The organism is Pseudomonas sp. Snoq117.2, assembly GCF_900110545.1.
Lineage (GTDB): Bacteria > Pseudomonadota > Gammaproteobacteria > Pseudomonadales > Pseudomonadaceae > Chryseomonas > Chryseomonas benzopyrenica.
Genome location: NZ_FOED01000005.1, coordinates 113,054 through 167,725 on the forward strand (window position 1 = coordinate 113,054; position 54,672 = coordinate 167,725).

Annotated in this window: 57 protein-coding genes and 2 pseudogenes (2 of these 59 only partly in view); 41 read left to right on the plus strand and 18 right to left on the minus strand. The window is 65.9% G+C overall.

The annotated features are described in order from the left end of the window. Window positions 1-1,370 carry the beginning of a ribonuclease E gene (rne, locus tag BMZ43_RS14445; RefSeq protein WP_093254565.1) on the minus strand. It extends 1,957 nt beyond the left edge of the window, so 1,370 of the gene's 3,327 nt are visible here — the first part of the coding sequence; its start codon is at window positions 1,368-1,370; its stop codon lies beyond the left edge, outside the window. A 705-nt stretch (window positions 1,371-2,075) separates the two neighbouring features. On the opposite strand from rne, the gene rluC reads away from it, so the two are divergent. The 3 genes from rluC to sppA are packed head-to-tail and all read left to right on the plus strand — an operon-like array spanning window position 2,076 to window position 4,693. Beyond that, on the plus strand, window positions 2,076-3,029 hold the full coding sequence (gene rluC / locus BMZ43_RS14450) for a 23S rRNA pseudouridine(955/2504/2580) synthase RluC (protein ID WP_093254568.1): 954 nt from the start codon (window positions 2,076-2,078) through the stop codon (window positions 3,027-3,029). Continuing rightward, window positions 3,022-3,708, plus strand: coding sequence for an HAD-IIIA family hydrolase (locus tag BMZ43_RS14455; protein WP_068383798.1), 687 nt, complete (start codon window positions 3,022-3,024; stop codon window positions 3,706-3,708). Before rluC ends, BMZ43_RS14455 begins: the two co-directional genes overlap by 8 nt. After that, a complete protein-coding gene (sppA, locus tag BMZ43_RS14460; protein ID WP_068383800.1) occupies window positions 3,701-4,693 on the plus strand; it encodes a signal peptide peptidase SppA in 993 nt (330 codons plus the stop codon). The genes BMZ43_RS14455 and sppA overlap by 8 nt, the downstream gene beginning before the upstream one ends. A gap of 18 nt (window positions 4,694-4,711) precedes the next feature. On the opposite strand, the gene BMZ43_RS14465 is transcribed toward sppA, so the two are convergent. Beyond that, window positions 4,712-5,290 (minus strand): Maf family protein, encoded by a 579-nt coding sequence (locus tag BMZ43_RS14465; RefSeq protein WP_026083935.1) that lies wholly within the window; start codon window positions 5,288-5,290, stop codon window positions 4,712-4,714. 99 nt (window positions 5,291-5,389) lie between these two features. Between BMZ43_RS14465 and BMZ43_RS14470 the strand changes: the two genes are divergently transcribed. The 13 genes from BMZ43_RS14470 (at window position 5,390) to BMZ43_RS14530 (ending at window position 15,386) form a co-directional block, all read left to right on the plus strand. After that, on the plus strand, window positions 5,390-5,917 hold the full coding sequence (locus tag BMZ43_RS14470) for a YceD family protein (protein ID WP_081594602.1): 528 nt from the start codon (window positions 5,390-5,392) through the stop codon (window positions 5,915-5,917). Window positions 5,918-5,927: 10 nt separating this feature from the next. Then, window positions 5,928-6,110 (plus strand): 50S ribosomal protein L32, encoded by a 183-nt coding sequence (gene rpmF / locus BMZ43_RS14475; protein ID WP_007160601.1) that lies wholly within the window; start codon window positions 5,928-5,930, stop codon window positions 6,108-6,110. Between the two features lie 6 nt (window positions 6,111-6,116). Further along, window positions 6,117-7,106: a phosphate acyltransferase PlsX gene (plsX, locus tag BMZ43_RS14480; RefSeq protein WP_346342868.1), complete on the plus strand. Its 990-nt coding sequence runs from the start codon at window positions 6,117-6,119 to the stop codon at window positions 7,104-7,106. A gap of 82 nt (window positions 7,107-7,188) precedes the next feature. Continuing rightward, entirely contained in the window at window positions 7,189-8,124 is a 936-nt protein-coding gene (gene fabD, locus BMZ43_RS14485) for an ACP S-malonyltransferase (RefSeq protein WP_017641879.1), read from the plus strand. A 14-nt stretch (window positions 8,125-8,138) separates the two neighbouring features. Next, the gene (fabG, locus tag BMZ43_RS14490) at window positions 8,139-8,882 is read left to right on the plus strand and encodes a 3-oxoacyl-ACP reductase FabG (RefSeq protein ID WP_017641880.1); all 744 of its coding nucleotides are present in this window, start codon (window positions 8,139-8,141) and stop codon (window positions 8,880-8,882) included. A 167-nt stretch (window positions 8,883-9,049) separates the two neighbouring features. Continuing rightward, window positions 9,050-9,286, plus strand: coding sequence for an acyl carrier protein (gene acpP / locus BMZ43_RS14495; RefSeq protein ID WP_007160597.1), 237 nt, complete (start codon window positions 9,050-9,052; stop codon window positions 9,284-9,286). Between the two features lie 137 nt (window positions 9,287-9,423). Continuing rightward, on the plus strand, window positions 9,424-10,668 hold the full coding sequence (gene fabF / locus BMZ43_RS14500) for a beta-ketoacyl-ACP synthase II (RefSeq protein ID WP_068383802.1): 1,245 nt from the start codon (window positions 9,424-9,426) through the stop codon (window positions 10,666-10,668). Beyond that, on the plus strand, window positions 10,668-11,480 hold the full coding sequence (pabC, locus tag BMZ43_RS14505; RefSeq protein WP_177329647.1) for an aminodeoxychorismate lyase: 813 nt from the start codon (window positions 10,668-10,670) through the stop codon (window positions 11,478-11,480). Before fabF ends, pabC begins: the two co-directional genes overlap by 1 nt. Window positions 11,481-11,483: 3 nt before the next feature. Beyond that, on the plus strand, window positions 11,484-12,542 hold the full coding sequence (gene mltG / locus BMZ43_RS14510; protein WP_064307435.1) for an endolytic transglycosylase MltG: 1,059 nt from the start codon (window positions 11,484-11,486) through the stop codon (window positions 12,540-12,542). Continuing rightward, complete coding sequence (tmk, locus tag BMZ43_RS14515; protein ID WP_017641884.1) at window positions 12,539-13,177, plus strand: dTMP kinase; 639 nt, start codon at window positions 12,539-12,541, stop codon at window positions 13,175-13,177. Before mltG ends, tmk begins: the two co-directional genes overlap by 4 nt. Next, window positions 13,170-14,153: a DNA polymerase III subunit delta' gene (locus tag BMZ43_RS14520; protein ID WP_093254571.1), complete on the plus strand. Its 984-nt coding sequence runs from the start codon at window positions 13,170-13,172 to the stop codon at window positions 14,151-14,153. The genes tmk and BMZ43_RS14520 overlap by 8 nt, the downstream gene beginning before the upstream one ends. Window positions 14,154-14,192: 39 nt before the next feature. Beyond that, window positions 14,193-14,549 carry a PilZ domain-containing protein gene (locus BMZ43_RS14525; protein ID WP_064307436.1) on the plus strand — a complete coding sequence of 119 codons (357 nt, stop codon included), beginning with the start codon at window positions 14,193-14,195 and terminating at the stop codon, window positions 14,547-14,549. A 54-nt stretch (window positions 14,550-14,603) separates the two neighbouring features. Next, on the plus strand, window positions 14,604-15,386 hold the full coding sequence (locus BMZ43_RS14530) for a TatD family hydrolase (RefSeq protein WP_017641887.1): 783 nt from the start codon (window positions 14,604-14,606) through the stop codon (window positions 15,384-15,386). Window positions 15,387-15,601: 215 nt separating this feature from the next. Here BMZ43_RS14530 and BMZ43_RS14535 read toward each other — a convergent pair whose 3' ends face one another. After that, on the minus strand, window positions 15,602-16,732 hold the full coding sequence (locus BMZ43_RS14535; RefSeq protein WP_068383808.1) for an aminotransferase class V-fold PLP-dependent enzyme: 1,131 nt from the start codon (window positions 16,730-16,732) through the stop codon (window positions 15,602-15,604). 171 nt (window positions 16,733-16,903) lie between these two features. Between BMZ43_RS14535 and BMZ43_RS14540 the strand changes: the two genes are divergently transcribed. From BMZ43_RS14540 to BMZ43_RS14555, 4 genes are all read left to right on the plus strand, one after another. After that, complete coding sequence (locus BMZ43_RS14540; protein ID WP_007160588.1) at window positions 16,904-17,545, plus strand: TetR/AcrR family transcriptional regulator; 642 nt, start codon at window positions 16,904-16,906, stop codon at window positions 17,543-17,545. Between the two features lie 64 nt (window positions 17,546-17,609). After that, window positions 17,610-18,578 carry a GTP 3',8-cyclase MoaA gene (locus BMZ43_RS14545; RefSeq protein ID WP_017641889.1) on the plus strand — a complete coding sequence of 323 codons (969 nt, stop codon included), beginning with the start codon at window positions 17,610-17,612 and terminating at the stop codon, window positions 18,576-18,578. A gap of 87 nt (window positions 18,579-18,665) precedes the next feature. Then, window positions 18,666-19,280 carry a DUF4823 domain-containing protein gene (locus BMZ43_RS14550; RefSeq protein ID WP_093254574.1) on the plus strand — a complete coding sequence of 205 codons (615 nt, stop codon included), beginning with the start codon at window positions 18,666-18,668 and terminating at the stop codon, window positions 19,278-19,280. Window positions 19,281-19,291: 11 nt separating this feature from the next. Next, the gene (locus BMZ43_RS14555; protein ID WP_068383810.1) at window positions 19,292-19,852 is read left to right on the plus strand and encodes a DUF1285 domain-containing protein; all 561 of its coding nucleotides are present in this window, start codon (window positions 19,292-19,294) and stop codon (window positions 19,850-19,852) included. Between the two features lie 32 nt (window positions 19,853-19,884). Here BMZ43_RS14555 and BMZ43_RS14560 read toward each other — a convergent pair whose 3' ends face one another. Next, window positions 19,885-21,534, minus strand: coding sequence for an electron transfer flavoprotein-ubiquinone oxidoreductase (locus tag BMZ43_RS14560; protein WP_064307439.1), 1,650 nt, complete (start codon window positions 21,532-21,534; stop codon window positions 19,885-19,887). 292 nt (window positions 21,535-21,826) lie between these two features. Here BMZ43_RS14560 and BMZ43_RS14565 point away from each other — a divergent pair, with 292 nt between their 5' ends. The 5 genes from BMZ43_RS14565 (at window position 21,827) to BMZ43_RS14585 (ending at window position 27,015) form a co-directional block, all read left to right on the plus strand. After that, window positions 21,827-22,579 carry an electron transfer flavoprotein subunit beta/FixA family protein gene (locus BMZ43_RS14565; protein WP_068383811.1) on the plus strand — a complete coding sequence of 251 codons (753 nt, stop codon included), beginning with the start codon at window positions 21,827-21,829 and terminating at the stop codon, window positions 22,577-22,579. Beyond that, on the plus strand, window positions 22,579-23,508 hold the full coding sequence (locus BMZ43_RS14570) for an electron transfer flavoprotein subunit alpha/FixB family protein (protein ID WP_068383813.1): 930 nt from the start codon (window positions 22,579-22,581) through the stop codon (window positions 23,506-23,508). Before BMZ43_RS14565 ends, BMZ43_RS14570 begins: the two co-directional genes overlap by 1 nt. 217 nt (window positions 23,509-23,725) lie before the next feature. Beyond that, window positions 23,726-25,159, plus strand: coding sequence for an aminotransferase-like domain-containing protein (locus BMZ43_RS14575; protein WP_017641895.1), 1,434 nt, complete (start codon window positions 23,726-23,728; stop codon window positions 25,157-25,159). 105 nt (window positions 25,160-25,264) lie between these two features. Beyond that, on the plus strand, window positions 25,265-25,792 hold the full coding sequence (locus tag BMZ43_RS14580) for a hypothetical protein (protein ID WP_017641896.1): 528 nt from the start codon (window positions 25,265-25,267) through the stop codon (window positions 25,790-25,792). A 113-nt stretch (window positions 25,793-25,905) separates the two neighbouring features. Then, a complete protein-coding gene (locus BMZ43_RS14585) occupies window positions 25,906-27,015 on the plus strand; it encodes a Gfo/Idh/MocA family protein (RefSeq protein WP_093254576.1) in 1,110 nt (369 codons plus the stop codon). Window positions 27,016-27,075: 60 nt separating this feature from the next. Here BMZ43_RS14585 and BMZ43_RS14590 read toward each other — a convergent pair whose 3' ends face one another. Next, a complete protein-coding gene (locus tag BMZ43_RS14590; protein WP_007160578.1) occupies window positions 27,076-27,243 on the minus strand; it encodes a DUF2897 family protein in 168 nt (55 codons plus the stop codon). Window positions 27,244-27,291: 48 nt separating this feature from the next. Beyond that, window positions 27,292-27,747 (minus strand): multidrug/biocide efflux PACE transporter, encoded by a 456-nt coding sequence (locus tag BMZ43_RS14595; protein ID WP_068383818.1) that lies wholly within the window; start codon window positions 27,745-27,747, stop codon window positions 27,292-27,294. A gap of 82 nt (window positions 27,748-27,829) precedes the next feature. Here BMZ43_RS14595 and BMZ43_RS14600 point away from each other — a divergent pair, with 82 nt between their 5' ends. The 5 genes from BMZ43_RS14600 (at window position 27,830) to BMZ43_RS14620 (ending at window position 33,474) form a co-directional block, all read left to right on the plus strand. Then, window positions 27,830-28,705, plus strand: a complete 876-nt coding sequence (locus BMZ43_RS14600) for a LysR family transcriptional regulator (RefSeq protein WP_017641900.1) — start codon at window positions 27,830-27,832, stop codon at window positions 28,703-28,705. Between the two features lie 90 nt (window positions 28,706-28,795). Beyond that, window positions 28,796-29,494, plus strand: coding sequence for an orotidine-5'-phosphate decarboxylase (gene pyrF / locus BMZ43_RS14605; RefSeq protein ID WP_064307442.1), 699 nt, complete (start codon window positions 28,796-28,798; stop codon window positions 29,492-29,494). Window positions 29,495-29,597: 103 nt separating this feature from the next. Then, complete coding sequence (locus tag BMZ43_RS14610; RefSeq protein WP_026083939.1) at window positions 29,598-30,515, plus strand: AAA family ATPase; 918 nt, start codon at window positions 29,598-29,600, stop codon at window positions 30,513-30,515. Beyond that, complete coding sequence (locus BMZ43_RS14615) at window positions 30,485-31,468, plus strand: DUF58 domain-containing protein (RefSeq protein WP_256562940.1); 984 nt, start codon at window positions 30,485-30,487, stop codon at window positions 31,466-31,468. The genes BMZ43_RS14610 and BMZ43_RS14615 overlap by 31 nt, the downstream gene beginning before the upstream one ends. Continuing rightward, window positions 31,465-33,474: a transglutaminase TgpA family protein gene (locus BMZ43_RS14620; RefSeq protein WP_093254582.1), complete on the plus strand. Its 2,010-nt coding sequence runs from the start codon at window positions 31,465-31,467 to the stop codon at window positions 33,472-33,474. The genes BMZ43_RS14615 and BMZ43_RS14620 overlap by 4 nt, the downstream gene beginning before the upstream one ends. Here BMZ43_RS14620 and BMZ43_RS14625 read toward each other — a convergent pair. The 4 genes and pseudogenes from BMZ43_RS14625 to BMZ43_RS14635 form a co-directional block, all read right to left on the minus strand. Beyond that, entirely contained in the window at window positions 33,456-33,635 is a 180-nt protein-coding gene (locus BMZ43_RS14625) for a hypothetical protein (RefSeq protein ID WP_017641905.1), read from the minus strand. The genes BMZ43_RS14620 and BMZ43_RS14625 overlap by 19 nt on opposite strands. 74 nt (window positions 33,636-33,709) lie before the next feature. Continuing rightward, window positions 33,710-34,240, minus strand: a pseudogene (locus BMZ43_RS27405) (methyl-accepting chemotaxis protein); the annotation flags it as partial. Window positions 34,241-34,573: 333 nt separating this feature from the next. Next, window positions 34,574-34,984 (minus strand): annotated as a pseudogene (locus BMZ43_RS27410) (HAMP domain-containing protein); the annotation flags it as partial. 160 nt (window positions 34,985-35,144) lie between these two features. After that, a complete protein-coding gene (locus BMZ43_RS14635; protein WP_017641907.1) occupies window positions 35,145-35,975 on the minus strand; it encodes a TatD family hydrolase in 831 nt (276 codons plus the stop codon). Window positions 35,976-36,063: 88 nt separating this feature from the next. Here BMZ43_RS14635 and BMZ43_RS14640 point away from each other — a divergent pair, with 88 nt between their 5' ends. Both BMZ43_RS14640 and BMZ43_RS14645 read left to right on the plus strand, forming a co-directional pair. Further along, window positions 36,064-37,494 (plus strand): MltF family protein, encoded by a 1,431-nt coding sequence (locus tag BMZ43_RS14640; RefSeq protein WP_064307448.1) that lies wholly within the window; start codon window positions 36,064-36,066, stop codon window positions 37,492-37,494. 153 nt (window positions 37,495-37,647) lie between these two features. Then, on the plus strand, window positions 37,648-37,953 hold the full coding sequence (locus BMZ43_RS14645; RefSeq protein WP_064307449.1) for a hypothetical protein: 306 nt from the start codon (window positions 37,648-37,650) through the stop codon (window positions 37,951-37,953). On the opposite strand, the gene BMZ43_RS14650 is transcribed toward BMZ43_RS14645, so the two are convergent. The 4 genes from BMZ43_RS14650 to BMZ43_RS14665 form a co-directional block, all read right to left on the minus strand. After that, window positions 37,937-39,013 (minus strand): GGDEF domain-containing protein, encoded by a 1,077-nt coding sequence (locus BMZ43_RS14650; protein WP_177344815.1) that lies wholly within the window; start codon window positions 39,011-39,013, stop codon window positions 37,937-37,939. The two genes, BMZ43_RS14645 and BMZ43_RS14650, sit on opposite strands and share 17 nt — an antisense overlap. 168 nt (window positions 39,014-39,181) lie before the next feature. Then, window positions 39,182-39,685, minus strand: coding sequence for a transcription elongation factor GreB (gene greB / locus BMZ43_RS14655; RefSeq protein WP_068383832.1), 504 nt, complete (start codon window positions 39,683-39,685; stop codon window positions 39,182-39,184). Between the two features lie 3 nt (window positions 39,686-39,688). After that, entirely contained in the window at window positions 39,689-42,199 is a 2,511-nt protein-coding gene (locus tag BMZ43_RS14660) for an ABC transporter permease (protein ID WP_068383834.1), read from the minus strand. Next, the gene (locus tag BMZ43_RS14665) at window positions 42,196-42,870 is read right to left on the minus strand and encodes an ABC transporter ATP-binding protein (RefSeq protein ID WP_017641913.1); all 675 of its coding nucleotides are present in this window, start codon (window positions 42,868-42,870) and stop codon (window positions 42,196-42,198) included. Before BMZ43_RS14665 ends, BMZ43_RS14660 begins: the two co-directional genes overlap by 4 nt. A 148-nt stretch (window positions 42,871-43,018) precedes the next feature. Between BMZ43_RS14665 and BMZ43_RS14670 the strand changes: the two genes are divergently transcribed. The 3 genes from BMZ43_RS14670 to BMZ43_RS14680 all read left to right on the plus strand — a co-directional run bounded on the left by BMZ43_RS14670 (window position 43,019) and on the right by BMZ43_RS14680 (window position 45,005). Beyond that, window positions 43,019-43,573 carry an arylesterase gene (locus tag BMZ43_RS14670; protein ID WP_256562955.1) on the plus strand — a complete coding sequence of 185 codons (555 nt, stop codon included), beginning with the start codon at window positions 43,019-43,021 and terminating at the stop codon, window positions 43,571-43,573. A 98-nt stretch (window positions 43,574-43,671) separates the two neighbouring features. Beyond that, window positions 43,672-43,953 (plus strand): hypothetical protein, encoded by a 282-nt coding sequence (locus BMZ43_RS14675; RefSeq protein WP_017641915.1) that lies wholly within the window; start codon window positions 43,672-43,674, stop codon window positions 43,951-43,953. Between the two features lie 74 nt (window positions 43,954-44,027). Continuing rightward, the gene (locus BMZ43_RS14680) at window positions 44,028-45,005 is read left to right on the plus strand and encodes a L,D-transpeptidase family protein (RefSeq protein WP_017641916.1); all 978 of its coding nucleotides are present in this window, start codon (window positions 44,028-44,030) and stop codon (window positions 45,003-45,005) included. A 122-nt stretch (window positions 45,006-45,127) separates the two neighbouring features. Here BMZ43_RS14680 and BMZ43_RS14685 read toward each other — a convergent pair whose 3' ends face one another. Beyond that, window positions 45,128-45,379, minus strand: coding sequence for an Lpp/OprI family alanine-zipper lipoprotein (locus BMZ43_RS14685; protein ID WP_007160560.1), 252 nt, complete (start codon window positions 45,377-45,379; stop codon window positions 45,128-45,130). A 448-nt stretch (window positions 45,380-45,827) separates the two neighbouring features. On the opposite strand from BMZ43_RS14685, the gene BMZ43_RS14690 reads away from it, so the two are divergent. Beyond that, entirely contained in the window at window positions 45,828-46,109 is a 282-nt protein-coding gene (locus BMZ43_RS14690; protein WP_064307454.1) for a GNAT family N-acetyltransferase, read from the plus strand. 58 nt (window positions 46,110-46,167) lie between these two features. On the opposite strand, the gene BMZ43_RS14695 is transcribed toward BMZ43_RS14690, so the two are convergent. After that, a complete protein-coding gene (locus BMZ43_RS14695; RefSeq protein WP_017641918.1) occupies window positions 46,168-47,247 on the minus strand; it encodes a 3-deoxy-7-phosphoheptulonate synthase in 1,080 nt (359 codons plus the stop codon). A gap of 165 nt (window positions 47,248-47,412) precedes the next feature. Between BMZ43_RS14695 and BMZ43_RS14700 the strand changes: the two genes are divergently transcribed. The 3 genes from BMZ43_RS14700 to cysB all read left to right on the plus strand — a co-directional run bounded on the left by BMZ43_RS14700 (window position 47,413) and on the right by cysB (window position 49,417). Continuing rightward, window positions 47,413-47,739, plus strand: coding sequence for a thioredoxin family protein (locus tag BMZ43_RS14700; RefSeq protein ID WP_068383835.1), 327 nt, complete (start codon window positions 47,413-47,415; stop codon window positions 47,737-47,739). A 108-nt stretch (window positions 47,740-47,847) separates the two neighbouring features. Continuing rightward, complete coding sequence (locus BMZ43_RS14705; protein WP_017641920.1) at window positions 47,848-48,330, plus strand: universal stress protein; 483 nt, start codon at window positions 47,848-47,850, stop codon at window positions 48,328-48,330. A 112-nt stretch (window positions 48,331-48,442) separates the two neighbouring features. After that, entirely contained in the window at window positions 48,443-49,417 is a 975-nt protein-coding gene (gene cysB / locus BMZ43_RS14710) for an HTH-type transcriptional regulator CysB (RefSeq protein ID WP_017641921.1), read from the plus strand. Between the two features lie 151 nt (window positions 49,418-49,568). Here the strand turns inward: cysB and BMZ43_RS14715 are convergent, their stop codons facing one another. Continuing rightward, complete coding sequence (locus tag BMZ43_RS14715) at window positions 49,569-50,492, minus strand: LysR family transcriptional regulator (RefSeq protein ID WP_068383839.1); 924 nt, start codon at window positions 50,490-50,492, stop codon at window positions 49,569-49,571. A 102-nt stretch (window positions 50,493-50,594) separates the two neighbouring features. Between BMZ43_RS14715 and araD1 the strand changes: the two genes are divergently transcribed. Together araD1 and BMZ43_RS14725 are read left to right on the plus strand one after the other, a co-directional pair. Further along, window positions 50,595-51,590 carry an AraD1 family protein gene (araD1, locus tag BMZ43_RS14720; RefSeq protein WP_093254595.1) on the plus strand — a complete coding sequence of 332 codons (996 nt, stop codon included), beginning with the start codon at window positions 50,595-50,597 and terminating at the stop codon, window positions 51,588-51,590. Window positions 51,591-51,742: 152 nt separating this feature from the next. Continuing rightward, window positions 51,743-53,320, plus strand: a complete 1,578-nt coding sequence (locus BMZ43_RS14725) for an aldehyde dehydrogenase (NADP(+)) (protein WP_017641924.1) — start codon at window positions 51,743-51,745, stop codon at window positions 53,318-53,320. A gap of 227 nt (window positions 53,321-53,547) precedes the next feature. Here BMZ43_RS14725 and BMZ43_RS14730 read toward each other — a convergent pair whose 3' ends face one another. After that, window positions 53,548-54,672 carry the 3' portion of an aldose epimerase family protein gene (locus BMZ43_RS14730; RefSeq protein ID WP_093254599.1) on the minus strand. The gene runs 24 nt beyond the window's last position, so only the last 1,125 of its 1,149 coding nucleotides appear in the window; its start codon lies off the right edge, out of view; its stop codon occupies window positions 53,548-53,550.

A 54,672-nucleotide genomic window follows, 5' to 3' on the forward strand; every position in this document is an offset into this window, starting at 1 on the left:
GTGATGCTGTTGCGCTTCTCGTTGAGCAGGAAGGACGCGACCTGGATGGGTACGTGGGCACGGACCTCGGCGGTGCGATCCTTGAGGGCTTCTTCCTCGATCAGGCGCAGGATGGCCAGCGACAGGGATTCCACATCGCGGATGATGCCCTGGCCGTTGCAACGGGGGCAGACGATGCCGCTGGTTTCCCGCAGGGAAGGGCGCAGGCGCTGACGGGACATTTCCAGCAGGCCGAAGCGCGAGATGCGACCGATCTGCACGCGGGCGCGGTCGGCTTCCAGGGCTTCGCGGACACGATCTTCCACGGCGCGCTGGTTCTTGACCGGGGTCATGTCGATGAAGTCGATGACGATCAGGCCGCCGATGTCGCGCAGGCGCAGCTGGCGGGCGATTTCCTCAGCCGCTTCCAGGTTGGTCTGCAGGGCGGTTTCTTCGATGTCGCCACCCTTGGTGGCGCGCGCCGAGTTGATGTCGATGGACACCAGGGCTTCGGTGGGGTCGATGACGATGGAGCCACCCGACGGCAGCTTCACTTCGCGCTGGAAGGCGGTCTCGATCTGGCTTTCGATCTGGAAGCGATTGAACAGCGGGACGCTGTCCTGGTACAGCTTGATCTTGCTGGCGTACTGCGGCATCACCTGGCGGATGAAGCTCAGGGCCTCTTCCTGGGCTTCGACGCTGTCGACCAGGACCTCGCCGATGTCCTGGCGCAGGTAGTCGCGGATGGCGCGAATGATGACGTTGCTTTCCTGATAGATCAGGAAGGGACCCTTGCGCTCGCCCGAGGCTTCGTTGATGGCGGACCAGAGTTGCAGCAGGTAATCGAGGTCCCACTGCAGCTCTTCGGTGCTGCGGCCCAGGCCTGCGGTGCGCACGATCAGGCCCATGTCGCCCGGAGCGTTCAGGCCGTTCAGGGCTTCGCGCAGTTCGTTGCGCTCTTCACCCTCGATGCGACGGGAGATGCCGCCCGCGCGGGGATTGTTGGGCATCAGCACCAGGTAGCGACCGGCAAGGCTGATGAAGGTGGTCAGGGCGGCGCCCTTGTTGCCGCGCTCTTCCTTTTCGACCTGGACGACTACTTCCTGGCCTTCGGAGAGCACTTCCTTGATGTTGACGCGGCCTTCCGGGTTCTTCTTGAAGTATTCCCGGGAGATTTCCTTCAGCGGCAGGAAGCCGTGGCGATCGGCCCCGAAGTCGACGAAGGCGGCTTCCAGGCTGGGTTCGATGCGGGTGATGCGGCCTTTGTAGATGTTGGCCTTTTTCTGTTCGCGGGCTCCGGACTCGATGTCCAGATCGAACAGGCGTTGACCGTCGACCAAGGCAACCCGCAATTCCTCGGGCTGGGTCGCGTTGATGAGCATTCTCTTCATGTAATACCACTACGTTCCAGGCTCTCGGCCCGCGTGGTGGCAACAGGATTCAGGAGAAGGGTGCACGGGGTCGTATCGAAACCGGAGTAGCTCCGGTCTTCGTGTCCAGCAGCAGGCCCGGGGGCGTGCCGCGACTACGTCTCCTGCAGGCGCTTGAGCGACTGCCTTTGCAGCTCCGCAGAAGGAGGAATCAACCAGGCATGGTGCGGGCGTGACAGCCGAAAGGCTCGGGCAGCCGGGTCGTCGCGGGATTCGTGTCAGGTGTCGCGGTTGGAGCATCGGCCGTTGGCCTTGAGGCTTCCACCTGCGATCGTCACCTTGGCCGAAGCTGGGCGCGAAGCGGGCTGCAGGCGTACTGTCAGGCTACGCGATACGCTGGTTGTGCATCTCCATCCTGCACACAATCTTCAGGAATCTGGTGCCGCCCGCAAGGTCCGGAGCGGTTGTCGTTTTACAGCTGGCACCCTGGGTGCCGCTGCCTTGGTTACCAGGCGGATCGCAGCTCGCCACTCACCCCCTTGGGCAGAGTCGGCGGTCTGCTGGACGGCCAGACGTCCAGTGACTATTGCATTTGCAGCCTATTATTCGCGGGCGGAATCGACGGCCTCGCGAGCGGTGCCATCCAGACAGGACTGATAACCGCCTCCGGACTATAGCAGCAAGCTTTAAGTGCTTCAAATAAGGGAAAATTGCTATCATCTGCCGATGACTAAGCCTCCTTCTCCCAGCACCGGCGTTCAACTGCTCGATGTGCCCGCCGACTATGCCGGCCAGCGTATCGACAACTTCCTGCGTACCCAACTCAAGGGCGCGCCCAAGACCCTCATCTATCGCATCCTGCGCAAGGGCGAAGTGCGGGTGAACAAGGGGCGCATCAAGCCCGACTATCGTCTACAGGCCGGCGACCAGATTCGCGTACCGCCGCTGCGGCTGTCCGAGCCCGGCGAGCCGGCACCCCTGGCCAAGGGGCTGCTCGAGCGGCTGGAAGAGTCCATCGTCCACGAGGACAAGGCCCTCATCGTCATCAACAAGCCGGCCGGGATCGCCGTACACGGCGGCAGTGGCCTGACCGGCGGGGTCATCGAGGTCTTTCGCCAGCTGCGTCCCGAGGCCCGCGACATCGAGCTGGTCCATCGCCTCGACCGGGATACCTCGGGCCTGCTGATGATCGCCAAGAAACGCAGCATGCTGCGTTTCCTGCACGAGGCCTTGCGTGGCGATGGCGTCAACAAGCGCTATCACGCCCTGGTGCGCGGCCATTGGCCGGCGGCCAAGAAGAAAATCAATGCGCCGCTGCTGAAGAACACCCTCAGATCCGGCGAGCGCATGGTCGAGGTCAACGACGAAGGCAAGGAAGCGCTCACCGAATTCCGCGTGCTGCGGCGCTATGGGGAATTCGCCACCCTGGTCGAGGCGCGGCCGGTGACCGGTCGTACCCATCAGATCCGCGTCCATGCCCGTCACGCCGGGCACGCCATCGCCGGTGATCCCAAATACGGTGATGAAGACTTCTCCCAGGAGATTCGCGAGCTGGGCGGCAAGCGGCTGTTCCTGCACTCGGCGAGTCTGGTGATCCCCTTGCCCGAAGGTGGTGAGCTGCGCCTGGAAGCGCCGGTCGACGGCACCTGGAGCCAGACGCTGGAGCGGCTGGATGCCTGACTACCAGCTGCTGATCTTCGACTGGGACGGCACCCTGGCAGATTCCATCGGCCGGATCGTCGAGGTGATGCACGTGGCGGCCGAACAGCTGGGGCTGCCGCCGCGTAGCGACGTGGCCATCAAGGGCATCATCGGCCTGGAGCTGGTCGCGGCCATCCAGACCCTCTATCCGCAGCTGGTGACTCCGGCGCAGATCGAGGGCTTTCGCGATGCCTACAGCGCCGAGTTCGTCCGCCGCGAGCAGGAGGCATCGCCGCTGTTTCCGGAGGTGATGAGTGGGCTGCAGCGCTTTCGCGCCCAGGGTTACCAACTGGCCGTGGCGACCGGAAAGAGCCGGCGTGGGCTGGCCCGCTCGCTGCAGCAGCATGGCCTGAGCGAGTTCTTCGATATCACCCGTTGCGCCGACGAGACAGCTGGCAAGCCCGATCCGCAGATGGTGCAGGAGATCCTCGCCCATTGCGGTGTCGCCCCGGAGCGTGCCCTGCTGGTGGGAGATGCGGTGTTCGACCTGGAAATGGCCCGGCGTGCCGGGGTCGCTGCGGTCGGGGTCGCCTATGGTGCCCAGCCGGCCGAGGTGCTGAGGGATTTCGGACCGCGCCTGGTGATCGAAGCTTTCGCGGACCTGGCGCTGTGGCTGGGTGACAACGTTGTGGGCAGGAGTGAGGTAGGGCATGGCTGACGAGTGGAAGGAAGACAATGGGCGTGCGCGTCCGGCGGACGACAAGACCTGGGCCCTGATCGAGAAGACCATGCTCGCCAGTGTGCGCGAGCAGCGGCGGGCGCGGCGCTGGGGCATCTTTTTCAAGCTGCTGACCTTCGCCTACCTGATCGTCATGCTGGTGCTGTTCACGCCGCTGCTGTCGTTGGGCAAGAAGGGTGGGGTGACCGAGTCCGGTGCCCATACCGCGCTCATCGAGCTCAAGGGCGTGATCGCCGACGACGAGAAGGCCAGTGCCGACAATGTAGTTACGGCCCTGCGCAAGGCCTTCGACGACAGCAACACCCGTGGCGTGGTACTGCGCATCAACAGCCCAGGCGGCAGTCCGGTGCAATCCGGCTACATCTATGACGAGATCAAGCGCCTGCGCGGCCTGCATCCGGACATCAAGCTGTACGCGGTGATCACCGACCTGGGTGCCTCGGGCGCCTACTATGTGGCCAGTGCGGCCGATGCCATCTATGCCGACAAGGCCAGCCTGGTCGGCTCCATCGGCGTGACCGCGGCTTCCTTCGGCTTCGTCGGCACCATGGAAAAGCTGGGTGTGGAGCGGCGCGTCTACACCTCTGGCGAGCACAAGGCTTTCCTCGATCCCTTCCAGCCGCAGAAGCCCGAGGAAACCCGCTTCTGGCAGCAGGTGCTGGATACCACCCATCAGCAGTTCATCGACAGCGTCAAGAAAGGGCGTGGCGACCGGCTCAAGGTCGAGGGTCATCCCGAGTTGTTCTCCGGATTGGTCTGGTCCGGCGAGCAAGCCCTGACCCTGGGACTGATCGATGGCCTGGGCAGTGCCAGCTACGTGGCGCGGGATGTGATCAAGCAAGAGCGGCTGGTGGACTATACCCAGGAAGATTCGCCCTTTGATCGCTTCGCCAAGCGCCTGGGCGCCAGCGTCGCCGAGCGTCTGGCCCTCTATATGGGCTGGCAGGGTCCGACGCTGCGCTAGGGCAGCGTCCAGCAGGTCTCAGGGGACCTGCAGTCCTGCCTCGCGCAGCAGCGCGGCGAGCCGAATGAGGGGGAGGCCGATCAGACTGGTCGGATCCTCTCCCTGCATGGCGTCGAAGAGCGCGATGCCGAGGCCCTCGGCCTTGAAGCTGCCGGCGCAGTCATAGGGCTGTTCCGCCAACAGGTAGCGGTCGATCGTCGCCGCGTCGAGCGGGCGAAAGCGCACCTGGAAATCCACCACCTCGCTACGGCACTCGCCGGTGCGACTGTCCAGCAGGGCGAGTCCGGTATGGAATACCAGCGTCTGGCCACTGGCGCGGGCCAGTTGCTGGTGGGCCCGTTCATGCGTCAAGGGCTTGCCGAGAATCTCGCCATCAATGGCGGTTGCCTGATCCGAGCCGATGATGAGCGTGGGCGCGGGCTGGTCGGCCAGGGCGGCAGCCTTGGCCCGCGCCAGTCGCTCCACCAGCGCCCGGGGGCTTTCGCCGGGTAGCGGCGTCTCGTCGATGTCCGGCGACTGGTGGGCGAAGGGCAGGTGCAACCTTTCCAGCAATTGGCGGCGGTAAGGTGAGCTGGAAGCGAGTAGAATGAGAGGCATCGGTTTGTTCTCGGGCGCGGTCGACCAGAGGTCGGTCGGAATCGCTTCGGGGTTAATTTCCTTTGACAGCCGTAAGGCCGTCCCTATAATGGCGCGCTTATGTTGAATGGGCCAATTCCACCTCAGGTCGATCCTCGCAAATTGGCGGATCGCGGCGTAACCCTCAAGGGTGAGCTGCCTCTCGCGAACATGCGGCGTGTCGGCGAGCAGCTCGTGAAGTCCGAAGGCGCGGTAGCCGTCGTCCTCGACTTCGGGCGTGATCAACAAAAGCAATTCGTCATCCATGGTGTCCTGGATACCGCGGTCGAGATGATTTGCCAGCGTTGTCTGGAGCCGGCAGTGCTTCCCATTAGCAGCGAATTCGATTTCGCCGTGCTCTGGGAAGGGAAGTCGGCCGATGCCTTGCCACAGGGTTACGATGCCCTGGAGGTTGGTGAAGAACCCCTGGATCTGCATAGCCTGATCGAAGAAGAGCTGTTGCTCGCTCTGCCGATCATCCCTGTGCATCCGGAAGGTGCTTGCCAACATCCGGAAGGTTTCGAGGCGCCCGAAGAGCCGGCGGACGAGGAAAAGCGACCCAACCCGTTCAGTGTACTTGCGCAGTTGAAGCGTGACCCAAACGTTTAGGAGTTAAATCATGGCTGTTCAGCAGAACAAAAAATCCCGTTCCGCTCGCGACATGCGTCGTTCGCACGACGCCCTCGAAGCGAACGCTCTGTCCGTGGAAAAGAGCACCGGTGAAGTTCACCTGCGCCACCACGTGTCGCCCGACGGTTTCTACCGCGGTCGCAAAGTGATCGACAAGGGTTCCGACGAGTAATCCTCGATCGAAATCGTCATCGCGATCGATGCAATGGGCGGGGACTTCGGTCCCCGCTGCATTGTTCCTGCTGCACTCGACGCTCTCGAGCGTTTCCCCGCCTTACAGCTTCTCCTCTGTGGTCAGCGCGACGCCCTGTCGGCCTGGTCACCGCCTGCCTCCCTCGCCAACCGCCTGCAGTTCGAATACGTCGATGCCCTCGTCGGGCCCGATGAGCGACCCGCTGCTGTGGTACGAAGTCGCACCCGGACCTCCATGCATGCCGCCCTCGAAGCGGTCCAGCAGGGGCGTGCCCAGGGCTGCCTGAGTGCCGGCAATACCGGGGCCTGGATGGCGCTCGCGCGACAGCTGCTCGGGACGCTGCCGGACATCGATCGACCCGCCATGGTATCGGCGCTGCCCGGGCGGGACAGGCATCAGACGCTGCTGCTGGATCTCGGCGCCAACCTCGACACCTCGGCCGAACAGCTGGTGCAGTTCGCCTATCTGGGCGCGGGGGCGGCCCAGGCGCGGGGTCTGGTGCGGCCAAGGGTCGCGCTACTGAACGTCGGGCGCGAACCGGGCAAGGGCACGCCAGTGATCCAGGACGCCGCCCGGCGCCTCGCTCAGAGTCAGGCCTTCGATTTCATCGGCTTCGTCGAAGGCAGCGATCTCTATGCCGCCGCAGCCGACGTGGTGGTCTGCGATGGCTTCACCGGCAACGCCGTGCTCAAGTCCGGCGAGGCGCTGCTGCGCCTGTTGGTCGAGCGCAGTGGCACGGCCTCCTGGCTCGAACGTCGGTTGCTGCAACCCTGGCTGGCCCGCCGTTTCCGTCATTGGAATCCGGAGCTGCACAATGGCGCGAGCTTTCTCGGCTTGAACGCGGTGGTGGTGAAGAGCCATGGCGCGGCAGGCGAAGTCGGTCTCGTTCAGGCCATCGAGCGCGCTCTGCGCGACGTGGAGACTGATCTGCCTGGCCGTATCCGGTTAAACTTGGCGGCTCTGAAAGCGGTGTGACCGACCGGTCGACACCGACATCTCAGTCTGTCAGTGGCGGAATCGCGGTTTCGCCAGCAATGGACCTACAAGAGACCTGCCTATGTCCGCCTCTCTCGCTTTCGTCTTTCCCGGTCAGGGTTCCCAGGCCCTGGGCATGCTGGGTGAGTTGGCCACGCACCATGCGCTGATCGGCGAAACCTTCGCCGAAGCCTCCGCCGTCCTCGGCTACGACCTCTGGGCGCTGACCCAGCAGGGCCCCCAGGAGTCGCTCAACCAGACCGACCGTACCCAGCCCGCCATCCTGACCGCCTCCATCGCGTTGTGGCGTCTGTGGCTGGCCGAAGGCGGCACCAAGCCGGCCTATGTCGCCGGTCACAGCCTGGGCGAGTACTCGGCGCTGGTTGCCGCGGGCAGCCTGCCGTTCGCCGAGGCGGTACGCCTGGTGGCGCGTCGCGGTGAGCTGATGCAGCAGGCCGTGCCGGCCGGGCAGGGTGGCATGGCCGCCATCCTGGGTCTGGAAGATGCCCAGGTGCTGGCCGCCTGTGCCGAAGCCGCCCAGGGCGAGGTCGTGAGCGCCGTCAATTTCAATGCCCCGGGTCAGGTGGTGATCGCCGGTGCCGCCGCCGCGGTAGCGCGCGCCATCGAGGCTTGCAAGGCGCTGGGTGCCAAGCGCGCCGTGGCCCTGCCGGTCAGCGTGCCGTCCCACTGCGAGCTGATGCGCCCGGCGGCCGAGCGGTTCGCCGAGGACGTACGCGGCTGCACCTGGAGCCAGCCGGAGATTCCGGTGGTGCAAAACGTCAATGCCGGCGTCAACACCGACCTGGACAGCCTCCAGCAGGATCTGCTGGCCCAGCTCTACAGTCCGGTGCGCTGGGTCGAATCCGTGCAGTACCTGGCTGCCCAGGGCGTCACCCACCTGGTGGAGTGCGGCCCCGGAAAGGTGCTGGCCGGTCTGAACAAGAGATGCGTCAAGGGCGTGGAAACGCTGGCCCTGGACACCCCCGACGCCTTCGCCGCCGCGCGCGCGGCTTTTTGAATCGAGGAAACGAGATGAGTCTGCAAGGTAAGGTCGCCCTGGTCACGGGCGCCACCCGTGGTATCGGTCAAGCCATCGCCCTGGAACTGGGCCGCCTGGGCGCCACTGTGATCGGCACCGCGACCAGTGAGGCGGGCGCCCAGCGCATCGCCGAGTCGCTCAAGGCCAACGGTATCGAAGGCACCGGTCTGGTGCTCAACGTCTCCGACAACGCCTCCGTCGCGGCTGCCCTCGAGCAGGTCCAGGCACAATTCGGCGCCCCGTCGATCCTGGTCAACAACGCCGGCATCACCCGCGACAACCTGATGCTGCGGATGAAGGACGACGAGTGGTTCGACGTGATCGATACCAACCTCAACAGCCTGTTCCGCCTGTCCAAGGCTGTGCTCAAGGGCATGACCAAGGGGCGCTGGGGTCGCATCGTCAGCATCGGCTCGGTGGTGGGAGCCATGGGCAATGCCGGCCAAGCCAACTACGCCGCCGCCAAGGCCGGTCTCGAGGGCTTCACCCGGGCGCTGGCTCGCGAGGTGGGTTCGCGCAACATCACCGTCAACGCCGTTGCGCCTGGCTTCATCGACACCGACATGACCCGTGAACTGCCGGAAGCCCAGCGCACCGCGCTGCTGACCCAGATCCCGGCCGGCCGCCTCGGCCAGGCCGACGAGATCGCCAAGGTGGTCGGCTTCCTGGCCGGCGAGGGCGCGGCCTATGTGACCGGCGCCACGATCCCCGTGAACGGCGGAATGTACATGAGCTGACCGGCGTTACCCCCGCGCGGCTATTGCGCTAAGCTGGTAAACTGTCGGACCAGCAATGGCCGTGCATACGTCTTGATGTCGCGTCAGCTTGAAATACGGAAATCCCTTTCTATACACTTACGCGCAATCCGTTGTGCGGATTTTTCCTTTAGGAGTGAGAACACGGTATGAGCACCATCGAAGAACGCGTTAAGAAGATCGTCGCTGAGCAGCTCGGCGTGAAGGAAGAGGAAGTTACCAACAGCGCTTCCTTCGTCGAGGATCTGGGCGCCGACTCCCTTGACACCGTCGAACTGGTGATGGCTCTGGAAGAGGAATTCGAGACCGAAATCCCGGACGAGCAGGCTGAGAAGATCACCACCGTCCAGGAAGCTATCGACTACATCGTTGCTCACCAGCAATAAGTAGTCGCCAGTTTCGGACACAAGAAGCCGCACGTCCTGTAGGGCGTGCGGCTTTTCTTTAGGTCCAAGGTCAAGATCGCTGGAATCGGCTTTTTTTAAGAGGGGTGGCCGCCCCGGAAGGACAAGAGGAGTTGGGTGTGTCGCGTAGACGTGTCGTGATCACGGGTATGGGCATGGTATCGCCGCTTGGCGCCGATGTGGCGAGCAGCTGGGAAGGCATCCTGGCCGGTCGCAGCGGTATCGCGCCGATCGAGCATATGGACGTCTCTGCCTTCAGCACGCGGATCGGCGGATCGGTCAAGGGATTCGACGTGGAGCAGTACCTGTCCGCGAAGGAAGCCCGCAAGCTGGATCTGTTCATCCAATACGGTCTCGCTGCCAGCTTCCAGGCCATGCGTGACAGCAGTATCGAGGTCAACGATGGCAATCGCGAGCGCATGGGTGTCGCCATGGGTTCCGGCATCGGCGGACTGACCAATATCGAGGCGAATTGCCAGTCGCTGCTCGCCCAGGGTCCACGCCGTATTTCCCCCTTTTTCGTCCCGGGCTCCATCATCAACATGGTGTCCGGTTTCCTGTCGATCCATCTGGGTCTGCAGGGTCCCAACTATGCCATCGCCACCGCCTGCACCACGGCGACGCATTGCATCGGCATGGCGGCGCGCAACATCGCCTACGACGAGGCCGATGTCATGGTCGCCGGTGGTTCGGAGATGGCGACCTCGGGTCTGGGGCTGGGTGGCTTCGGCGCGGCGCGTGCCCTGTCGACCCGCAACGACGATCCGACCCGCGCCAGCCGGCCCTGGGATCGCGACCGTGATGGCTTCGTGCTGTCCGATGGCGCCGGCGCCCTGGTGCTGGAAGAGTACGAGCACGCCAAGGCGCGGGGCGCCCGCATCTATGCCGAGCTGATTGGTTTCGGCATGAGCGCGGACGCCTTCCACATGACCGCACCGCCGGAAGACGGCGCGGGTGCCGCGCGCTGCATGAGAGCGACCCTCAAGGACGCCGGCATCGCGCCGGAAGCGGTCGACTACGTCAACGCCCATGGCACCTCCACGCCAGCCGGCGACCTGGCTGAGGTGGCTGCCTTGAAGCAGGTGTTCGGTGAGCAGGCCAAGCGTCTGAGCGTGAGTTCCACCAAGTCCATGACCGGTCACCTGCTGGGTGCTGCCGGTGCGGTGGAGGCCATCTTCACGGTACTCGCCCTGCGCGATCAGGTGGCGCCGCCCACCATCAACCTGGACCATCCCAGCGACGGCTGCGATCTGGACTTCGTGCCCCACGAGGCGCGGCAGCGGCCCATCGAAGTGGCCCTGTCCAATTCGTTCGGCTTTGGTGGCACCAACGGTAGTCTGGTGTTCCGGCGCTTCGACGCTTGATCCAGGACTGGCTCAATGGCCAACCGCTGGATCCCGGCCTGCAACGCGACCGGGGTCTGGCCTATGGCGATGGGCTGTTCGAGACCATCGCGGTACGCCGGGGCCAGCCACGTCTGTTGGACCGTCACCTGCAGCGGCTGGCCACGGGTTGCCAGCGGCTGCGTATTCCCGGCGACATCGCGCAGCTGGACGCCGAGATCCGCGCCTATGCGACGCTGCTGGGAGAGGGCGTCGCCAAGCTGCTGCTCACCCGTGGTGATGGCCTGCGCGGTTATGCCCCGCCGGCCGAGCCCGAGGTGCGACGGCTGTTGCTGGGCTCCCCGGCACCGGCCTATCCGGCAGTCCATGCCACCGAGGGCATCGCCCTCTATCCATGCACCACACGCCTGGCGCACCAGCCGCTGCTGGCCGGACTCAAGCACCTGAATCGACTCGAACAGGTGCTGGCGCGTGGGGAGTGGAGTAGCACCGAGTATGCCGAAGGCCTGATGCTGGCTCAGGACGGCAGGCCGATCGAAGGGGTATTCAGCAATCTGTTCCTGGTTCGCGCGGGGCGGCTGCTGACCCCCGCGCTCGATGATTGTGGCGTGGCCGGCGTGATGCGTGGCCTGCTGCTCGACATCGCCGCCGCGGAGGGCATCCCGACCGAGGTGCTATCGCTGTCGCGGGATGACCTGCTCGGTGCCGACGAAGTTTTCCTCTGCAACAGCCAATATGGTATCTGGCCCGTGCGCCGGTACGCAGCCGCGAACTGGTCCGTGGGACCGGTGACCCGTAAACTGCAAGGTTCGATAAACGAGATTCTGGAATAGCCGATGCGCAAGGCGAGAGCTCTGCTTACGGCGCTGCTGGCCACTGGCGGCCTGCTGCTGGTCCTGGCCGGTTGGCGCCAGCACCAGGCGCTGATTCAGCCGCTGAAGGTCGACGGCGAGCAACTGATCGAGATCCCCAAGGGGGCGACCCCAGGCGGCAGTCTGCTGCGCCTGGAAGAGCAGGGGGTGCTCGACGGCGCCTTCTGGCTACGCCTGTACTGGCGCTTCAATCTGGCCGGGCAGACGCTGCATAGCGGTGAATACCGCCTGACCCCAGGCATGACCGTGGAGCAGCTGTTCGGCCTCTGGCGCAAGGGCGAGGTGGTGCAGTACGGCCTCACCCTGGTGGAAGGCTGGAATTTCCGGCAGGTGCGCGCTGCCCTGGCGCGGCAGCCCAAGCTCGAACACGATACCGCCGAGCTGGACGATGCCGCCCTGATGAAACGCCTGGGGCTGGAGGGCCAGCATCCCGAGGGGCGCTTCTTTCCCGATACCTATCGCTATGTGAAGGGCCAGCGCGAGTCGGATCTGTTGCGCCAGGCCAATCAGCGCCTGCAGGCGGTGCTCGACCAGGAATGGCAGGCGCGCGATCCCGCAGTGCCCTACAAGGACGCCTACCAGGCCCTGATCATGGCGTCGCTGGTAGAGAAGGAGACCGGCGTGCCCGAGGAGCGCGACGAGATCGCCGGCGTCTTCGTCCGGCGCCTGGCGGCCGGCATGCTGCTGCAGACCGATCCCACGGTGATCTACGGCATGGGCGAGCGCTACAACGGCCGGATCACCCGCGCCGATCTGCGCGAGCCCTCGCCCTACAACACCTATCTCAACGCGGGATTGCCGCCGACGCCGATCGCCATGCCGGGACGCGAAGCCATCCATGCGGCGCTGCATCCCAAGGATGGCGACAGCCTGTATTTCGTCGCCCGTGGCGATGGCAGCCATGTCTTTTCCAAGGACCTGGAGGCGCACAATCAGGCGGTCCGCGACTTCCAGCTCAAGCGGCGCTCCGACTATCGCTCCAGTCCCGCTCCGCAGACGCCCGAAACCAAGGAAACCCCATGACGGCAAACGGCCTGTTCATCACCCTCGAAGGCCCCGAGGGCGCGGGCAAGAGCACCAACCGCGACTATCTCGCCGAACTCCTCGGCGCCAGTGGGCGTGAAGTGGTGCTGACCCGCGAGCCGGGTGGCACGCCGCTGGCCGAGCGCATCCGCGAGATCCTGCTGGCGCCGGCCGCCGAGCCCATGGCCGTGGATACCGAATTGCTGCTGATGTTCGCCGCCCGTGCCCAGCATCTGGCCCAGGTCGTCCGGCCCGCCCTGGCGCGGGGTGCCCTGGTACTCTGCGATCGCTTCGTCGATGCGACCTATGCCTACCAGGGCGGTGGTCGCGGTGTCCCCGTGGAGCGCATCGCCACGCTGGAAGCCTTCGTGCTGGGCGATCTGCAACCCGACCTGACCCTGGTATTCGATCTGCCGGTGGAGATCGGCCTGGCCCGGGCGGCCCGCCGTGGTGCCCTGGACAGATTCGAGCAGGAGCAGCGCGCCTTTTTCGAAGCGGTGCGCCAGACCTATCTGGACCGCGCCCAGGCCGTGCCAGCGCGTTATCGCCTGATCGATGCCTCGCGCAGCCTGGCCGAGGTACAGGCGGAGCTGCGCGCCCTGGTCGCCACCCTGGAGCCGACGTCAGGTGGCTGACGTCTATCCCTGGCAGCAGGCGCTCTGGGCGCGGATCTCGTCCCGGCGGCAGCATGCTCATGCCTATCTCCTGCATGGTCCCCGCGGCATCGGCAAGCGCGACCTGGCCGAGCGCCTGGCCGCGTTGCTGCTCTGCCAGGCGCCCCAGGGCGATGCCGCCTGCGGCCAGTGCAAGGCGTGCTCGCTCCTGAGGGCAGGTACGCACCCCGATTATTGTGTGATCCAGCCGGAAGAGGCCGAGAAGCCCATCCGTGTCGATCAGATCCGCGGCCTGGTGGACTTCGTCTCCCAGACCGCCCAGTTGGGTGGGCGCAAGCTGATCCTCCTGGAGCCGGTCGAGGCGATGAACCTCAATGCCGCCAACGCCCTGCTCAAGAGTCTGGAGGAGCCCTCGGGCGCAACGGTGCTGCTGCTGGTGAGTCACCAGCCGAGTCGCCTGCTGCCCACCGTGCGCAGCCGCTGCGTGCAGCAGGCCTGTCCGGTGCCCTCGCGGGGCGAAAGTCTCGCCTGGCTGGGCGAGCGTCTGCCGGACCTCGAGGCGGAGATCCGCATCCAGTTGCTGGTGCTGGCCGGCGGCTCGCCGCTGGCGGCCCTGCGCCTGCACGGCGAGGACGTGCTCGCCCGCCGGGCCCTGGTGGTGGAAGGGGTGAAGCGCCTGCTCAAGCGCCAGGCAGCACCCAGTCAACTGGCCGAGAGCTGGAACGCCGTACCCCTGCCGCTGCTGCTCGACTGGTTCTGCGAATGGACCCATGGCGTGCTGCGTCAGCAGTGGGGCGGCGCCGATGCCGAAGCCGCGCCGGACATGGCCAAGGTGCTGGGTTACCTGGCTGAGAAGAGCGTGCCGCACGAGGTGCTGGCCCTGCAGGAATGGCTGCATGCCGAGCGGCAGAAGGTGCTGGGCAAAGCCAACCTCAACCGCGTATTGTTGCTGGAATCGCTGTTGATCCGCTGGGCCGGCCTGGTGCCAGGACGCTAGCGATCCGCGCGTTCGTCTTGCCTGTCTCGAGAGAATCTCATGAGTTTGCCGCAGAACCTGGGCCCCCGTAATGGCATCCTGTCCCTCACCATCAAGGACAAGTCGGTGCTCTATGCCGCCTACATGCCCTTCATCCGCAACGGTGGCCTGTTCATTCCCACGGGCAAGACCTACAAGCTCGGCGACGAGGTCTTCATGCTGCTCAACCTGATGGACGAGCCGGACAAGATTCCGGTTGCCGGCAAGGTGGTTTGGATCACCCCTAAGGGCGCCCAGGGCAATAAAGCCGCCGGAGTCGGCGTGCAGTTCAACGAAGGCGACAATACCGCGCGCAACAAGATCGAAACCTATCTGGCCGGCTCGCTGAAGTCGGACCGTCCCACCCATACCATGTGAGACTGTCGCCGTCCCGCTCGGGGCGGGGCCTCTCCTGATTCAAGGCTATTTCTCGTGCACTTCGTCGACTCCCACTGTCACCTGGATCGACTCGATCTTTCCCTTCATGACGGCTCCCTGGATGCAGCGCTGGATGCTGCGCGCGCTCGGGGCGTCAGCCAGTTCCTCTGCATCGGCGTCGATGCCGGCAACGCGCCCACGGTGCAGGCCCTGGCCGAACGCTATGCCGATGTCCACTGCGCGGTGGGCATTCACCCGCTGGATGCCGCCCAGGGCAGCGCCATCGATCTCGACTGGCTGCTGGAGCGGCTGGCCCATCCGCGCGTCGCCGCCATCGGCGAGACCGGCCTCGACTATCACTACCAGCCCGACACCGCCGAGATCCAGCAGCAGTCCTTCGCCCTGCACCTCGAAGCAGCCCGCCGCACGGCGCTGCCCCTGGTGATCCATACCCGGGAAGCGCGCGCCGACACCCTGGCGATGCTGGGCGCCGCCGACTTGCCGGGCGCCGGGGTGCTGCACTGCTTCACCGAGGACTGGGCAACGGCCAAGGCCGCTCTGGACCTGGGCTTCTACATCTCCTTTTCCGGCATCCTGACCTTTCGCAATGCCGCCGAGCTGCGCGACGTCGCGCGCCAGGTGCCGGCCGATCGCCTGCTGGTGGAAACCGATTCGCCCTATCTGGCCCCGGTACCTCACCGCGGCAAGGCCAATCTGCCGCAATTCGTGGTGGAGGTCGCCCAATGCCTGGCCGACGTGCGAGGGGTGAGCTTGGCAACCCTTGCCGAGCAGACCACCGCCAACTTCCGCCGGCTGTTTCCCCGCGCTGCCCTCTAGGCAAAAAAATGGCCCGGGTATCCTGGGATACCCGGGCCGGACCAGCGGATCGCCAAGACAGAGAACCGCCTCCCTGGCCCGCGCCGCGGGGGTCGACGCGGCCAGTCACTTGAGTATTGGCCAGCGCGGGGAAAGGTCCAGTCGGGATTGGACGTTTTTTAAACAGTTTTGGAATAGCGCTGCCCCAACACTGGCTATCCCGTGCCTTTCGACCATTAGAAGCGCGCCAGCGCGCCCACCAGATCCAGGGTCTGCTCCAGCACGTGCTCGCTGGTATAGAAGTGCGGCGATAGGCGAATGCCCGGACCTCGCTGGGCGCAGACCACGTCGGCGGTCTTGAGGCGTTCGAACAGTTGGCGGTTGTCCCAGCCTTCGAGCGAGAAGGTGAGGATGCCTGAGCGGCGCTCGGCATTGACCGGCGAATGCAGGATCGCGCCGGGCAGGCGACGGATATAGCTGTCGAGCAGCTCGATCCGCGCCAGCAAGTCCTTGCCGACCTGCTCCATGCCGGCATCTTCCAGCAGTGACAGACTCGCCTCCAGGGCTACGGCACCCAGCATGTTGGGGCTGCCGCACTCGAAGCGCATCGCCGTCTTGGCCGGTTGCCATTCGCGCTGGCTGTAGTCGCCGGCGTTGTCCAGCATGTGCCAGCCGTACTCGTGCAGTTTCAATTGCTCGCGCAGATCGGCGCGGCAGTAGAACACCCCCAGGCCTTCCGGGCCGAGCATCCACTTGTGGCCGTCGGCCATGGCGAAGGCGCAGTTGCAGGCCTGGGCATCGAAGGGCAGGGCGCCCAGTTGCTGGATGGCATCGACGCACAGCAGCACGCCCTTGGCCTCGCAGCCCTGGCCCAGCTGGGGCAAGTCCAGGCGCAGGCCGCTGGCGTACTGCACGGCGCTGATGGCCATGAGTCGGGTGCGCGGACCGCAGGCCGCCAGCAGATTGGCCTCGGGGGTGTCACCCAGGCTGACTTCCACCACCTCGACGCCAAAGCGTGCCAGGGCTTCCCAGACCACCCGATTGGAGGGGAACTCCTCGTCGCTGATCACCACCTGGTCGCCACTCTGCCAGTCCAGGCCAAAGGCCACGAAGGAGAGGGCCTCGGAGGTGTTCTTCACCAGGGCGATGTCACTACTGGAAGGCGCATTGAGCAGGCGGGTCAGGCGATCACGTAGGCGCTGCTCCAGGACCAGCCAGGTCGGATAGTTGCGCGCACCATACTGGCAGTTCTCGGCGGCGAATTCGGTGACGGCCTGCGCGGCGCGCTTGGGCCACGGGGCCACGGCCGCGTGGTTGAGGTATCTCATGGCGTAGGCCTGAGGGAATTCGTGCTTCCAGGAAGACATTGACTCGATCCGTACAATCTGGGTGTGATGGGGCATAATAAGGGGCGCGCCCGTGCGGTTCACCGATGCTTTCGGTGGAGCTCGCCCAAGGTGTGACGAAGTGCCGGTATGCCGAGGGGCAACTGGCGATTCGAAGGCCCTATCCCTTTTCAAAACAACAAGTGGGCTGCCATGCAGAAAGAATCCCGCAAAGTCCGCGAGTTCCGTCGCCGCGAACAGGAAATCCTCGATACCGCTCTGCAATTGTTTCTCTCCGAAGGAGAAGACAGCGTTACCGTCGAGATGATCGCCGAGGCGGTCGGTATCGGCAAAGGCACCATCTACAAGCACTTCAATTCCAAGGCCGAGATCTATCTGCGCCTGATGCTGGATTACGAGCGGGACCTGGCCGAGCTGTTCCAGTCGGACAACGTCGCCCGGGATCGCGAAGCGCTCTCCCGCGCCTATTTCGAATTCCGCATGAGCGATCCGCAGCGCTATCGCCTGTTCGATCGACTCGAGGAAAAGGTGGTCAAGACGCGTCAGGTGCCCGAACTGGTCGAGCAGCTGCACAGCATCCGCACCTCCAATTTCCAGCGGCTGACCAGCCTGATCGAAGGTCGGATCGACGAAGGCAAGCTCGAGGACGTCCCGCCCTATTTCCATTACTGCGCCGCCTGGGCGCTGGTGCACGGGGCCGTGGCCCTTTACCATTCGCCGTTCTGGCGCGACGTGCTGGAGGATCAGGAAGGTTTCTTCCAGTTCCTCATGGAGATCGGCGTGCGCATGGGCAACCGGCGCAAGCGAGACGTCGAAACGCCTGTCCGATCCTAGGGTCCGATAGAGGCAAGGGATGCCGCATCATCCCTTTTCTCTTGTTCTAGTGGAGTACCCCAAGATGATCGTCGACCGCCAGGGTAGGGCGTTTCGCAACTTGCGGATCAGCCTCACGGCGGCCTGCAACTATGCCTGTACGTACTGCGTGCCCAACGGCAAGCGGCTCGTAGCGGCGCAGGACGAACTCAGTGCCGAGACCATGGCCCGGGGCGTGGAATACCTCATCGATGCCGCCGGCATCGAACGGCTGCGCATCACCGGGGGCGAACCCCTGGTCACGCCGCGGCTGGAGCCCTTTCTCGCCCGTGTCTCCCAGCTCGGTCTCAAGGACATTAGCCTGACCACCAATGGTCAGCTGCTGCCACGCAAGCTGGACTTCCTCATCGATCACGGCATCCGGCGCCTCAACGTCTCGCTCGATACCCTCGACGCCGAGGCCTTTCCCCGTCTGGCGCGCGGTGGTGACCTGGCCACGGTGCTGGCCGGACTCGAAGCGGCGCGTGCTGCCGGACTCAAGATCAAGCTCAACATGGTGCCCCTGCGTGGCCAGAATCTCGACCAGGTGCTACCGTTGCTGGACTACTGCCTGGAGCGCGGTTTCGAGCTCAGATTCATCGAGCTGATGCGCATGGGGCACCTGGCCAAGAATCCCGCGACCTTCAATAACCAGCTGGTGCCCCTTGCCGAATTGCTGGAGATCATCGGTTCGCGCCATGCCTATGTGCAGGCCGATGCACCGGTGGATTCCACCGCGCTGCGCTATCGCGTCGAGTCGGGCGGTCACTTCGGCATCATCGCCAATGAAAGCGTGCCCTTCTGCCGGACCTGCTCGCGGCTGCGCCTGTCGTCCACCGGCTGGCTGCATGGCTGCCTGTCGTCGAGCAACCGCCACTATGTCGGCGATCTGCTGGACAAGCCGCGTCATCTGGCCCTGCCGGCGTTGCAGCGGTTGCTGGTCAAGGCCTTGGGCGACAAGCAGGATGTGGCCTTCTCGGGCGGCGTGACCGTCATGAAGATCATCGGCGGCTGATTCACCCGTTGCGCCTGGAGCTGGCGCGAAAGCTGCTAAGGCCCCTGTATCGACGACAACTTGGCGCCGGACAGGGGTCTGCTTTTCATGGTCAAACTGCGTTTTCTCTTCATTTCCGTGCTGCTGGCCTGCCTGGGTGGCTGCATGAACGTCAGCGACATGGCGTCCGGTGTCGAGTACCACCTGCGCGACGCGGGGCTGCTCGACTACAGCAAGACCCAGCGGCTGAACAACTTTCGCTTGCAGGCCGACTCCTATATCTACATAGCCCAGGGCGCCTTCGTACCCATCGGCCATCCTTATGCTCGACCCAACGTGGTAGCCGAAGAGGCCTTCAAGGGCTTCGTGGAGTTTTTCCCGCGGGTAAGGCGCGCGGACAAGCCCGAGGGCTTCGATGAAGCCATGGCCAAGGCCCGGCAACTGGGCGCCCACTATGTGCTCTATACCCGCTTCGCCGGCGCAGACGATCGCATCGGCACCTGGGAGGAGTGGGAAGATCAGGACGATATCGGGCGGGTCGGTCGCGATCGCAGCGTCGTGCAGATGATGCTGGTGGAGACCGCCACCTTTCGCTTGGTGGACACCGCGCGGATCCGTAGTCGTGGCGGTTTCCTGACGTTCTATGACGAGCGCCCGGAAGACCTGCTCGGACCAGCGCTCAATCAATACGCCCAACGCCTGCTAGGGTTGGGCAGTCGCTAGAGGAAAAAGACGTGAGCCAGGCCGATGTGACGCGCAACCTGTTGGCGCAACTGCCGACGGGCGAAGAGGGCAGTCTGCCGCCCGTGGACCTCTGGCATCCGCCCTTCTGTGGCGACATCGACATGCGCATCGCCCGTGATGGGACATGGTACCACCAGGGTACGCCCATCACCCGCCCGGCCATGGTGCGCCTGTTCTCTACCATCCTGCGTCGCGATCCCGAGCGCTATGTACTGGTGACGCCCGTGGAATGCGTGGGCATCCAGGTGGAAGACGTGCCCTTCCTGGCCGTGGACGTCGAGTGGAGTGGCAGTGGCAAGGCGCAGGCCCTGGATCTGGTCACCAACGTGGGCGACAGGGTCGCCGTCGCTGCCGAGCATCCGCTGCGCTTCGAAGAACAGGATGACCAGCCGGCACCCTATGTACGGGTGCGTGGCGGGCTGGACGCGCGGCTCAATCGGGCGGTGTTCTACCGGTTGATGGAGAAGGTCGAGGAGGGCACCCACGAGGGCCGGGCCTGGCTCGGCCTCTGGAGTCGCGGCAGCTTCTTTCCCGTCGCGCCCGCTGAATAGAGAAAGGGCCCCGAAGGGCCCTTTTTTTACGCTTACATGTTGGGGTAGTTGGGACCACCGCTGCCTTCCGGCGCCACCCAGGTGATGTTCTGCGCCGGATCCTTGATGTCGCAGGTCTTGCAGTGGACGCAGTTCTGGGCATTGATCTGGAAGCGCGGCTCGCCGCCATCGCGGACCACCTCGTAGACCCCGGCCGGGCAATAGCGCTGCGCCGGTTCGTCGTACAACGGCAGATTCTGCGCGATGGGAATCGACGGGTCCTTGAGCTTCAGGTGAACCGGCTGGTCTTCCTCGTGGTTGGTGTTGGAGAGGAACACCGAGGACAGCTTGTCGAAGCTCAGCTTGCCATCCGGCTTGGGATAGCTGATGCGTGGCGCCTCGTCGGCCTTCTTCAGGCAGGTGTGGTCCATGCGCCGGTCGTGCAGGGTGAAGGGCAGGGCGCCACCCAGCAGGTTGTGCTCGACGAAGGCGAAGGCCGGGCCCAGCAGCGGACCGAACTTGTGCATGGCCGGACCGAAGTTGCGGCTGGCATGGAGTTCTTCCTGCACCCAGCTGCCCTTGAAGCCATCCACGTAACCCTGGAGTTCGTCACCCTCGCGACCGGCCGCCAGGGCGGCGACGATGGCGTCGGCGGCGAGCATGCCGGACTTCATGGCGGTGTGGCTGCCCTTGATCTTGGCCGGGTTGAGGGTGCCCAGGTCGCAACCGATCAGGGCGCCACCGGGAAAGACCATCTTCGGCAGGGAATTCAGGCCACCCTTGACCAGGGCACGGGCGCCATAGGAGACGCGCTTGCCGCCTTCCAGGTACTGGGCCACCACCGGGTGGTGCTTGTAGCGCTGGAATTCGTCGTAGGGCGAGAGGTGCGGATTGCTGTAGGCCAGGTCGACGATCAGACCAACCACCACCTGGTTGTCTTCCAGGTGATAGAGGAAGGAACCACCCGGATTCTCCTTGTCCAACGGCCAGCCGGAGGTATGGATCACCAGGCCCTGCTCGTGCTTGGCCGGATCGATCTCCCACAGCTCCTTGATGCCGATGCCGTAGTGCTGCGGATCGGCACCTTCGCCAAGCTTGAATTTCTGGCCCAGCTGCTTGCCCAGATGGCCACGGCAGCCTTCGGCGAACAGGGTGTACTTGCCGCGCAGCTCCATGCCGGGGGTGTAGACCCCCTCCTTGGGCTGGCCTTCGCGATCCACGCCCAGGTCACCGGTGATGATGCCGCGCACCACGCCCTGGTCATCGATCAGCGGTTCCTGGGCGGCGAAGCCCGGATAGATCTCCACGCCCAGGGCTTCGGCCTGCTGGCCGAGCCAGCGGCACAGGTTGCCCAGGGAAATGATGTAGTTGCCCTCGTTGTGCATGGGCTTGGGCACGAAGAAATTCGGCACCTTGGTCGCCTGACGATCGTCCTTGAGCAGATAGATGTCGTCACGCTTGACCGGGGTGTTGAGCGGCGCGCCCAGCTCCTTCCAGTTGGGAAAGAGCTCGTCCAGGGCACGGGGCTCGAAGACGGCGCCGGAGAGGATATGGGCACCGACCTCGGAGCCTTTCTCGACCACGCAGACGCTGATCTCCTGGCCCTGCTCGGCCGCCTGCTGCTTGAGGCGACAGGCCGCGGACAGGCCCGCGGGGCCGGCCCCGACGATCACCACGTCGAATTCCATGTATTCGCGTTCCACCGCTCACTCTCCTCAGGCAAAACTCACGATCTGGTTATTTATGTAGGGGTGCAACAAAAGACTTCATTATATCCGGCGTGCTCCCTGACACCCATTCAAACGTTTGTTTAAATTTTCTGCAAGCCTGTTAGACTCGGGAGTTACTGGCCCCTGACGGACTGTCGCGTTGACCCCTGCTGCCGTGGAGGTCAACATAGGAAAGATTTGCAACAAGGTTGGATCGGCAGGGGTCGTGTCCAACGTAAGGCCGCCTTGGCGTCCTGTTTATTCACCAGAATAAATCGAGGGATTCATGAAGGTTCTCGTAGCTGTCAAACGCGTGGTGGACTACAACGTCAAGGTCCGCGTCAAGGCCGACCAGAGCGGTGTCGACCTGGCCAACGTCAAGATGTCCATGAACCCCTTCTGCGAGATCGCCGTGGAAGAAGCGGTGCGCCTGAAGGAAAAGGGTATCGCCAGCGAGATCGTGGTGGTGACCGCGGGTCCCGCCCAGGCGCAGGAACAACTGCGTACCGCCCTGGCACTGGGCGCCGATCGCGCCGTGCTGATCGACACCGGTACCGCCGAGCTGTCGTCGCTCACCACGGCCAAGCTGCTCAAGGCGGTGGTCGACAAGGAACAGCCGCAGCTGGTGATCCTTGGCAAACAGGCCATCGACAGCGACAACAACCAGACCGGCCAGATGCTGGCCGCCCTGACCGGCTTCGCCCAGGGCACCTTCGCCTCCAAGGTGGAGCAGGCGGGTGACGGCCTCAACGTGACCCGCGAGATCGATGGCGGTCTGCAGACGGTATCGCTCAAGCTGCCGGCGGTGGTGACCACCGACCTGCGCCTGAACGAGCCGCGCTACGCCTCGCTGCCCAACATCATGAAGGCCAAGAAGAAGCCGCTGGAAACCCTGGCCCCGGACGCCCTGGGCGTGGCGGTGAACGCCTCCTACGAGGTGGTCAAGGTAGAAGCGCCGGCAGGCCGTCAGGCGGGCATCAAGGTCAAGTCCGTGGCCGAACTGGTCGAAAAACTCAAGAACGAAGCGAAGGTGATCTGATGGCCATTCTCGTCATTGCCGACCACGACAACGCCAACCTCTTTGGCGCCACCCTGAATACCGTGGCCGCGGCCCAGGCCATCGGCGGCGATATCCATGTACTAGTCGCCGGCCAGAATGCCCAGCCGGTCGCCGAGGCCGCCGCCAAGATCGCTGGCGTCAGCAAGGTGCTCCTGGCCGACAACGCCGCCTATGCCCATCAGCTGCCGGAAAACGTCGCGCCGCTGGTGGTCGAGCTGGCCGCCAACTACAGCCACGTGCTGGCCGCCGCCAGCACCAATGGCAAGAACTTCCTGCCGCGCGTGGCCGCGCTGCTGGACGTCGACCAGATCTCTGAGATCATCGCCGTCGAATCCGCCGACACCTTCAAGCGGCCGATCTATGCCGGTAACGCCATCGCCACCGTGCGCTCCACGGCCCCGGTCAAGGTGATCACCGTGCGCGCCACCGGTTTCGACCCGGTCGCCGCCGAAGGTGGTTCCGCCGCCATCGAAGCCGTGAGCCTGGTCAAGGACGCTGGCATTTCCAGCTTCGTCGGCGAAGAGCTGGCCAAGTCCGATCGTCCCGAGCTGGGCGCCGCCAAGGTGGTGGTCTCCGGTGGCCGCGGTCTGCAGAACGGCGACAACTTCAAGATCCTCTACGCCCTGGCCGACAAGCTGGGCGCGGCGGTAGGTGCCTCGCGCGCCGCGGTGGACGCCGGCTTCGTGCCCAACGACATGCAGGTCGGTCAGACCGGCAAGATCGTCGCGCCGCAGCTGTACATCGCCGTCGGCATCTCCGGTGCCATCCAGCACCTGGCGGGCATGAAGGATTCCAAGGTGATCGTCGCCATCAACAAGGACGAGGAGGCGCCGATCTTCCAGGTGGCCGACTATGGCCTGGTGGGCGATCTGTTCGAATTGATCCCGGAGCTGGAAAAGGCCATCTGAGGCCTTGCGTCAGCCAAGAGCCCGCCCTTTGGCGGGCTTTTTCATGGGCGCGGCAAGCCTCTCGGCAGAGCCTCAGGCGTCATGGAGGGGTACGCCGGTTCCTTGTCGTTTTTGGACATTGCCGCCCCGGGAAGGGAAGCGTTAAGGTCGAGGCTAGCTGTACCGGTATACCTCCAGAATAGCCTGCTACTGTTCCGCTCTCGTCCAGGAAGACGCCATGACCAACCTGTTGCTCTATCAGCGCATCGCCCAGCAATTGGCGAACGATATCCGCACGGGCGTCTACAAACCCGGCGAGCGGGTGCCGTCGGTGCGCAAGTTGAGTCAGCAGCTGGGCGTGAGCCACGCCAGCGTCCTGCAGGCCTATGCCACCCTGGAAGATCAGGGGCTGATCCGCGCTCGACCGCAGTCGGGCTTCTATGTGCACCAGACCCCGGCGCTGACCGCGCCGACGCCGGATATCGCCACGGTGGAGCGACCGAGCCTGGTGACCCGCGCCGGCATCATCAGCCAGGTCCTCGCCGAATCCCGGCGCGAAGGGGTGGTGCCCCTGGGCATGGCCGTGCCCCAGACCGATTACCTGCCGCTGCGGGCGCTGCACCAGCAACTGTCCAAGGTCACCCGCTTCCAGGCCCGTGCGGCTTTCTCCTATCTGCACAGTCCGGGCTTCGAGCCCCTGCGCCGTCAGGTGGCGATCCGTCTGCGCGACGCCGGGGTGGTGGTGGGGCCGGAGGAGGTGGTGATCACCCATGGCTGCGTGGATGCCCTGCAGATGTCGCTGCGGGTGCTGACCAAGCCGGGCGATCTGATCGCCACCGAGTCACCGTCCTACTATGGCCTGTTGCAACTGGCCGAGGTGCTCGGTCTCAAGGTGATCGAGATCCCCTGCGACCCCGAGACCGGGCTCAGCGTCGAGGCGCTGCAACTGGCGGCCAGCCAATGGCCGGTCAAGGCCCTGGTAGTCACCGCGCGCCTGAGCAATCCCCTAGGTGGCAGCATGCCCGAGGCACGGCAGAAGCAGCTGCTCAGGCTGGCGGCCGAGCGCAACATCGCCATCGTCGAGGACGACATCTACGGCGAACTGACCTATGAGAGCGGCTCCAAGGCGCTCAAGGCTCTCGACAAGCAGGGGCGCGTCATCTACTGCTCGAGCTTTTCCAAGACCCTCTCACCCGGGGTGCGCATCGGTTGGGTGGTGGCCGGACCCTATCAGGAAGACATCTGCCGGCTGCAGACCTTTACCACCCATTCCGCTTGCAGCGTGACCCAGATGGGCGTCTCGGCCTATCTGGAGAACGGTGGCTATGATCGCCACCTGCGCGCCATTCGCCAGGAATACCGGCGCAACATGACCGCCTTCCAGCTGGCGATCCAGGAGCACTTCCCGGAGGGTACCCAGATGAGTCGGCCCAAGGGTGGCTTCATCCTTTGGGTCAGCCTGCCGATGCGGGTGGATACCCGCCTGCTGCACCAGCGGGCGCTGGATCAGGGGGTGAGCATCGCCCCGGGCATGATCTTCAGCAACACCGACCAATTCAACCACTGCATCCGCCTCAATTGCGGACTGCCCTGGGGGCGTGATGCCCAGCGGGCGCTGATGACCCTGGGCCTGCTCGCCCGTCAGCTCTGCCAGGAAACCCTGGCCGCCTAGCGGCGCCCTCGGAACCCGCCGCCGGGCAGGAGGGTCGGTTGTAGTGACTGACTCCTGTCGCGTCTGCCGCTCCGGTCCAGGCGCGATGCCTTGAGTGGTGGGCCCATGCGTGAATACCTGGCGATGATGGCGCTGGCAGTGCCCCTGCTGCTGGTGGGTTGCGACAATGATTCGCCGCCAACGACGGCCAAGACCTCTTCCGCACCAACGCCTGCGCCGATGGCCCAGTCGCCGGTGAGCAAAGCGCCACCCGCCACTGCCGCCGATCTGCGCGCGTATCGGCTGGATCCGCTCCCGGCCAAGGCCTTGGTGCTGCCTGCGCCGCCGCCGAAAAAGCGGGACCTGGCCAAGAACAGTCAACTCAAGAAACCTGCCGTGCCCAAGGCCACGCCGACGCCGGCCCATCCGCTCGACCTCAGCGTACCCAGTGAGGCCGATACGCCTCAGGCCTTGAGATCGCATCCCGGGGCTGCCAAACGGGTTGAAAACAGCGTGGCCGAAGCAGGTCTGCTGCCGCAGCTGTTTCGCAAGGAGGACGACCCTGGTCGTTTCGAACTGGGCGGTCGAGTGATCAGCCGGGATCGCAGCGACGATTTCGAAGGCGCGGAAGTCGAGTTGCGCTTTCGCCGTTAATCCGATGAGGGCGGCCTGCCGTTGTTGAACAGCGGTCCGGAACTTACTCGCCACGACGCTTGCCGACAGTTCAGGTGGCGGACACAACGTCCGCCTGGATTCGGGAGCGTTCCATGCCCAGTGCGACAGGCAAGATTCGTTATGCGGTAGTAGGCGGTGGCTGGATTTCCCAGGGCGCCTTCATGCCTGGGGTCGGCCAGACCGGCAATTCCGAGATGACCGCCCTGGTCACCGGCGATCCCATCAAGGCGCGGGACCTGGCCGCCAAGTACGGCCTCAAGAGCTACAGCTACGAAGAATTCCCGGCGCTGCTGTCATCCGGCGAGATCGATGCCATTTACTTGGCCACGCCCAATTTCCGCCATCTGGAATTCGCCGTACCGGCGCTGGACGCCGGCATTCACGTCCTGCTGGAAAAGCCCATGGCGATCAGCGAGGAAGAATGCCAGGCGATCAATGCCGCGGCAGAACGCTCCGGAGCCAAGCTGATGATCGCCTACCGCCTGCACTGTGAGCCGGGCACGGTGGAGATGATCGAGCGGGTACGCAAGGGCGAGATCGGCGATCCGCGCCTGTTCACCGCGACCTTCACCCAGCCGGTCGATACGGCCAACCACCGCGCGCAGAGCGGCTTCTGGGCCGGCCCGGTCACCGACATGGGGCCCTATCCGCTCAATGCCGTGCGGGCGCTCTTTGCCGACGAACCCATCGAAGTCAGTGCGGTGGGCGTGCAAACACCCGGGCGCGATGTCACGACCTGGGATGCCGTGGCCGTGACCCTGCGCTTCCCCGAAGAGCGGCTGGCGAGCTTTACCGTCAGCTTCAGTGGTCCCAATACCGAGCGTTTCCAGCTGGTGGGCCGCAAGGGCGAGATCGAGGCCTCGCCGTGCTTTGGATTCGGGGAGGGCGTCGCCATTGGCTACCGCCTGACCGTGGAGGGCGAAACCCAGGAGCACAAGGCGCCGGTGGTGGATCACTTCGGCGGCGAGACGGCCTATTTCTCCGATTGCATCCTGCAGGATCGGCAGCCGGAAATGGATGGGGAGGAGGGCTGGCGCGACGTGCGCGTGCTGGCGGCCATCGAGCGCGCCCTGGAAAGCGGTCAGCCGCAACGCCTGGACCCGCTACCCAAACGCCAGGGACCGACCCGTGAGCAGGTACGCAGCCTGCCGCTGGCGCAGGTGCCAGAGTACGTCAACACCAAGGCGCCGTTGGAATCCTGACGAAGCAAGGCCTTGCGGCACGCTGGTGCGGCAGGGCCTTGTCTGGGAGCCAGGGTGCGCTTAGCGGTCCTGGGCCTCCTTGGCATCCATCTCGGCATTGCGCTGCCGGATCTTGGTTTTCTGTTCGTCGGTCAAGGGCACCTTGCGGGCCGTGTCCTTGAGCATGAGCAGGCTGCCGACCACCGAGCCTATGGCGACCAGCAGGATCAACCAGGCATACCAGGGCATCTTTCTTCTCCTTGAGTGGCTGTAAGGCTTCGACCACGGGAGAGCTTATCAGTGCGCCCGGCAAGTCGTGTTCGTACGCTTCAGCCAGGCGGCATAACCCAGGTCGTAGAGCCAGTTGAACGCCAAGGTATAGGGCAGGAAGAACAGGATCAGTCCCAGGTCCAGCAGCAGGGCCTGCCACAGGCTGATGGACAGCCACCAGGCCGCCAGGGGCACCAGCACCAGGATCAAGCCACCTTCGAAGCCGAGGGCGTGCAGCAGCCGTACACCCAGGCCACGGGTGAAGCCCAGGCGCTGTTGCAGCCGATCGAAGCCCAGATTGAACACCAGGTTCCAGAGCATGGCGATGGCGGAAAAGGCTGCGGTTAGCAGGCCCATGTGCCCCAGAGACCGATCCAGCAGCCAGGCCAGGGTTGGGGTGGCAAGCAGTACCGCGATTCCCTCGAACAGCAGGGCGTGCAGGATGCGGGCGCTGACGGGACGCTGGGTGAGCGGGCTGGACATGAGATGCCTCCACGATGGACAGGCCTTCAGTCTCATCGGTTAAGCTAGGGAGATCAAAATGGTATCCATAGGCTGAGCCGATATGTATCCCAATGCCGAAGCTCTGGAGGCCTTCGTCGAGGCCGCTGCGGCAGGCTCCTTCAGTGCGGCAGCGCGGGTGCTAGGCAAGCGCCAGTCCAGTATCAGCGAGAGCATTGCCCGGCTGGAAGACGAACTGGGTGTGCTGCTGTTCGATCGCCAGGGCCGCTATCCCCTGCTCACGGCGGCCGGCGAGCAACTGCTCGACCAGGCCCGCGCCGTGCTGTCGGCTCACGATCGCCTGGCCAATCGCGCCACCCAGCTGGCGGCCGGGGTGGAGCCACGCCTGACCCTGGTGATCTCCGATACCTATCAGCCCACCCGGTATGAGGCGCTGCTGACGGAGCTTGACCAGCGCTATCCGGATCTCGAATTCGAATGCCTGATCGCTGAGGACGCCGATGTGCTCAACTTGGTACAGGGGCGGGCGGACTTGGGCCTGCTGGCGGGTCAGCCACCCTATCCGGCGGATATCGAAGCGGCGACCCTGGATGGCCTGGTGACCTTTGGCCTCTATGTCGCTGCCGATCATCCGCTGGCCGCGCTGGAGCGGGTCACACCGGCTGACCTGGCACCCTACCGGTTGCTCCGTCTGAGCACCGTGACCGAGGCCTCCCAGCAGGTCAGCCGTCTGCCGGATACCCGTGGCCGCTGCTGGTCGGCCCCGGACTATCTGCTGCTACTGGACATGGCGGTGCAGGGCTTCGGCTGGGCCGAGTTGCCGCTGTGGCTGGTGACGACCTTCGGCCAGGGCCGCCTGGTGGAGCTGGCCGTGCCGGGCTGGCCGCAACGGGTGGCGGTGGACGTGGTCTGGTCGCGGCGGCGGCCGCTGGGTCCGGCGGGCAACTGGCTGCGCGAGCGATTGCTCAAGCCAAGTTGAAGGAGGGGAGTGCATGCAGACAGCGGCCAAGTGCCGACGCGGCGCTTTTCTGCGAAAATGCCGGCCTTTGCCGTTTTGCCGAGAGCGCCCATGTCCGCCTGCCCGTCTCCTATCATCGTCGCCCTGGATTTCCCTTCGTCGTCCGCCGCCCTGGCGCTGGCCGACCGCCTCGACCCCGCCAGCTGCCGGGTCAAGGTTGGCAAGGAGCTGTTCACCGCCAGCGCCGCCGGGGTGGTGGAAGCCCTGCGCACGCGCGGCTTCGAAGTATTTCTCGACCTGAAATTCCACGACATTCCCAATACCACCGCCATGGCGGTCAAGGCCGCGGCGGAAATGGGCGTCTGGATGGTCAATGTCCACTGCTCGGGTGGCCTGCGCATGATGACCGCCTGTCGCGAGACCCTGGAGGCCTTCCAGGGCCCAAAGCCGCTGCTGATCGGTGTCACCGTGCTGACCAGCATGGAGCGTGAGGACCTGGCCGACATCGGCCTGGACGTAGATCCCCAGGAGCAGGTCTTGCGCCTGGCCGGCCTCGCCGCCCGCGCGGGAATGGACGGCCTGGTGTGCTCGGCCCAGGAGGCCTCGGCGCTCAAGGCCGCGCAACCGGCGCTGCAACTGGTCACTCCCGGCATCCGCCCGGCCGGCAGCGCCCTGGACGACCAGCGCCGCATCCTGACTCCACGCGAGGCGCTGGACGCCGGCTCCGACTACCTGGTGATCGGTCGACCCATCGCCCGTGCCGCCGATCCGGCGCGCGCCGTGGAAGACATCCTCGCCACCCTGAAATAAGCGGTAAACCTCCAGCGCGGCGGTCGCCAGCAAAAGGTGCTGCTATTCTCGTTCTGCAGGCCGACGCCTTCTCGCGTCGGCGCAAGGCGAGAGACCTCAGGGTATGCACGATAGGTTGAACGCCTGTCTCAAGGCGGTAGACGGCGTTTTGTTGGGCAAGGAAACCCAGGTCAGGCTGGCGCTGGCCTGCCTGCTGGCACGGGGGCACCTGCTGATCGAAGACCTGCCCGGCATGGGCAAGACCACCCTCAGCCATGCCCTGGCCAAGGTGTTGGGGCTGTCCTTCCAGCGTATCCAGTTCACCTCGGATCTCTTGCCCGGCGATATCCTCGGCACCTCGGTGTTCGATCGCGACAGCGGCCAGTTCGTCTTCCATCCCGGGCCGGTGTTCGCCGAGTTGCTGCTGGCCGACGAGATCAATCGCGCCACGCCCAAGAGCCAGAGCGCGCTGCTGGAAGCCATGGAAGAGGGACAGGTGACCATTGAGGGCGCCACCCGGCCCTTGCCCGATCCCTTCTTCGTCATCGCCACCCAGAATCCGGTCTCCCAGGGCGGCACCTTCGCCCTGCCGGAATCCCAGCTCGATCGCTTCCTGATGCGGCTGTCGCTCGGCTATCCCGGCCGCGCCGCGGAACGGGCGCTGCTGCTCGGCGGCTCCGGACGCGACCAGCTGCCGCGGCTGGAGCCCTTGCTGGATCACGCCCAGCTGCGGCTGATCCAGGCCGAGGTGCCGCGCATCCATGCCAGCGAGGCGGTGGTGGACTACGTACTGCGCCTGGTGGAAGCCACCCGCACCCAGACCTCCTTCGCCCTCGGCCTGTCGCCCCGCGGCAGCCTGGCGCTGCTGGCCGCGGCGCGGGCTTGGGCGCTGCTGGCGGGCCGTGACCATGTGCTGCCCGAGGATGTCCAGACGGTGCTGCCAGCGGTGGCCGGGCATCGGCTGCGCGACATCGCCGATCCCGCCGGGCACGGTGGCGGCGCCCTGGTGCAATGGCTGCTGCGCGAAGTCCCGGCGCTGTGACCGGCGGCGCCTGGCAGCGCTATCGAGACGGCTGGCTGGCCCGACGGATTCCCCCGGCCACGCGCATCACCCTCGATCAGCGGCGCATCTTCATTCTGCCCACCCGCCAGGGCGGCGCCTTCGCCATCGCCCTGCTGCTGATGCTGCTGGCCGGCATCAACTACCAGAACAGCCTGGCCTATGGCCTGACCTTCCTGCTGTTTTCCCTGGCGCTGGTGGCCATGTTGCACACCTATCGCAACCTGGCCGGCCTGCAACTGGCCAGTGGCGGCGCCAGCCCGGTGTTCGCCGGAGAGGCCGCCGGCTTTCGCCTGCGCCTGGAGAGCGATCGCCGAGCGCACCAGGGGATCGCCCTGGGCTGGCGCAACGAGCCGCTGGTGCTCAGCGACGTACCAGCGGGGGAGAGTGTCGCCCTGCAGGTCTTTCATCCGGCGCCGAGCCGTGGCTGGCTGGGGCCCGGGCGACTGCGGGTGGAGAGCCGTTTCCCCCTTGGCCTGTTCGTCGCCTGGAGCTGGCTGGACCTGGATGTACGCGCCCTGGTCTACCCGCAGCCACTGGCGACCACGACACCGCTACGCAGTGGCCAGGCTGCCGGAAGCGAAGAGGGCCAGCGCCAGACGGGGCAGGGCGCCGACGACTTCCAGGGGCTGCGGCCCTATCAGCCGGGCGATTCGCGCCGGCGGCTGGACTGGAAGGCTTTTTCCCGGGGCCAGGGCTTGCTGGTCAAGGACTTCACCGCCCTGGCCGGTAGCGAACTCTGGCTGGATTTCAGCGTGCTCGATGGCGACACCGAGACGCGGCTGTCCTGGCTGTGCCAGGCGGTGCTCGATTGCAGCGCTCGCCAGCTGCGCTTCGGCCTGAGGGTGCCCGGGGTAGAGCTGCCGCCGGCTAGCGGCGAAAGCCATCGCAACGCGGCGCTGCAGGCTCTGGCCCTGTTCGGGTGGCCGGCATGAGTGGCGCCGTGCCGCAACCCATTCCGCGCATCGCCCTGATCTGGCTGCTGGTGGCCCAGGCCCTGGTGATCCTGCCGCACCTCACCCATCTGCCGCCCTGGGTCGGGCTGCTTTGGGCCTTTTGCGCCGGCTGGCGGGTGCTGCTGTTTCGCATGAGGGTGCGGGCGCCGACGCGGATCGAAAAGGGCGGCCTGCTGCTCTTGACCATGGGCGGCATCTGGCTGTCGCGCGGCTCCTTCATCGGCCTGGACGCCGGCGCCGTGCTGCTGCTGGTGACCTTCGCCCTCAAGCTGATCGAGATGCACAGTCGCCGCGATGCCCTGGTGGTGATCTACCTGGGTTTCTTTTCCGTGGTGATCGCCTACCTGTTCGAGGACGGCCTGCTCGCCGCGCTCTACAGCCTGCTGCCGGTGACCGCCCTGGTGGCGGCGTTGATCGGGCTGCAGCAGAGCACCCTGGCCAGCCGCCCGCTGGCGACCCTCAGGGTCGCCGGCACGCTGCTGCTGCAGGCGGTGCCCCTGATGCTGCTGCTGTTCCTGGTGTTTCCCCGTATCGGTCCGCTGTGGTCGCTGCCGCAACCGGGCGACCAGGCGCGCACCGGGCTGGGCGACAGCATGGCGCCCGGGGAGATCGCCCAGCTGTCGCAGTCCGCCGAGCGGGTGTTCAGGGTGAGCTTCGACGGCGAGCGGCCGGCGCAGCGCGATCTCTACTGGCGCGCCACCACTTACGAGCGCTTCGATGGCGCGCGCTGGTCGGTCGACCCCGACACAGCCTGGAGTCCGGAGCCGGCCTGGACGCCCGTTGGACCCCGGCTGGACTATCAGGTGGTGATGGAGCCGAGCGGTCGACCCTGGCTCTATGGCCTGGACGTGGCGCGCAGCGATCAGCGTGACGTGCGCCTGGCCAGCGACTTCCATCTGCAGCGCCGCCGTCCGGTGGACCAGGCGCTGCTCTATCGGGTATCCAGTTGGCCACAGGCGACCCGCGAGGCGGAGCGGCTGTCTGCGTCCAGCCAGCGCCGAGCGCTGCAGCTGCCCAGCGGCGGCGAACCGCGCACCCGCGCCTGGGTGACCGGGCTCAAGGCGCGTGCGCCGACCCCTGAAGCCCTGGCCCAGGCGATCCTGGCCTACTTCCGCCAGCAGCCCTTCGTCTACACCCTGCAGCCGCCCACGGCCAGCGTCGATGCCATCGACGCCTTTCTCTTCGATAACCGTCGCGGTTTCTGCGCCCACTATGCCGGCGCCATGACCTTCGCCTTGCGGGTGGCAGGTATCCCGGCGCGGGTGGTGGCGGGCTACCAAGGTGGCGAATTCAATGCCGCGGGTGGCTATCTGCTGGTGCAGCAATTCGATGCCCATGCCTGGGTGGAGTACTGGCTGCCGGGGCGGGGCTGGATCAGCGTCGATCCTACTGCCCAGGTGGCGCCCGAGCGGGTCGAGCGCGGCTTGCAGGAGGCCCTGGCGGCCCAGGGCGCGGCCAGTGAATTCCTCGCGGACAACCCCTTCGCCGCCAATCGCTATCGCAACCTGGCCTGGCTCAATGAGCTGCGTCTGGGCTGGGACCGGATCAACTACGGCTGGCAGCGGTGGGTGCTCAACTACCAGGAGGATACCCAGGGCGAATTGCTCAAGCGGTTGCTCGGCGAGGGCTCATTGCAACGGCTGGGGCTGCTCCTGGCGCTGCTGGTATTGGGCGTGCTCGGGGTGATGACGCTGCTGGTGCTCAAGCCCTGGCAGCGGACCCGGGATCCCTTGCTGGCACGCTTCGCCCAGTTCGAACGCCTGCTGGCACGCCAGGGGGTGACGCGCAAAAGCGGCGAAACGGCTGGCCGCTTCGCCGGGCGCGCCATGGCGGAACTGCCAGCGGCACGCGCGGCGATCCTGGCCTTTGCCCAGGAATTCCAGGCGCAGCGCTATGCCGGTCGGCCGCAGGACACGGCGGCTCTGGCCGGGACGCTGAAGCGATTGAAACGCCAGCTGCGTGGCCGTCAGGCGCGCAGCGACTGAGGCACGGGAAGGGCGTCAGGCGCTTGCAGGGCGAAGGCTACCAGGCAGACGACGGCCGCCAGGATCAGCGGTTGAGGGTGTGCATTGCCCAGCGCCTGGGCAATGCAGCCCAGGCCCAGCAACAACAGCACGGCGGAAGTGAGGGTGGTGACCGAGCGCATGACGGTTCTCCGAAAACGTGCGGGCATCTTGCCGCCTGTCGGGCAACCGTGCGAATGCGCTCTCGCTATGGAGGCTATAGGCGCAACTGGCGGATCGCCTGATTCAGGGTTCCTGCGAGGGCGGCCAGTTCGGTGCTGGTGCTGGCCGACTCCTGCGTCAGCAGCATGGTCCTTTCCGTGACATCGCGGATGCCTACAACCGACCTGCTCATCTCTTCCGCCACCTGGGCTTGCTGTTCCGCGGCCACGGCGATCTGGGTGTTGCTGTCGCGCATCAGGGTCACGGCGGCGGTGATGTCGGCCAGGGCCTGCCCGGCGGCGCCGGCCTGGACCACGCAGTCGTCGGCCTTGAGCGAACTCTCGCGCATGAATTCCACGGCATCGCGGGTGCCCGCCTGGAGACCGTCGACCATGCGGGTGATCTCGTCGGTGGAACCCTGGACGCGCTTGGCCAGGTTGCGCACCTCGTCGGCCACCACGGCGAAGCCACGGCCGGCCTCGCCAGCGCGGGCGGCTTCGATGGCGGCGTTGAGCGCCAGGAGGTTGGTCTGCTCGGCGATGCCGTGGATGACGTTGACCACGCTGGTGATGCGCTCGCTGTTCTCGGCCAGCTCCTGGATCATCACCGCGGTCTGCTGCACGCCCTGGGAGAGGTCGGCGATGGAATGGCTGACGCGCTCCACCGCCTGCTGGCCGGCGCCGGCCAGGCGGTCGGCTTCCTGGGACTGGTCGCGGGTGCCGGCGGCGTGCTCGGCGATCTGCTGCACGGTGGCGCTCATCTCGTTGATGGCGGTGGCGGCCTGATCGGTCTCGTGCTGTTGATCCTGCATGCCGCCGCGGACGCCCTGCATGCCGCTGGCCAGGCGCCCGGCGCCTTCGTCCAACCGCGAGGCGCTGGCGGCCACGGTACCGACGACGCGGGTGTAGCTGTCCTGCATGGCGTTGAAGGCCTGGGTCATCTGCCCGACCTCGTCATGCCCGCGCACCTCGACCCGGGCGGTGAGATCGCCGTCGCGCTCCACCCGCAGCATGGTGTCCTTGAGGCGTTGCAGATTGCCGAGGATGAAGCGGATCAAGAGCTGCGAGGCCACCAGCAGCACCAGCATCAGCACACCCACGGCCAGGGCGTATTCCGGCGCCCGGGCGATGAAGATGTCGCCGAAGGTCGGGGCGCTCAGCTTGGCCGCCGCGTCGCCCACGGCGGCCTTGACCGCCTTGAGCTGTTCGGCGCGACCGGAGACTTCCAGCTGCATGGCGAACAGCACCAGCAGCAGGCTGGTGACGAAGGCGACGGCATTGACCGCCCAGAACTTGTACTTGAGAGAGATATCGCGCAGCCAGGCAAACATAGGGGGCCTCCAGTCGGCGGGGCCGCACAGCCTGGCAGGCCGGCGCGCCCCGGATCTTGACTGGCGTCAACGTCCCGCGAACAGGGGCGCAACGCCGTGGAACAAGCCCTGAGTTTAACGGCCCGCACGGCCTCGACTTTAGCGCAGCGGCGTCCTGCGCCTAGTCGAATTCCTCGACCCGCTCTGGCACGGCGATCTCCGGCAGCGCAAAGAAGGCACGAGCGGTGGCGGTGGTGTGCAGGGCGGTCTGCTCGGCCGTTTCGTCGCGCAGGCGCGCCACGGTACGCAGGATCTCGGGGAGGAAGGCCGGTTCGTTGTGGCCATGGCGCGGCTTGGGTCTGAGGGTGCGTGGCAGCAGGTAGGGGGCATCGGTTTCCAGCATCAGCCGCCCGACCGGGATCTGCCCGACCAGCTCGTGCAGGTGCAGGCCACGGCGCTCGTCGCAGATCCAGCCGGTGATGCCCAGGTGCAGGTCGAGATCCAGATAGCCATAGAGCGCCTTGCGCTCGCCGGTGAAGCAGTGCACCACCGCCGCCGGCAGATGGTCGCGATAGTCGCGCAGGATCGCCAGCATTCGCTCGCTGGCGTCGCGCTCATGGAGAAACACCGGGCGGTGTAGTTCGGCGGCCAGCGCCAGCTGTTCCTCGAAGCAGCGCTCCTGCTGCGGTCGCGGGGTGAAGTCGCGATTGAAATCCAGGCCGCATTCGCCCAGGGCCCGCACCTTGGGTTGGCTGACCAGGTCACGCAGGGTCCTGGCAGCGGCCGCGTTCCAGGTCGAGGCTTCGTGGGGATGGACGCCGGCGGTGCTGAACAGCGCTTCGCCCGCGTCCAGGCGCAGGCAGAGATTGAGGGCGTTCTCACTGTCTTCCAGGGTGGTACCGGTCAGCACCAGTTGCATCACACCGGCGGCCTGGGCCCGCTCGATCACCGCGTCCACTTCCTTGAGCAGACTGGGGTGGGTGAGGTTGACGCCGATGTCGATCAATTGCATGGTGCGGACCTTCTACAGACTTTGTTCTCTCATTCTATCCGTAGTCCGGGTGCTATCGGCGCTGTCCCGGCCAGGTCAGGAGTCCTGGATGCCGTTTCGATTCACCCTTGCCATCCTCGGCTGCCTGCTCGCCGGTTCCGCCCAGGCGCGGCTCGGCGCCCTGCCACCCGAGGCGCCGCGCCATGTCGCGGCCCGCGACCTGGTCGCCATCGAGCGTGCCGGAGAATTGCGCGTCCTGGTCAACCAGAGTCGTCACAGCTCCGGCGAATGGAACGGTCAGGCCCTGGGCATCGAGTATCGGCGCCTGGAGGCCTTCGCCCGCTACCTGCGGCATCAACCGGGGGGCCGGACGTTGCGCCTGGTCCTTGTCCCCAAGGCCAAGGACGATCTGCTGGCGGCGCTGCAGAGAGGCGAGGGCGATCTGGTGGCGCCGGGCGAAACCCTGCTGCCACCGCCGCATTCGGCGCTGATCGCCGCGTCGGTGGCGGCGCCCACCAGCCTGGTGGTGGTGGGTGGGCGCGGCCAGCGCCTGCCGCGTCAGCTGGAGCAACTGGCCGGGCGCCGGGTGGTGCTGCCCCAGGGCAGCGCCGCCGGCCCGGCCCTGGCACGGCTCAACGCCCAGTTGGAAAGGCGCCGGCTGCGGCCGGTACAGGTCGAGTGGGCCGATCCGACCCTGGCGGTGGAAGACGTCCTGGAACTGACCCAGGCCGGCATCTATCCGCTCACCGTCGTCGAGTCCGGGCTGGCCCATCGCTGGGCGCGGGTGCTGTCGCGTCTGCGGGTGGCCGATCGGGTGGTGGTGGCCCATGACCAGGCACAGCTCTGGTATCTGCGCGCCCCAGCGCACCAGCTCGCCGAACGGATACGGGCCTTCGCCCGGCAACCCCAGGCGCATGACGACGACAAGGCCTTTCGCCAGGCCTCTGCGCGCCGCTACCAGGTGCGCGATCCGCTGCAAGCCCACGACCGCAAGCGCCTGGCCCAGGTGCGACCGCTGCTGCAACGCTACGCCAAGGCTTACGACTTCGACTGGCTGACCCTGGCCGCCATGGCCTACAAGGAGTCCGGCCTGGATCCCCACGCCCGCGGCGCCGGACGCGCCGCGGGATTGCTGCAGATCACCCCCCGGGCGGCGCGCAGTGTCGGGGTGCGCAACCTGCATTCCGCCGAAGACAACGTCAAGGCCGCCACCCGTTATCTGGCTCGCCTGCGCCGGGAATTCTTTTCCAGTCCACGCCTGACCGAGCGCGAGCGCCGTGCCTTTACCCTGGCGGCCTACAACCTGGGGCCGGAGCGCGTCCAGGCGCTCAGGGCCAAGGCCCGCAAACAGGGGTTGGACGGTGATCGCTGGTTCTTCCAGGTCGAACGCATCGCCGCCGAGGAGGTGGGCATCGGGGTGGTCAACTACGTGGCCAGCGTCAACAAGTATCGGGTGGCCTTCAGTCGCGAACGAGCGCGTCTCGAAGCGCCGGCAGTGGCCACGACGAACGCCAAAGGTGCCAGGCACGAAGACGGTTGAGGGTCGCTTGACAGGGCGGTCGAGCCCTCCCTAGGATGATCCTGCGCCGATTTAAACAGCAACTTGCGGGGCGCTCCCAAATACCGCTAAAGCGCTGGACGGAACAGGCCTCGTACTACCGCCCAGCTGGATCCACGAGGCGGAATTTCGTCCATGCTACCGCTCCCGCTACGCCTTACCCCGCTCACCCAGGGCAAGCTCGCCTGTCATCCGGCCATCCTGCTCGGCGGTCCCGACCAGCCCACCCTGCTGCGTTATCTCGAAGGCTGGCCCAAGCGCTGGCCCCACAGCCGTACCCTGCAGATCCGTTTCGCCGACCGCGCCGAGCAGTTGCGCGGCTTCGGCGACGACAGCTTCGACTTCGCCGTGGTGCAGTCGCCGGGCCAAGCCGGTCTCGCAGCCCTGGTGCGGGAATTGACTCGGGTGGCGCGCCAGGGCGTGATTACCCGACGGCGCTAGCACAGGTATCCGCCAGCCTGAAGCCGCCCTTGCCGCCGAGCTTGGTGGTGTAGAGCGCCTGGTCCGCCCGCGCCAGTAGGGTCGGGCTGTCCTCCATGGCCCGCTGCAGGGCGATGCCGATGCTCACGCTCGTGCCCTGTGACACCAGGCGTCCGAGGATACGCCGGGCCAGGTCCCGAGCCCCGTCTTCGGTGGCGTCCTGCATCACCAGCAGAAACTCGTCGCCGCCCAGGCGTCCGGCGAAATCGCTCTGCCGCACGCTCAGGGTCAACACCTCGCCGCAGGCTTGCAGCAGACGATCGCCGGCAGCATGGCCCTGGGAGTCGTTCACGCCCTTGAAGTCGTCCAGATCGATATAGAAGACCGCTACGCGCCCGGACTCCGAGCGAGGCCGGTACAGGGCGCCTTCGAGCAGCGCGAGAATGCCAGCGCGATTGTAGAGTCCGGTCAGGCTGTCGTGAGTGGCATGCCAACGGCTATCGACTTCGGCCGTCAGGGCGCGCACCAGGGTGCGGTTGAGCCTGTCCAGCAGCATCCAGTTGGCCGTCAGATAGAGCGGTGCCTGCAGCAGGAACAGTCGCAGCATGGGCTCGGGCTGGAACAGGGTGGCCAGTTTCATCGGGATGTCGGTCAGCAGGATCTGCAAGAAGGCATAGCGCGGGATGCCCTGGTTGCGCATGGTGATGGCACCGTTCATGGCCACCGCCGAGGTACAGCCCAGCACCTGCAGCACCACATCGCCGCTGAGGACGCAGGCGGCCGTGCCCAGGCCCAGGGTGGCCGTCCACAGCAGCCCGAGTAGCAGGGAGACTTCGCTGAGCCGCGGCGGCGCGAGCCCTTCCATCAGCTGGATGCAGTGCAGCAGCAACAGGCGGGTGATCCAGATCAGGGTATCGAGAATCATCCAGCCGATGAACAAGGGCGTGGGATGCAGGAGGGCGCAGGTCCAACTGATCAACAGACTGTTCAGGGCCCCGACGAACATAGAGCCCCGCGAGGAAAACGGGCCGGCCAGCAGCTGCCGCAGCAGATTTTCGTCGAGCGGGTCCCGGCTGGTCACGAGCCAGCGCAGTAGGCGTTGATTAGGCAAAGCGTAAAGCGTCGGCGCTCTCATGCAGCGAATCCTTGCTTGAGAAGGTGGCGGTCCTCCGCCAGTTGCGCCCTAGATGTTGCCCTATTTATGTGACTTGAATCACATTTTTTCAGACGGAAGCGCCTGCCGAAGCGATCAGTTATCGAGGTACTCGATCTCGACGATATACCAGCACTGTTCGCCGGCCGGCGTCTGCAGGCGGACTTCCGCGTCCAGTGCCTTGCCCACCAGGGCGCGCGCCAGGGGCGAGTCGATGCTGATGAGATTCTGCCTGAGGTCCAGTTCGTCCGGGCCGACGATGCGGTAGCGCTTTTCGGCGCCCGCTTCGTCTTCCAGGGTGACCCAGGCGCCGAAGTAGACCTTGGTAGGATCGGCGGGCCGCTCGTCGATCACCTTGAGATTTTCCAGGCGTTTGCGCAGGAAGCGTACCCGGCTGTCGATCTCGCGCAGCATCTTCTTGCCGTAGATGTACTCGGCGTTCTCCGAACGATCCCCCAGGGCGGCCGCCTCGCTCACCGCCTGGGTGACCTGGGGCCGGCGCACGTTCCACAGCTCGTGGAGTTCGGCGCGCAGCCGGGCTTCGCCGGCGGCGGTGATCAGCGGCGTGCCGACGGTGCGCGGCGGACGATAACGACTCATGGATCAGCTTTCTCTCAGGATCAGTAACGGACTGGCGGTAATGGCCCGCCGCGTGCCCAGCAGACCGGCCGCGCCGACCAGCAGGGCGCCCAGCACCGGCAAGAGCAGCAGCCAGGGATGGGGTTGCCAGTCCAGGTCGAAGGCCAGCCGGTAGAGCAGGGCGCTGACGATCTCGCAACCGAGCGCCGCGAGCAAGCCGCTGGCGCCGCCGAGCAGGATGAATTCGGTCCGCCGCGCTCGTTGCAGCAACTCCCGCCGGGCGCCTAGCGCACGCAGCAGGGCACCCTGGCGAATGCGCTCGTCGAGGGTCGCCTGCAAGCCGGCCAGCAGCACGGCGATACCGGCGGCCAGCACGAACAGGAGCACGAATTCCACCGCCACGCTGACCTGGCGCAGGATGCTGCGCAGCTGGTCGAGCAAGGCGTCGATGGGCAGCAGGGTCACCGCCGGGAATTGCCGGGCCAGGGCCAGCAATTCGCGGTCGTGGCCGGGCGGCAGGTAGAAGCTGCCCAGGTAGGTGAAAGGCACGTCTTCCAGGGCGCCCGGGGCGAAGATGACAAAGAAGTTGGGCTGGAAGTTGTCCCAGCCGACCTGGCGCAGACTGCTGACTCGCGCCTCGATCTGGCGGTCGCCGATGACGAAGCCCAGGGTGTCGCCCAGCCCAACACCGAGGCTGCGCGCCAGCTCGCTTTCCAGCGAGACGCCGGGCAGATCGCCCGCGGGCAGCGCATCCCACCAGTGACCGGCTTCCAGGCGGTTGCCATCCGGCAACCCAGCCGACCAGGTCAGATTGAGGTCGCGTCGAGTGGCGCGACCGCCGCGGGAGTCGTCCTCCAGGCCTTCCTGGGCCGGATGGCCCTTCACGCTGACCAGGCGGCCCTGGACGATGGGATAGAGCGGGCTGGCGTGGGGTGAAAGGCCGGCCACCGCCGTGGCGAAGGCCTGGCGCTCGTCCGGCAGCACATTGAGGGCGAAGTGATTGGGCGCTTCGGCCGGCAGTTGCGCCTGCCAGCGCTCCAGCAGCTCGCCCCGCAGCAGCACCACCAGGCTCATGGCCAGCAGGATCAGGCCGAAGGCCAGGGTCTGGCCCACCGCCGCCAGTGGATGACGCAGCAACTGGCCCAGACCCAGCCGCCAGGCCAGGGGCGCACCCTGCATGGCCCGACGCAGGCCGCGCAGGGCCAGGTACAGCAGGCTGCCGAACAGCAGGCCGGCGACCAGGCCGCCCACCAGCAGCGCCAGGGTCAGGCGCAGATCCAGCGACAGGCGCCACATGATCAGCCCCAGGGCGAGCAGGGCGCAGCCGTAGACCAGCCAGGTCCGCAGGGGCACGGGTTGCAGATCGCTGCGCAGTACCCGCAGCGGCGGTACCCGGCCCAGGGCGGCCAGGGGCGGTAGGGCGAAGCCGACCAGGGCCACCAGCCCGGTACCCATGCCGGCCAGCGCCGGACCTATCCCGGCCGCTGGCAGGCGCGCTGGCAGGAGTCCGTGCAGCAGTTCGAACAACACCAGCTGTGCCAGCCAGCCGAGCAGGGCGCCGAGCAGACTCGCCGCCAGCCCCAGCAGGCCCAGTTGCAGGCCATAGAGCAGCAGGGCGTCACGGCGGGTCAGGCCCAGGCAACGCAGCAGGGCGCTGGCGTCGAAGCGCCGCGTGGCGAAGCGATTGGCCGACAGCGCCACGGCCACGCCCGCCAGCACCACCGCCACCAGACTGGCCAGGCCGAGATAGCGCTGGGCGCGCTCCAGGGCGTCACCCAGCTGCCGATTGCCGTCGCCCGGTCCCTCGAAGCGCTGGTTGGCGGCCAGAGCCGGCGTGAGCGCCTGGCGATAGGCGGCCAGGGCCTGGGCTTCGCCGCGCCAGAGTTCGCGATAGCGCACCCGGCTGCCGGGCTGGATGACCCCGGTGGCGGCCACGTCGTCGAGATTGATCAGCACCCGCGGCGTCAGGCTGTAGAAGTCACCGGCGCGATCCGGTTCATAGGTGAGCACCCGGGTGATGGTGAGGGTCTTGCGCCCAATGTCCAGGCGATCCCCGACCTTGGCGTCCAAGGCCAGCAGCAGGCGCGGCTCGACCCAGGCCTCCCCGGGCGCCGGGGCGCCACCCGGCTGGTCGGGCGCCTCTAGCGCCACGGCGCTGCGCACCTCGCCGCGAAGCGGAAAGTTGGCCTGGACCGCCTTGACGCTGGCCAGCTGCAGGGCCTCGGCACCCGCCGCCATGGTGCTGAAGTTGAGCGAGCGGCTGTGGTCGAGGCCGAGCCGCAGACCGGCGTCCACCTGCTCCGGTCGCGCCGGTTCGCTGCCCAGCAGCACCAGGTCGGCCGCGAGGAATTCGCTGGCGCGATTTTCCATGCCCGCGCCGAGGCGGGCGGTGAAGTAGCCGATGGCGACGCTGGCGGCGACCGCCACCACCAGCGCCAGGCAGAGCATGCGGATCTCGCCGGCGCGGAGCTCGCGCAGACTCTGGCGCCAGGCCAGTCCGAACAGCCGCTTCAGCGGTAGACCGGTGCGCCTCATGCCGCGACCTGCCGGCCGCCTTCCAGGCGCAGTTGGCGGGCGCAGCGCGCGGCCAGGCGCTCGTCATGGGTCACCAGCACCAGGGTCGTGCCCCGCTCGCGATTGAGCTCGAACAGCAGATCGCTGATGTGGGCGCCGGTGCGGCTGTCGAGATTGCCGGTGGGCTCGTCGGCGAAGAGGATACTGGGGCGCGGGGCGAAGGCGCGGGCCAGGGCCACCCGCTGCTGCTCGCCCCCGGAGAGCTGGCGCGGGTAGTGCCGCAGTCGCTCGCCCAGGCCGACCCGTTCGAGCAGGGCCACCGCCTGCTCGCGGGCCTGGCGCGCACCCTCCAGCTCCAGCGGCAGCATGACGTTTTCCAGCGCGGTGAGGCTGTCCAGCAACTGGAAGGACTGGAAGACGAAGCCCACCCGTTCCGCACGCAGGCGGGCGCGGGCGTCTTCGTCGAGGGTGTCCAGGCGCTGGCCGGCGAGATGCACCTCGCCGCTGCTGGGCAGGTCGAGACCGGCCAGCAGCCCCAGCAGGGTGGACTTGCCGGAACCCGAGCTGCCGACGATGGCCAAACTGTCGCCGGCTTCCAGTTGCAGATCCAGCGCCTGGAGGATTGGCAGCGCGCCTTCCGCGCCCGTGACGACCTTGCTAAGGTCGCGTGCCAGCAAAATGACTTCGCTCATGAGGTATCCGATGCCGTATTCGAGGGGCCCGCACGCGGGCGGCTGTGGCGAGTTAGAGTCAAAAAGCCGGACGAAGTCCAGCGCACCTTTGCGCCAAGGCATTGCCTGGCTGCTGGCCCTGCTCTGTCTGACCCTGACACCGCTGGCCATGGCGCGCACCCTGCTGGTGGTGGGCGACAGCATCAGCGCTGGCTACGGCCTGGCCGAGGGTCAGGGCTGGGTGCGGCTGCTGGAGCGGCGCCTGCAGGAGCAACAGCTCGACTATCAGGTGGTGAATGCCTCCATCAGCGGCGACACCACCACCGGTGGCCTGGCGCGACTGCCCAGACTGCTGGCCGATCACCAGCCCGAGGTGGTGGCCGTCGAGCTGGGCGGCAACGACGGCCTGCGCGGTCAGCCCCTGGCCCAGATCGAGCGCAACCTCACCGCCCTGGTGGCGCAGGCCAAGGCCCAGGGTGCCCGTGTCCTGCTGCTGGGCATGCGCCTGCCACCCAACTACGGGCCGCGCTATACCGACGGCTTCGCCCAGGTCTACACGGACGTGGCCAAGGCCCAGCAGGTGGCCCTGGTGCCCTTCCTGCTCGAAGGGGTAGGGGGCGATCCCGCCTTCATGCAGCCGGACGGCATTCATCCCCAAGCCAATGCCCAGCAACGGCTGCTGGACAACGCCTGGCCGCAGCTGCAGCCGCTGCTGCGCGACTGAACGTCGGACTTTTCCCCGACGGGGCTTTCCGCTAAGGTTGCGCGCCCCGCCGGTCCGGCCAATCGACCGCCCGGCGGAACCGCCCCTGGAGTATCCCGATGTCCCGCCTTTCCCGGTCCATGCACGGCTATCAGCTGATCCAGCCCGATGCCCAGCTCGACCTGTTCGCCTGCCGCGAGGGTCGGGTCCATATCGTCGCCCGGCAGCTGGAGCTGGGCTCGCCTACCGACCGGACCCTGTGCGGCACCCTGCTGCCGGCGCGGCCGCGGCTGCACCCGCTGGATCGCCGCGGACTGGCGCTCAAGACCCTGTGCCCGGCCTGCCTGCAGCGGTTGCAAGGCGCCAAACGGGGGCTGCCCAATCCGTTACAGGCTTTTTGAGGCCCTGCCGGACGCGGATCGAGGCGTGTACAATTCGCGCCGTCACCTTTTTGCTCCTTGCAAGGATTCATCCCATGCCCGCGCGCGTTTCGACCCTGGTCGGTTCCCTCTCGCTGTTTGGTCTGTTGAGCGCGGGTACGGCGCAGGCACTGGAGTTGCCGCTGCCGCCGCCCGGTGAAGACGTGGTCGGCGAGGTTCAGGTCATCAAGGCCGCCTACGAAGACACCTTTGCCGACCTCGGCCAGAAGTACGATCTGGGCTACACCGAGATGGTGGCCGCCAACCCGGGCGTGGATGCCTGGCTGCCGGGCGCCGGTACCGAGATCGTGCTGCCGACGCGCTTCATCCTGCCGCCCGGCCCGCGCGAAGGCATCGTCATCAACATCGCCGAGTACCGTATGTACTACTACCCCAAGGGTGGTCACTCGGTGTTCACCTATCCGCTGGGCATCGGCCGCGAAGGCTGGGGCTCGCCCATCGGCGTGACCAAGGTGGTGGACAAGATCAAGGATCCGGCCTGGTATCCGCCGGAGTCGGTGCGTGCCGAGCACGCCGCCGAAGGCGATCCGCTGCCCAAGGTGGTGCCGCCCGGTCCGGACAATCCCCTGGGTCCCTACAAGATCCGCCTGACCCTGCCTGGCTATCTGATCCATGGCTCGGACAAGAAATTCGGCATCGGCATGCAGGTCAGCCATGGCTGCTTCCGCATGTACAACTTCAATGTGACCGAACTGGTCAGCATGCTGCCCGTGGGTACCCCGGTGCGCATCATCGATGAGCCCTACAAGTTCGGCGTGAGCCAGGGCAAGCTCTATCTGGAAGCTCATCAGCCGGTGACGGTGAAGGGCGATCCGACCGAGATCGACCGTCAGGCCGCGGTGGTCAATGCGTTGATCAAGCGTGACGACCTGCTGCAGGCCAACAGCGCGGTGAATTGGAACACGGTGCGTGACGTGGTCCAGGGCCAGGACGGCCTGCCGGTGGAAATCGCCGACCTGCCTGCCGGCATGGTTACCGGTACGGTGGCCAAGGCGCCCGCCAAGTCGCTGTGAGCTGGACTGGCTGAGCGCGCTCAGCCGGCCAGGCAAACAAAAAGCCCGCCATCTGAGATGGCGGGCTTTTTGTTTGCTCCGGGAAAGGCGACTGTTGCCACTCGCCTTTCCAGCCGAGGCGCTTACTTGCGGCTGGCTTTTTCCAGCATACGCAGGGCGCGCTCGTTGGCTTCGTCAGCGGTCTGCTGAGCTTTCTGAGCGGCGGCCAGAGCCTCGTCAGCGTGACGGTAGGCTTCGTCAGCACGAGCCTGGGCGCGGGCAGCGGCGTCTTCGGTAGCGGTCAGGCGAGCTTCGCTTTCCTTGTTAGCGGTGCTGCAACCAGTGGCCAGAGCAGCGGCCAGAGCCAGGGCGGCGAATTTCAGAGCATTGTTCATCGTAAACCCCTTGAGGTAGACATCCTGTTTTAAGATCAATTTTCCAGGTGGAAAATTGCGGCTACATACTACTCATTACCGGTCGTAAGTAAACTGAGCTAAACCCGTTGAAGAAAGATTTTTTGCGGAAATCCTCCTTCGCTCCCCCGAGTTCGTCCCCGAATGCGTGCAGCCGGTATCAGCAACTGCTTGGATGGCTGAAAGCCACGAACGTTTCAAAACAAAACGTTAGAGGATGACCGGAAGTTGTCAAGTTCAAAGCCGCGCCTGCTCCCGCGTATGCCGCCTGATATAGTGTGATTTCTCGGTGCGACGGCTGGTCAGAACCTGCTTCTTCCGGAGGGGTCTGACGCGCTGTGGCTCAGTCCCGCACAGGAAGGGTGCGTTCTCGTCTTCGGGTACACCGATAACAATGGATAAGGCGGAGCCAAACCGCCAAGGAGTAGTCATGAACGAGTCCCTGCACGTGGAACACGATGAAGCCAATCATCAGTTCCAGCTTTCCGTCGACGGCCAGCGCGCCTATCTCGCCTATATGGATCTGGGCAAGCAGACGATGGATTTCTATCGCACCTTCGTACCCGATACCCTGCGTGGGCGCGGCCTGGCAGCGCGGCTGACCGAGCATGCGCTGAACTACGCCGAGAGTCGCGGCTACAGCGTCATTCCCTCCTGCTCCTATGTGGAGCACTACCTGGAGCGGCGTGGCCAGGTGACGCCGCTGGCCTAAACGGCCGCGCCATGAAAAACGCCGGGCTGAGCCCGGCGTTTTCGTATCCGCTGCTGGATCAGCTGCGCGCGCGGCGCGGCAGCACATCCTTGAGCTTGCGGTGCATGTCGAGAATGCTCTTCTCGGTCATGGCCCAGTCGATGCAGGCGTCGGTCACCGAGACGCCGTACTCCAGCTGCGACAGATCCGCCGGAATCGGCTGGCTGCCGAAGCCCAGGTGACTTTCCACCATCAGGCCGACGATGGAATTGTTGCCCTCGACGATCTGGTTGGCGACGTTGTCCATCACCAGCGGCTGCAGGGCCGCATCCTTGTTGGAGTTGGCGTGGCTGCAGTCGACCATGATGTTCGGCTTGACCTTGGCCTTGACCAGCGCCTGCTCGCACAGGGTGACGCTGACCGAATCGTAGTTGGGCTTGCCGTTGCCGCCGCGCAGCACCACGTGGCCGTAGGGATTGCCCTTGGTCATCACCACCGAAACCTGGCCGCGCTGGTCGATACCCAGGAAGCGGTGCGGGCTGGAAACCGACTGCAGGGCATTGATGGCCACGGTCAGGCTGCCGTCGGTGCCGTTCTTGAAGCCGACCGCGGAGGAAAGGCCCGAGGCCATTTCCCGGTGGGTCTGGGATTCGGTGGTGCGGGCGCCGATCGCCGACCAGCTGATCAGGTCCTGCAGGTACTGGGGGGAGATGGGATCCAGGGCCTCGGTGGCGGTGGGCAGGCCCTTTTCCGCCAGGTCCAGCAGCAGCTGGCGGCCGATGTGCAGGCCGTCCTGGATCTTGAAGGAGTCGTCCAGATAGGGATCGTTGATCAGACCCTTCCAGCCCACCGTGGTCCGGGGTTTCTCGAAGTAGACGCGCATGACCAGATAGAGGCTGTCGCTGACCTGGGCGGCCAGGGTCTTGAGCCGCTCGGCGTATTCGTGGGCGGCCTTGATGTCATGGATCGAGCAGGGGCCGATCACCACGAACAGGCGATGGTCCTTGCCGTCGAGGATGTCGCGAATGACCTGGCGGCCCTGGGCGACGGTGTCGGCGGCGAGATCGCTCAGCGGGATCTCCTGTTTGAGCTGCTCGGGCGTGATGAGCGGCTCGTTGGCTTCGATGTTGAGGTCGTTAAGGCGGGGCTGTGCGGCCATGGTGCTACTCGTCGGTCACGGCGCTGCGACAGGACGGGGCCCGTGCAGGCAAAATACGGTGGAGAGGGTGGGGCACCTTAACGCGTGTCCCGCCCGCTCACAATGGTTACGACGCTATTGGCGCGCCCGAGGGCGGGCTTTGGCGATGATCGCGACGAGGAAGCGATGGAATTGGACGATGGCACGGCGGATGCCGTCCTGCTGGCGGCGTCTGGGCGCTCGCTGCTGATCTTTACCAGCGCTGGCTGCGCCACCTGCCGCCTGGCACGCCAGGTACTGCCTGTGGCGACGTTGCCGGTCGAGCGACTGTACTGGGTGGATGCCGAACGCAGCGGGGGACTGGTGCAGCGCTATGGCGTCTTTCATCTGCCGGCGTTGTTCCTGGTCCGGGATGGCGATTTTCTCGGTCCGGTGCAGGCGCCGCTACGGGAGCCGGCGCTGGTGGCGGCGATCCTGACCGCCGCGGAGCGCGAGCCCGAGGAGCTGCCCTGAAAGGGCTCTGGTGTGCGGTTCGCAGCGTGAACCGCAATCCCCTGCTACGCTGGAAAGGGCTATCCCGCGTCGTACCGGCCTGATCGGCTGATCTGGCCAGGAGGAATCGTGATCCGCTCGCTGCTCTATGCCACGGACCTGGGCCTGTGTTCGTCCTATGTCTTTCAGCACGCCTTGAATCTCGCTCGCATCCATCAGGCCCGGCTGTATGTCGTCCATGTGGTGGAGCCGCTCGGCCTCCTGGCCTCCACCCTGCTGCAGCAGTATCTGGATGGCGAATCTCTGGATCGCCTGCGCAATGGCGGTCTGGACCTCGTCCTGGAGACCATCGAACAGCAGGTGTTCGAGTCCCTGCGCGAGGACCTGCAGGAAACCCCCGCCACCGTGGGCCTGGTGAGGGCCGTACGGGTGGTGCAGGGCGATCCGCCAGTGGTCATCCTCAAGCAGGCTCAGGAGTTCGCCGCGGATTTGCTGGTGATCGGCAGTCGCAGCCAGGGCGATGCCCAGGTCGCGCCGTTGGGTCGTACTGCCAGCCGCCTGCTGCAGACCGCGCGCATCCCTGTGTACCTGGTGCCGCTGCGCCAGGGGTGATCCGCCAGCGTCAGCCCTTGTCCCCCAGCGACTTAATTCGATTTCGGTCTAGAAAAAGCTTGAAGCCTGCTTTACTGTTATATGCTTGCGCATGGGTCAGCGAGGAGCCGGCATGAAGCTGCAACAGTTGCGATATATCTGGGAAGTCGCCCACCACGATCTGAACGTCTCCGCCACGGCCCAGAGCCTCTATACCTCGCAGCCCGGCATCAGCAAGCAGATCCGCCTGCTCGAGGACGAGCTGGGGGTCGAGGTCTTCGCCCGCAGCGGCAAGCACCTTACCCGGGTAACGCCGGCCGGCGAGCGCATCATCCAGACCGCGGGCGAGATCCTGCGCAAGTGCGAGAGCATCAAGCAGATCGCCCAGGAATTCTCCAACGAGCGCAAGGGCACCCTGTCCATCGCCACCACCCACACCCAGGCGCGCTATGCGCTGCCGGACGTGATCAGCGAGTTCATCAAGCAGTATCCGGACGTGGCCCTGCACATGCATCAGGGCTCGCCGACCCAGATCGCCGAGATGGCCGCCGACGGCACCGTCGACTTCGCCATCGCTACCGAAGGCCTGGAGCGCTTCAATGATCTGGTGATGATGCCCTGCTATCGCTGGAACCGTTGCGTCATCGTTCCGCAGAACCATCCGTTGGCCAAGGTCGAGAATCTGACCCTGGAACAACTGGCGGAACAGCCGCTGGTGACCTACGTCTTCGGCTTCACCGGGCGCTCCAAGCTCGACGAGGCCTTTGCCCGTCACGGGCTGGAACCCAACGTGGTGCTGACCGCCGCGGACGCCGACGTGATCAAGACCTATGTGCGCCTGGGCCTGGGCGTGGGCATCGTCGCCGACATGGCGGTGGATCACAAAGCCGATGCCGACCTGGTCTGCCTGGACGCCAGCCACCTCTTCGAAGCCAGCGTGACCAAGATTGGCCTGCGCCGCGGCACCTTCCTGCGCGGCTTCATGTGCGACTTCATCGGCCGCTTCGCGCCACACCTGACCCGCGATGTGTTGACCGAGGCCATGCAGACGCCGACCCGCCAGGAGCTGGAGACGCTGTTCCATGGGGTGACGCTGCCGACGTATTAAGAGGGCTTCTTAGCGGCGTTATCGCGGCCACGGCGGTCCGCCGATGCGGCCGCTGCAGCAAGTCAGACCAATCGCGGCCATGGGCCGCTCCTACAAGCACGGACGCTAATGTAGGAGCGGCCCATGGCCGCGATGCGTTTGCCCACCTACCTCACCCCTCCAACCGCCACTGCTCCAGCAGCAGCTGCGCCGCGGCCGACAACCCCGCGCCCTGGCGCACCAGGATCGAATAGGGTTCGTTGCGGGTGCGCTGGACGACCGGCAGGCGACGCAGCAGGCCGTGTCTTGCGCCGAACTGGGCGATGTCGCTGGGCAGCATGGCCACCTGGTTGGGGTCTTCCTGCAGCAAGCCGAGCAGGGTGAAGGTGGAGGCGGTTTCCACCGGATAGCGAGGAAACTCCAGCTCCGCCGCGCGGAATTCCCGTTCCAGGGTCAGGCGCATCGGCAGATTGGCCGGATAGACGATCCAGCGACTGTCGACCAGGTCGGCCAGGCTCAGCTCTGGCGCCTCGGCCAGGGGATGGCGGGGATGGCAGACGATCTCCAGCCGCTCTTCGCGCACCTCCAGGCAGTCATAGGCATCCGGACGACGGCTGACGCTGCTGCGGCAGATGGCCAGTTCGATGCGGCCGGCGTCGAGCAAATCGAGCAGGCGCACACTGGTGTCCTCGATGATCTCGATGCCGAGCTGGGGTTGCGCCGCGCCCAGGCGGGACACCGCGGCGATCAATCGCGGCACGGCGCCCATGATCACCCCCACTGCCAGACGGCCGCCTTCCCCCTGGAGGATGCCGAGCATCTCTTCGCGCAGATGGGCCAGGTCGCTCTCGATCAGTCGTGCATAGCGGATCACGCAGCGGCCCAGGTCATTGGGCTGTAGGCCCTGGTGGGTGCGCAGGAAGAGGGTGGCGCCCAGGGTGCTTTCGATTTCGTGCAGGGCCTTGGTGGCCCCGGGCTGGGAAATGGCGATGCGTTCGGCGGCCTTGTGCAGCGAGCCTTCTTCGTCGAGGGCGATCAGCAACCGTAGTTGACGCAGGCGTAGGCGAGAGGCGATGGAGCCCAGGGATGGCAGCATGGGAATAACCGTTGGTTATCACGGGATAGGGAGTTCTCATTAGGCAGGCCCTGTAGCGCCGAGTAAAGTCTTCCTCAGGCGATAACCAACAAGGAGAATGCCATGCACCTGATTCAGTTCGAAGACCAACAGGGCCAGCGTCGCGTCGGCGTGGTCGAGCGCGGCGAAGTCCAGCAGGTCCGCGGTGCCACCAGCACCCGGACCCTGGCGCTGCAGGCCATCCGTGCCGGCGTTTCGCTAGAGTCTCAGGTGCAGACCCTGGGCCTGGAGCCCGGACCAGCCTATGCCGAGCTGCTCGACGGCGGCCGTCTGCTGCCGCCGCTGGACCATGAAGATCCGGCGCACTGCCTGGTCACCGGAACCGGCCTGACCCACCTGGGCAGCGCCGCTACCCGCGACAAGATGCACCAGCAGAACAGCCAGGAAGAGGCCAAGCTGACCGACTCCATGCGCATGTTCAAATGGGGCGTGGAGGGCGGTCGGCCTGCAGCGGGTAGCGCCGGTGCCCAGCCGGAATGGTTCTACAAGGGCGACGGCGGCATCCTGGTGCGTCCCGGTGCCGACATCCCGCTGCCGGAATTCGCCGAGGACGCGGGGGAAGAGCCCGAGCTGACCGGTCTCTACGTGATCGGCGACGACGGCAAGCCCTATCGCCTGGGTTATGCGGTGGGCAACGAATTCTCCGACCACGTGATGGAACGCAAGAACTATCTCTATCTGGCCCATTCCAAACTACGCTACTGCAGCTTCGGTCCGGCGCTGCGTACCGGTGAGCTGCCGCGTCATCTGGCGGGCACCAGCCGGATCCGTCGCGGCGAGCGGGTGGTCTGGGAGAAGGAGTTTCTTTCAGGCGAGGACAACATGTGCCACAGCCTGGAGAACCTGGAATGTCACCACTTCAAGTATGCGCAGTTCCTACGGCCGGGCGATGTCCATGTGCATTTCTTCGGCACGGCGACCCTGTCCTTCGCCGATGGCGTCCGCGTCGAGCCGGGCGACAGATTCGAGATCGCGGTGCCGGAATTCGGCGAGCCGCTGAGCAATGGCGTCAAGACCGGCACGGCAGCCTTCCAGCCAGGGCAGGTCCGCCAACTCTGATAGTTGTATGATGACTGCTGACTATGCGAATGCTAGAGTGGGTATCGCACAGGCTGGTCCGGCCGCTCAGACGCTGAGCGTGCCACCCTTTCGAAGACCGCCCCGAGGCGGGTGGTCTTCCCTGAACCCCTAGGTATAAGGAGTCGAGAACAATGCAGATCCAAGGCAAGAACTACATCGGTGGCGCTCGCAGCGGCGAGGGCGAGGTGCGGGTCTATAGCATCGACGCCACGACCGGCGAGAAACTGCCCTACGAATTCTTCCAGGCGTCCGCGGCCGAAGTCGATGCCGCCGCCCGTGCCGCCGAGCAGGCCGCGCCCCTGTACCGCAAGCTGAGCGCCGAGAAGCGCGCGGCCTTCCTTGATGCCATCGCCGACGAACTGGATGCCCTAGGCGATGATTTCGTCCAGCTGGTTTGCCAGGAAACCGCGCTGCCGGCTGGCCGTATTCAGGGCGAGCGTGGCCGTACCAGCGGCCAGATGCGCCTGTTCGCCAAGGTGCTGCGCCGCGGTGACTTCCACGGTGCCCGTATCGACACCGCGCTGCCCGATCGCAAGCCGCTGCCGCGTCCCGACCTGCGTCAGTACCGCATCGGCCTGGGTCCGGTAGCCGTCTTTGGCGCCAGCAACTTCCCGCTGGCCTTTTCCACCGCCGGTGGCGATACCGCCGCGGCCCTGGCCGCCGGTTGCCCGGTGGTGTTCAAGGCCCACAGTGGCCATATGGTCACCGCCGAATACGTGGCCGACGCGGTGATCCGCGCCGCCGAGAAGACCGGCATGCCCAAGGGCGTGTTCAACATGATCTACGGCGGTGGCGTGGGCGAGCAACTGGTCAAGCATCCGGCCATCCAGGCCGTGGGCTTCACTGGCTCCCTGCGTGGTGGTCGTGCCCTGTGCGACATGGCCGCGGCTCGTCCGCAACCCATCCCGGTCTTCGCCGAGATGTCCAGCATCAACCCGGTAGTCGTGCTGCCCGAGGCGCTCAAGGCCCGTGCCGACGCCATCAGCGGTGAACTCGCGGCCTCCGTGGTGCTGGGCTGTGGCCAGTTCTGCACCAATCCTGGCCTGGTCATCGGCGTGCGTTCGCCAGAATTCAGCAGCTTCCTGGAACGCCTGGCCGGTGCCATGAACGAGCAGGCACCCCAGACCATGCTCAATCCGGGCACCCTGAAGAGCTACGAGAAGGGCGTCGCGGCGCTGCTGGCTCATTCGGGTGTACAACACCTGGCCGGTGCCAACCAGGAAGGCAACCAAGCGCGTCCGCAGCTGTTCAAGGCTGACGTGAGTCTGCTGCTGGAAAGCGACGAGCTGCTGCAGGAAGAAGTCTTCGGCCCCACCACCGTGGTGGTCGAGGTGGCTGATGAAGCCCAGCTGCAGCAGGCGCTGCAAGGCCTGCACGGTCAGCTGACCGCCACCCTGCTGGCCGAACCGGCCGATCTGCAGCGCTTCGAGGCCATCATCGGCCTGCTGGAGCAGAAAGCCGGTCGCCTGCTGCTCAACGGCTATCCCACCGGCGTGGAAGTCTGCGATGCCATGGTCCATGGCGGTCCCTATCCGGCGACCTCCGATGCCCGCGGCACTTCGGTCGGCACTCTGGCCATCGATCGCTTCCTGCGCCCGGTGTGCTACCAGAACTACCCGGATGCTTTCCTGCCGGAAGCCCTGCAGAACGCCAACCCGCTGGGTATCCAGCGCCTGGTGAACGGCGAGAACACCAAGGCCGCGATCTGATCGCGCTGTCTTGAGTGAAAGAAGACCCGGTGTCGCGAGACGCCGGGTTTTTTATTGGGTGGTGGAAAAGGCTCGCTGCTTTCCACGCTACCAGGCACCAGGCTACGGGCCGCGTCGGAGCAACCCTCTCTCCCTCTGGGAGAGGGTTGGGGTGAGGGAAGCGCCCGGCACGAGCCCAACAGAAAAGGCCGCTCCTGAGAGCGGCCTTTCTTGCATCAGGAGCAGCCTTACTTGCTGGCGAACTTGAAGATGGTCGTCTGGGTGTAGGTCTGGCCGGGATCCAGGCGGGTGGTGGGGAAGTTGGGCTGGTTGGGGGCATCCGGGTAGTGCTGGGTTTCCAGGGTGAAGGCACCCCAGTGGCCATAGGTCTTGCCGGCCTTGCCCTTGATGTTCCCCTCCAGGAAGTTGCCGGTATAGAACTGCACGCCTGGTTCGGTGGTGTAGAGGGTCAGGGTGCGGCCGGAGCCCGGGTCGGTCACCACGGCAGCGGCTTTCTGCAGATCGCCAGCGGTGTTGAGCACCCAGTTGAAGTCATAGCCACCCTGCTTGGGTTCGGCGTACTTCAGCTGCTGGTTGTCGTCGGCGATGTGCTTGCCGATGGCGGTCGGCTTGCGGAAGTCCATGGGCGTGCCGGCCACCGGTGGCAATTCGCCGGTGGGGATCAGCTTGGCGGTCACTGGCGTGTATTTGTCGGCATTGAGCATCGCCACCTGCGTGAGCACGGTGCCACTGCCAGCGCCCGCCAGGTTGAAGTAGCTGTGGTTGGTCAGGTTGAGTACCGTCGGCTTGTCGGTGGTGGCGCGGTACTTGAGGGTTAGCTGGTTGTGCTCGTCCAGCTGGTAGGTCACCTGGGTGGTCAGGGTGCCGGGAAAGCCCATCTCACCATCGGGGGAGACATAGCTCAGGGTCACGCCGACCCAGCCGTCGCCCTTGGCCGGCTCGGCCTTCCACACCTTGGTGTTGAAGCCTTGGGGGCCGCCGTGCAGGGCGTTGGTCTTGTCGTTCTGGGGGATCTGGTAGCTCTTGCCATCGAGGCTGAAGCGGCCCTCGGCGATGCGGTTGCCGAAGCGGCCGATGGTGGCGCCAAAGAATACGTTGGGGTTGTCGAGATAGCCCTGGACGTCATCGAAGCCCAGGACCACGTCTTCGCCATGGCCCTTGCGGTCGGGCACCTTAAGCGCCTGCAGCACGCCACCGTAGGTGATGACCGTGGCCTGCATGCCGTGGCTGTTGGTCAGGACGAACTTCTCGATGGGAGTGCCATCGGGCAGCTTGCCGAAGCTCGACTGCTGGCTGGTGAGGCCGGCCGCCTGGGCGGTAAGGGTGCTGATCATGAGTGACAGTCCAAGTCC

Coding starts and splice junctions, on each gene's coding strand:
- rluC (WP_093254568.1), top strand. CDS start 2,076: ATGACTAAGCCTCCTTCTCCCAGCACCGGCGTTCAACTGCTCGATGTG.
- BMZ43_RS14455 (WP_068383798.1), top strand. CDS start 3,022: ATGCCTGACTACCAGCTGCTGATCTTCGACTGGGACGGCACCCTGGCA.
- sppA (WP_068383800.1), top strand. CDS start 3,701: ATGGCTGACGAGTGGAAGGAAGACAATGGGCGTGCGCGTCCGGCGGAC.
- BMZ43_RS14465 (WP_026083935.1), bottom strand. CDS start 5,290: ATGCCTCTCATTCTACTCGCTTCCAGCTCACCTTACCGCCGCCAATTG.
- BMZ43_RS14470 (WP_081594602.1), top strand. CDS start 5,390: ATGTTGAATGGGCCAATTCCACCTCAGGTCGATCCTCGCAAATTGGCG.
- rpmF (WP_007160601.1), top strand. CDS start 5,928: ATGGCTGTTCAGCAGAACAAAAAATCCCGTTCCGCTCGCGACATGCGT.
- fabD (WP_017641879.1), top strand. CDS start 7,189: ATGTCCGCCTCTCTCGCTTTCGTCTTTCCCGGTCAGGGTTCCCAGGCC.
- fabG (WP_017641880.1), top strand. CDS start 8,139: ATGAGTCTGCAAGGTAAGGTCGCCCTGGTCACGGGCGCCACCCGTGGT.
- acpP (WP_007160597.1), top strand. CDS start 9,050: ATGAGCACCATCGAAGAACGCGTTAAGAAGATCGTCGCTGAGCAGCTC.
- mltG (WP_064307435.1), top strand. CDS start 11,484: ATGCGCAAGGCGAGAGCTCTGCTTACGGCGCTGCTGGCCACTGGCGGC.
- tmk (WP_017641884.1), top strand. CDS start 12,539: ATGACGGCAAACGGCCTGTTCATCACCCTCGAAGGCCCCGAGGGCGCG.
- BMZ43_RS14525 (WP_064307436.1), top strand. CDS start 14,193: ATGAGTTTGCCGCAGAACCTGGGCCCCCGTAATGGCATCCTGTCCCTC.
- BMZ43_RS14535 (WP_068383808.1), bottom strand. CDS start 16,732: ATGTCTTCCTGGAAGCACGAATTCCCTCAGGCCTACGCCATGAGATAC.
- BMZ43_RS14540 (WP_007160588.1), top strand. CDS start 16,904: ATGCAGAAAGAATCCCGCAAAGTCCGCGAGTTCCGTCGCCGCGAACAG.
- BMZ43_RS14545 (WP_017641889.1), top strand. CDS start 17,610: ATGATCGTCGACCGCCAGGGTAGGGCGTTTCGCAACTTGCGGATCAGC.
- BMZ43_RS14550 (WP_093254574.1), top strand. CDS start 18,666: ATGGTCAAACTGCGTTTTCTCTTCATTTCCGTGCTGCTGGCCTGCCTG.
- BMZ43_RS14565 (WP_068383811.1), top strand. CDS start 21,827: ATGAAGGTTCTCGTAGCTGTCAAACGCGTGGTGGACTACAACGTCAAG.
- BMZ43_RS14570 (WP_068383813.1), top strand. CDS start 22,579: ATGGCCATTCTCGTCATTGCCGACCACGACAACGCCAACCTCTTTGGC.
- BMZ43_RS14575 (WP_017641895.1), top strand. CDS start 23,726: ATGACCAACCTGTTGCTCTATCAGCGCATCGCCCAGCAATTGGCGAAC.
- BMZ43_RS14580 (WP_017641896.1), top strand. CDS start 25,265: ATGCGTGAATACCTGGCGATGATGGCGCTGGCAGTGCCCCTGCTGCTG.
- BMZ43_RS14585 (WP_093254576.1), top strand. CDS start 25,906: ATGCCCAGTGCGACAGGCAAGATTCGTTATGCGGTAGTAGGCGGTGGC.
- BMZ43_RS14590 (WP_007160578.1), bottom strand. CDS start 27,243: ATGCCCTGGTATGCCTGGTTGATCCTGCTGGTCGCCATAGGCTCGGTG.
- BMZ43_RS14595 (WP_068383818.1), bottom strand. CDS start 27,747: ATGTCCAGCCCGCTCACCCAGCGTCCCGTCAGCGCCCGCATCCTGCAC.
- BMZ43_RS14600 (WP_017641900.1), top strand. CDS start 27,830: ATGTATCCCAATGCCGAAGCTCTGGAGGCCTTCGTCGAGGCCGCTGCG.
- pyrF (WP_064307442.1), top strand. CDS start 28,796: ATGTCCGCCTGCCCGTCTCCTATCATCGTCGCCCTGGATTTCCCTTCG.
- BMZ43_RS14610 (WP_026083939.1), top strand. CDS start 29,598: ATGCACGATAGGTTGAACGCCTGTCTCAAGGCGGTAGACGGCGTTTTG.
- BMZ43_RS14615 (WP_256562940.1), top strand. CDS start 30,485: ATGGCTGCTGCGCGAAGTCCCGGCGCTGTGACCGGCGGCGCCTGGCAG.
- BMZ43_RS14620 (WP_093254582.1), top strand. CDS start 31,465: ATGAGTGGCGCCGTGCCGCAACCCATTCCGCGCATCGCCCTGATCTGG.
- BMZ43_RS14625 (WP_017641905.1), bottom strand. CDS start 33,635: ATGCGCTCGGTCACCACCCTCACTTCCGCCGTGCTGTTGTTGCTGGGC.
- BMZ43_RS14635 (WP_017641907.1), bottom strand. CDS start 35,975: ATGCAATTGATCGACATCGGCGTCAACCTCACCCACCCCAGTCTGCTC.
- BMZ43_RS14640 (WP_064307448.1), top strand. CDS start 36,064: ATGCCGTTTCGATTCACCCTTGCCATCCTCGGCTGCCTGCTCGCCGGT.
- BMZ43_RS14645 (WP_064307449.1), top strand. CDS start 37,648: ATGCTACCGCTCCCGCTACGCCTTACCCCGCTCACCCAGGGCAAGCTC.
- greB (WP_068383832.1), bottom strand. CDS start 39,685: ATGAGTCGTTATCGTCCGCCGCGCACCGTCGGCACGCCGCTGATCACC.
- BMZ43_RS14660 (WP_068383834.1), bottom strand. CDS start 42,199: ATGAGGCGCACCGGTCTACCGCTGAAGCGGCTGTTCGGACTGGCCTGG.
- BMZ43_RS14665 (WP_017641913.1), bottom strand. CDS start 42,870: ATGAGCGAAGTCATTTTGCTGGCACGCGACCTTAGCAAGGTCGTCACG.
- BMZ43_RS14670 (WP_256562955.1), top strand. CDS start 43,019: ATGGCGCGCACCCTGCTGGTGGTGGGCGACAGCATCAGCGCTGGCTAC.
- BMZ43_RS14675 (WP_017641915.1), top strand. CDS start 43,672: ATGTCCCGCCTTTCCCGGTCCATGCACGGCTATCAGCTGATCCAGCCC.
- BMZ43_RS14680 (WP_017641916.1), top strand. CDS start 44,028: ATGCCCGCGCGCGTTTCGACCCTGGTCGGTTCCCTCTCGCTGTTTGGT.
- BMZ43_RS14685 (WP_007160560.1), bottom strand. CDS start 45,379: ATGAACAATGCTCTGAAATTCGCCGCCCTGGCTCTGGCCGCTGCTCTG.
- BMZ43_RS14690 (WP_064307454.1), top strand. CDS start 45,828: ATGAACGAGTCCCTGCACGTGGAACACGATGAAGCCAATCATCAGTTC.
- BMZ43_RS14695 (WP_017641918.1), bottom strand. CDS start 47,247: ATGGCCGCACAGCCCCGCCTTAACGACCTCAACATCGAAGCCAACGAG.
- BMZ43_RS14700 (WP_068383835.1), top strand. CDS start 47,413: ATGGAATTGGACGATGGCACGGCGGATGCCGTCCTGCTGGCGGCGTCT.
- cysB (WP_017641921.1), top strand. CDS start 48,443: ATGAAGCTGCAACAGTTGCGATATATCTGGGAAGTCGCCCACCACGAT.
- BMZ43_RS14715 (WP_068383839.1), bottom strand. CDS start 50,492: ATGCTGCCATCCCTGGGCTCCATCGCCTCTCGCCTACGCCTGCGTCAA.
- araD1 (WP_093254595.1), top strand. CDS start 50,595: ATGCACCTGATTCAGTTCGAAGACCAACAGGGCCAGCGTCGCGTCGGC.
- BMZ43_RS14725 (WP_017641924.1), top strand. CDS start 51,743: ATGCAGATCCAAGGCAAGAACTACATCGGTGGCGCTCGCAGCGGCGAG.